The 57,287-nt window shown below is 68.3% G+C and carries 46 protein-coding genes and 3 tRNA genes (1 of these 49 running past the window's edge); 33 read left to right on the forward strand and 16 right to left on the reverse strand.

Annotation, left to right across the window (positions count from 1 at the left end; genetic code table 11):
* The first annotated feature begins 143 nt into the window (after positions 1-143).
* The 4 genes from AC1Q7H_RS30320 (at position 144) to pgi (ending at position 5,775) form a co-directional block, all read left to right on the forward strand.
* On the forward strand, positions 144-1,442 hold the full coding sequence (locus AC1Q7H_RS30320; RefSeq protein WP_013956509.1) for a D-amino acid dehydrogenase: 1,299 nt from the start codon (positions 144-146) through the stop codon (positions 1,440-1,442).
* A 6-nt stretch (positions 1,443-1,448) separates the two neighbouring features.
* Positions 1,449-3,035, forward strand: coding sequence for a bifunctional ADP-dependent NAD(P)H-hydrate dehydratase/NAD(P)H-hydrate epimerase (locus tag AC1Q7H_RS30325; RefSeq protein ID WP_013956508.1), 1,587 nt, complete (start codon positions 1,449-1,451; stop codon positions 3,033-3,035).
* A complete protein-coding gene (locus AC1Q7H_RS30330; protein ID WP_013956507.1) occupies positions 3,032-3,994 on the forward strand; it encodes a DMT family transporter in 963 nt (320 codons plus the stop codon). The genes AC1Q7H_RS30325 and AC1Q7H_RS30330 overlap by 4 nt, the downstream gene beginning before the upstream one ends.
* Before the next feature lie 137 nt (positions 3,995-4,131).
* A complete protein-coding gene (gene pgi, locus AC1Q7H_RS30335) occupies positions 4,132-5,775 on the forward strand; it encodes a glucose-6-phosphate isomerase (RefSeq protein ID WP_013956506.1) in 1,644 nt (547 codons plus the stop codon).
* Here pgi and AC1Q7H_RS30340 read toward each other — a convergent pair.
* Positions 5,772-6,470, reverse strand: coding sequence for an ABC transporter ATP-binding protein (locus AC1Q7H_RS30340; RefSeq protein WP_153955284.1), 699 nt, complete (start codon positions 6,468-6,470; stop codon positions 5,772-5,774). The genes pgi and AC1Q7H_RS30340 overlap by 4 nt on opposite strands.
* On the opposite strand from AC1Q7H_RS30340, the gene AC1Q7H_RS30345 reads away from it, so the two are divergent.
* Positions 6,469-7,125, forward strand: coding sequence for an arylesterase (locus AC1Q7H_RS30345; RefSeq protein WP_013956505.1), 657 nt, complete (start codon positions 6,469-6,471; stop codon positions 7,123-7,125). The genes AC1Q7H_RS30340 and AC1Q7H_RS30345 overlap by 2 nt on opposite strands.
* Before the next feature lie 75 nt (positions 7,126-7,200).
* On the opposite strand, the gene AC1Q7H_RS30350 is transcribed toward AC1Q7H_RS30345, so the two are convergent.
* The 8 genes from AC1Q7H_RS30350 to mnmC all read right to left on the reverse strand — a co-directional run bounded on the left by AC1Q7H_RS30350 (position 7,201) and on the right by mnmC (position 18,159).
* A complete protein-coding gene (locus AC1Q7H_RS30350) occupies positions 7,201-9,135 on the reverse strand; it encodes a SurA N-terminal domain-containing protein (RefSeq protein WP_013956503.1) in 1,935 nt (644 codons plus the stop codon).
* A gap of 145 nt (positions 9,136-9,280) precedes the next feature.
* Positions 9,281-9,357 (reverse strand) — tRNA-Asp (locus AC1Q7H_RS30355).
* A gap of 48 nt (positions 9,358-9,405) precedes the next feature.
* Positions 9,406-9,481, reverse strand: a tRNA-Val gene (locus AC1Q7H_RS30360).
* Positions 9,482-9,672: 191 nt separating this feature from the next.
* Positions 9,673-12,084: an endopeptidase La gene (gene lon / locus AC1Q7H_RS30365; protein WP_013956502.1), complete on the reverse strand. Its 2,412-nt coding sequence runs from the start codon at positions 12,082-12,084 to the stop codon at positions 9,673-9,675.
* Between the two features lie 255 nt (positions 12,085-12,339).
* Positions 12,340-13,617, reverse strand: a complete 1,278-nt coding sequence (clpX, locus tag AC1Q7H_RS30370) for an ATP-dependent Clp protease ATP-binding subunit ClpX (protein WP_013956501.1) — start codon at positions 13,615-13,617, stop codon at positions 12,340-12,342.
* Between the two features lie 230 nt (positions 13,618-13,847).
* Positions 13,848-14,498 carry an ATP-dependent Clp endopeptidase proteolytic subunit ClpP gene (gene clpP / locus AC1Q7H_RS30375; RefSeq protein ID WP_011615108.1) on the reverse strand — a complete coding sequence of 217 codons (651 nt, stop codon included), beginning with the start codon at positions 14,496-14,498 and terminating at the stop codon, positions 13,848-13,850.
* A gap of 102 nt (positions 14,499-14,600) precedes the next feature.
* Positions 14,601-15,956 (reverse strand): trigger factor, encoded by a 1,356-nt coding sequence (gene tig, locus AC1Q7H_RS30380; protein ID WP_013956500.1) that lies wholly within the window; start codon positions 15,954-15,956, stop codon positions 14,601-14,603.
* 229 nt (positions 15,957-16,185) lie between these two features.
* On the reverse strand, positions 16,186-18,159 hold the full coding sequence (mnmC, locus tag AC1Q7H_RS30385) for a bifunctional tRNA (5-methylaminomethyl-2-thiouridine)(34)-methyltransferase MnmC2/FAD-dependent 5-carboxymethylaminomethyl-2-thiouridine(34) oxidoreductase MnmC1 (RefSeq protein ID WP_013956499.1): 1,974 nt from the start codon (positions 18,157-18,159) through the stop codon (positions 16,186-16,188).
* A 166-nt stretch (positions 18,160-18,325) separates the two neighbouring features.
* Here mnmC and AC1Q7H_RS30390 point away from each other — a divergent pair, with 166 nt between their 5' ends.
* Complete coding sequence (locus tag AC1Q7H_RS30390) at positions 18,326-19,183, forward strand: 23S rRNA (adenine(2030)-N(6))-methyltransferase RlmJ (RefSeq protein ID WP_013956498.1); 858 nt, start codon at positions 18,326-18,328, stop codon at positions 19,181-19,183.
* Here AC1Q7H_RS30390 and AC1Q7H_RS30395 read toward each other — a convergent pair.
* Positions 19,158-19,532: a VanZ family protein gene (locus AC1Q7H_RS30395; RefSeq protein ID WP_013956497.1), complete on the reverse strand. Its 375-nt coding sequence runs from the start codon at positions 19,530-19,532 to the stop codon at positions 19,158-19,160. The genes AC1Q7H_RS30390 and AC1Q7H_RS30395 overlap by 26 nt on opposite strands.
* Positions 19,533-19,806: 274 nt before the next feature.
* Between AC1Q7H_RS30395 and AC1Q7H_RS30400 the strand changes: the two genes are divergently transcribed.
* The 3 genes from AC1Q7H_RS30400 to AC1Q7H_RS30410 all read left to right on the forward strand — a co-directional run bounded on the left by AC1Q7H_RS30400 (position 19,807) and on the right by AC1Q7H_RS30410 (position 21,427).
* A tRNA-Leu gene (locus AC1Q7H_RS30400) sits at positions 19,807-19,893 on the forward strand.
* 229 nt (positions 19,894-20,122) lie between these two features.
* The gene (locus AC1Q7H_RS30405; protein ID WP_013956496.1) at positions 20,123-20,923 is read left to right on the forward strand and encodes an IclR family transcriptional regulator; all 801 of its coding nucleotides are present in this window, start codon (positions 20,123-20,125) and stop codon (positions 20,921-20,923) included.
* A gap of 156 nt (positions 20,924-21,079) precedes the next feature.
* Complete coding sequence (locus AC1Q7H_RS30410) at positions 21,080-21,427, forward strand: hypothetical protein (protein ID WP_013956495.1); 348 nt, start codon at positions 21,080-21,082, stop codon at positions 21,425-21,427.
* Between the two features lie 22 nt (positions 21,428-21,449).
* On the opposite strand, the gene AC1Q7H_RS30415 is transcribed toward AC1Q7H_RS30410, so the two are convergent.
* Positions 21,450-22,697, reverse strand: coding sequence for a Zn-dependent hydrolase (locus tag AC1Q7H_RS30415; RefSeq protein WP_211980982.1), 1,248 nt, complete (start codon positions 22,695-22,697; stop codon positions 21,450-21,452).
* A gap of 216 nt (positions 22,698-22,913) precedes the next feature.
* Here AC1Q7H_RS30415 and AC1Q7H_RS30420 point away from each other — a divergent pair, with 216 nt between their 5' ends.
* From AC1Q7H_RS30420 to AC1Q7H_RS30490, 15 genes are all read left to right on the forward strand, one after another.
* A complete protein-coding gene (locus AC1Q7H_RS30420) occupies positions 22,914-24,536 on the forward strand; it encodes an ABC transporter substrate-binding protein (protein WP_049800552.1) in 1,623 nt (540 codons plus the stop codon).
* A 123-nt stretch (positions 24,537-24,659) separates the two neighbouring features.
* The gene (locus AC1Q7H_RS30425; RefSeq protein ID WP_013956492.1) at positions 24,660-25,610 is read left to right on the forward strand and encodes an ABC transporter permease; all 951 of its coding nucleotides are present in this window, start codon (positions 24,660-24,662) and stop codon (positions 25,608-25,610) included.
* Positions 25,611-25,620: 10 nt separating this feature from the next.
* On the forward strand, positions 25,621-26,508 hold the full coding sequence (locus AC1Q7H_RS30430) for an ABC transporter permease (RefSeq protein ID WP_013956491.1): 888 nt from the start codon (positions 25,621-25,623) through the stop codon (positions 26,506-26,508).
* Between the two features lie 3 nt (positions 26,509-26,511).
* Positions 26,512-27,543 carry an ABC transporter ATP-binding protein gene (locus AC1Q7H_RS30435; RefSeq protein WP_013956490.1) on the forward strand — a complete coding sequence of 344 codons (1,032 nt, stop codon included), beginning with the start codon at positions 26,512-26,514 and terminating at the stop codon, positions 27,541-27,543.
* Between the two features lie 10 nt (positions 27,544-27,553).
* Positions 27,554-28,567, forward strand: coding sequence for an ABC transporter ATP-binding protein (locus tag AC1Q7H_RS30440; protein ID WP_013956489.1), 1,014 nt, complete (start codon positions 27,554-27,556; stop codon positions 28,565-28,567).
* A 37-nt stretch (positions 28,568-28,604) separates the two neighbouring features.
* Positions 28,605-29,795: an amidase gene (locus AC1Q7H_RS30445; RefSeq protein ID WP_013956488.1), complete on the forward strand. Its 1,191-nt coding sequence runs from the start codon at positions 28,605-28,607 to the stop codon at positions 29,793-29,795.
* 156 nt (positions 29,796-29,951) lie between these two features.
* On the forward strand, positions 29,952-32,717 hold the full coding sequence (locus AC1Q7H_RS30450) for a LuxR C-terminal-related transcriptional regulator (protein ID WP_013956487.1): 2,766 nt from the start codon (positions 29,952-29,954) through the stop codon (positions 32,715-32,717).
* Between the two features lie 111 nt (positions 32,718-32,828).
* The gene (locus AC1Q7H_RS30455) at positions 32,829-33,968 is read left to right on the forward strand and encodes an acyl-CoA dehydrogenase family protein (protein WP_153955282.1); all 1,140 of its coding nucleotides are present in this window, start codon (positions 32,829-32,831) and stop codon (positions 33,966-33,968) included.
* 34 nt (positions 33,969-34,002) lie between these two features.
* Entirely contained in the window at positions 34,003-35,190 is a 1,188-nt protein-coding gene (locus AC1Q7H_RS30460; protein ID WP_013956485.1) for a lipid-transfer protein, read from the forward strand.
* Positions 35,191-35,268: 78 nt separating this feature from the next.
* Positions 35,269-36,249 (forward strand): Bug family tripartite tricarboxylate transporter substrate binding protein, encoded by a 981-nt coding sequence (locus tag AC1Q7H_RS30465; RefSeq protein WP_041228366.1) that lies wholly within the window; start codon positions 35,269-35,271, stop codon positions 36,247-36,249.
* Between the two features lie 38 nt (positions 36,250-36,287).
* The gene (locus AC1Q7H_RS30470) at positions 36,288-37,217 is read left to right on the forward strand and encodes an SDR family oxidoreductase (RefSeq protein WP_153955280.1); all 930 of its coding nucleotides are present in this window, start codon (positions 36,288-36,290) and stop codon (positions 37,215-37,217) included.
* 22 nt (positions 37,218-37,239) lie between these two features.
* Complete coding sequence (locus tag AC1Q7H_RS30475) at positions 37,240-38,793, forward strand: acyl-CoA synthetase (protein ID WP_211980981.1); 1,554 nt, start codon at positions 37,240-37,242, stop codon at positions 38,791-38,793.
* 38 nt (positions 38,794-38,831) lie between these two features.
* Positions 38,832-39,998: an acyl-CoA dehydrogenase family protein gene (locus AC1Q7H_RS30480; RefSeq protein WP_013956481.1), complete on the forward strand. Its 1,167-nt coding sequence runs from the start codon at positions 38,832-38,834 to the stop codon at positions 39,996-39,998.
* Between the two features lie 26 nt (positions 39,999-40,024).
* Positions 40,025-41,017, forward strand: coding sequence for an acyl-CoA dehydrogenase family protein (locus AC1Q7H_RS30485; protein WP_013956480.1), 993 nt, complete (start codon positions 40,025-40,027; stop codon positions 41,015-41,017).
* Between the two features lie 14 nt (positions 41,018-41,031).
* Complete coding sequence (locus tag AC1Q7H_RS30490; RefSeq protein ID WP_013956479.1) at positions 41,032-42,051, forward strand: NAD(P)H-dependent flavin oxidoreductase; 1,020 nt, start codon at positions 41,032-41,034, stop codon at positions 42,049-42,051.
* A gap of 13 nt (positions 42,052-42,064) precedes the next feature.
* Here AC1Q7H_RS30490 and AC1Q7H_RS30495 read toward each other — a convergent pair whose 3' ends face one another.
* Both AC1Q7H_RS30495 and AC1Q7H_RS30500 read right to left on the reverse strand, forming a co-directional pair.
* Positions 42,065-45,178: an efflux RND transporter permease subunit gene (locus tag AC1Q7H_RS30495; protein ID WP_211980980.1), complete on the reverse strand. Its 3,114-nt coding sequence runs from the start codon at positions 45,176-45,178 to the stop codon at positions 42,065-42,067.
* A gap of 4 nt (positions 45,179-45,182) precedes the next feature.
* Positions 45,183-46,397, reverse strand: coding sequence for an efflux RND transporter periplasmic adaptor subunit (locus AC1Q7H_RS30500; RefSeq protein ID WP_153955278.1), 1,215 nt, complete (start codon positions 46,395-46,397; stop codon positions 45,183-45,185).
* A 326-nt stretch (positions 46,398-46,723) separates the two neighbouring features.
* Between AC1Q7H_RS30500 and hpnD the strand changes: the two genes are divergently transcribed.
* Together hpnD and AC1Q7H_RS30510 are read left to right on the forward strand one after the other, a co-directional pair.
* The gene (hpnD, locus tag AC1Q7H_RS30505) at positions 46,724-47,560 is read left to right on the forward strand and encodes a presqualene diphosphate synthase HpnD (protein WP_013956476.1); all 837 of its coding nucleotides are present in this window, start codon (positions 46,724-46,726) and stop codon (positions 47,558-47,560) included.
* A 44-nt stretch (positions 47,561-47,604) separates the two neighbouring features.
* Positions 47,605-48,867, forward strand: coding sequence for a Zn-dependent hydrolase (locus tag AC1Q7H_RS30510; protein ID WP_013956475.1), 1,263 nt, complete (start codon positions 47,605-47,607; stop codon positions 48,865-48,867).
* Between the two features lie 46 nt (positions 48,868-48,913).
* Here the strand turns inward: AC1Q7H_RS30510 and AC1Q7H_RS30515 are convergent, their stop codons facing one another.
* Positions 48,914-49,255: a hypothetical protein gene (locus tag AC1Q7H_RS30515; RefSeq protein WP_211980979.1), complete on the reverse strand. Its 342-nt coding sequence runs from the start codon at positions 49,253-49,255 to the stop codon at positions 48,914-48,916.
* Positions 49,256-49,569: 314 nt separating this feature from the next.
* On the opposite strand from AC1Q7H_RS30515, the gene ompR reads away from it, so the two are divergent.
* The 6 genes from ompR to AC1Q7H_RS30545 all read left to right on the forward strand — a co-directional run bounded on the left by ompR (position 49,570) and on the right by AC1Q7H_RS30545 (position 55,422).
* Entirely contained in the window at positions 49,570-50,292 is a 723-nt protein-coding gene (ompR, locus tag AC1Q7H_RS30520; protein WP_010810107.1) for an osmolarity response regulator transcription factor OmpR, read from the forward strand.
* Between the two features lie 24 nt (positions 50,293-50,316).
* Positions 50,317-51,666, forward strand: a complete 1,350-nt coding sequence (locus tag AC1Q7H_RS30525) for an ATP-binding protein (RefSeq protein ID WP_211980978.1) — start codon at positions 50,317-50,319, stop codon at positions 51,664-51,666.
* A gap of 224 nt (positions 51,667-51,890) precedes the next feature.
* The gene (locus tag AC1Q7H_RS30530) at positions 51,891-53,192 is read left to right on the forward strand and encodes an MFS transporter (protein WP_013956472.1); all 1,302 of its coding nucleotides are present in this window, start codon (positions 51,891-51,893) and stop codon (positions 53,190-53,192) included.
* Between the two features lie 297 nt (positions 53,193-53,489).
* A complete protein-coding gene (locus AC1Q7H_RS30535) occupies positions 53,490-54,038 on the forward strand; it encodes a peroxiredoxin (protein WP_010810110.1) in 549 nt (182 codons plus the stop codon).
* A 106-nt stretch (positions 54,039-54,144) separates the two neighbouring features.
* On the forward strand, positions 54,145-54,666 hold the full coding sequence (locus AC1Q7H_RS30540) for a carboxymuconolactone decarboxylase family protein (protein WP_211980977.1): 522 nt from the start codon (positions 54,145-54,147) through the stop codon (positions 54,664-54,666).
* Between the two features lie 183 nt (positions 54,667-54,849).
* Positions 54,850-55,422, forward strand: a complete 573-nt coding sequence (locus AC1Q7H_RS30545) for a GNAT family N-acetyltransferase (protein WP_013956469.1) — start codon at positions 54,850-54,852, stop codon at positions 55,420-55,422.
* Here AC1Q7H_RS30545 and ispF read toward each other — a convergent pair whose 3' ends face one another.
* Entirely contained in the window at positions 55,423-55,932 is a 510-nt protein-coding gene (gene ispF / locus AC1Q7H_RS30550; RefSeq protein WP_013956468.1) for a 2-C-methyl-D-erythritol 2,4-cyclodiphosphate synthase, read from the reverse strand.
* A 4-nt stretch (positions 55,933-55,936) separates the two neighbouring features.
* Complete coding sequence (gene ispD / locus AC1Q7H_RS30555; RefSeq protein WP_013956467.1) at positions 55,937-56,749, reverse strand: 2-C-methyl-D-erythritol 4-phosphate cytidylyltransferase; 813 nt, start codon at positions 56,747-56,749, stop codon at positions 55,937-55,939.
* A gap of 142 nt (positions 56,750-56,891) precedes the next feature.
* Between ispD and mfd the strand changes: the two genes are divergently transcribed.
* Positions 56,892-57,287 carry the 5' portion of a transcription-repair coupling factor gene (mfd, locus tag AC1Q7H_RS30560; protein WP_013956466.1) on the forward strand. 3,054 nt of this gene lie beyond the right edge of the window, so 396 of the gene's 3,450 nt are visible here — the first part of the coding sequence; the start codon lies at positions 56,892-56,894; its stop codon lies beyond the right edge, outside the window.

Genomic DNA, 57,287 nt, shown 5'->3' on the forward strand with positions numbered 1-57,287 from the left:
CGAAAGGACGCCGACGGCGTCCGCGCTATCCTTCCCCGGCCTAAAGGCCGAGGCTTGCCGCGCACCTGGTCAAATAGCATTGGCCGGCCCCGCCCGGCCCCACCCTTTCCCGCCGGCGCGGCAATGTGGAGGTTTCCAGTCCGATGCATGTGATCGTCATCGGCGCCGGCGCGATCGGCGTCAGTTCCGCCTGGTACCTGCGGCAGGCCGGTTTCGACGTGACCGTGCTCGAACGCCGCGCCGCGCCGGCGCAGGAAGCCAGCTTCGGCAATGCCGGCGTGATCGCGCCCGGCTACGTCACGCCATGGGCCGCGCCGGGCATGCCCGGCAAGATCCTGCGCACGCTCTTTGCGCGCGAGGCGCCGGTCCTGTTCCGCCCTTCCGCCGACCCCGCCATGTGGCGCTGGATCGCGCGCTGGCTGCGCGAATGCCGGCTGGAGCGCTACCGCGCCAACAAGCTGCGCATGCAGCGGCTGGCGTTCTACAGCCGCGCGTGCCTGCACCGGCTGCGCAGCGAGCTGGAGATCGACTACGAGCAGTCGCAAGGCTATCTGCAGCTGTTCCGCACCGCGCGCGACCTCGACCTGGCCGCGCCCGCCGTGGCCCTGCTGCGCGAGAACAACGTGCCGCACCGGCTGGTCAGCGCGCAGGAATGCCGCCGCATCGAACCGGGCTTGGCGGCCGACACGCCGCTGGCTGGCGGGCTGCACCTGCCGGAAGACGAATCCGGCAACTGCCCGATGTTCGTGCGCGCGCTGCACCGGCATGCCGAGGCCGCAGGCGTATCGTTTCGCTTCGACACCCAGGTGGCGCGCGTCAGGCCAGACAACGCAGGCAAGCTGCAGGTCGAGCTGTCGCACGCTGACAAGCAGCGCCCTGGCCAGGTGCTGAACGCCGACCGCGTGCTGGTCGCGGCCGGCGCCGACAGCACCGCGCTGCTGCGCCCGCTGGGCCTGCGCGTGCCGCTGTATCCGGTCAAGGGCTACTCGGTGACGGTGATGGTCCGCGACGAACTGCAGGCGCCGCTGGGCGCGCTGATGGATGAGTCCTACAAGGTCGCGATCACGCGCATGGGCAACCGCCTGCGCGTGGCGGGCACGGCCGAGCTGGGCTCACGCACGCTCGATTTGCGGCCGGCCGCACTGAATACGCTGATCAAGGTCGCGCGCGACTGGTTCCCGGTGGCCGGCAACTACCAGGAAGCCACGCAATGGGTGGGCGCGCGGCCGATGCTGCCGGACGGGCCGCCGCTGATCGGCCCTACGGCTGTACCCGGCCTGTTCCTCAACCTCGGCCATGGCTCGACGGGCTGGGCGATGAGCTGCGGATCGGGCAAGATTACGGCTGACCAGATCGCCGCCAGCGCCGGCCCCCATGGCGGCCCAGACATCGACATGGAGGGCCTGCTGCCCGACCGCTACGGCTTGGGGCCCGCCAGATAACCAGACATGACACCCTCTGCCTCTTCCGCCACCTCGCCCGCAAGCGGCGACGGCTGGTTTGCACTCGATGCCGCCGCATCCGCACCGGTTCCGCTGTACGACGTCGCCGCCATCCGCCGCATCGAGAACGCCGCCTTCACGCAACTGCCCGCCTTTACGCTGATGTCGCGCGCCGGCGCCGCGGGCGCGCGCTGGCTGGCCTGCCACGCACCCGCCGGCCCGCTGCTGTTCCTGGCGGGTCCCGGCAACAATGGCGGCGATGCGCTGGTGGCCGCCACGCAATTGCACAGCGCCGGCCGTGCCGTGCAGGTATGGCTGACGGCGGACCCGCAGCACCTGCCCGCCGACGCCGCGACAGCATGGCAGCAAGCGCACGCCGCCGGCGTCCCGGTCAACGTGGTCGCGGGCATGGCTGCCTCGCCTGACGCGGACTGGCCCGCCGGCACCGCTGCGATCGTCGACGGCCTGCTCGGCATCGGCCTGAACCGCCCCGCCGACGGCACCATGGCGTGGTGGATCGGACAAATCAACCGCAGCGCGCTGCCGGTGTTTGCGCTGGACATCCCCAGCGGACTGTTCGCCGACACCGGCGCGGGCACGCCGGCCGTGCGCGCGCAGCGCACGCTGACCTTTATCGCCGCCAAGCCCGGGCTGCTGACACTGGACGGGCGCGACTGCGCCGGCGAGGTCGACATCGCGCCGATCGGGCTCGGCTATCCGCCGGACGAAGCGCCCCATTGCCTGGTAAACGGCCCGGCACTGTTCAGTACCGCGCTGCCGCGCCGCCGCCACGCCAGCAACAAGGGCACGCATGGCTCGCTGGCGGTCATCGGCGGCAACCTCGGCATGACCGGCGCGCCGCTGCTGGGCGCCAGGGCCGCGCAGTTCCTCGGCGCGGGCAAGGTGCATATCGGCTTCCTGGCGCAGCCCGCACCGCTGTTCGATCCGCTGCATCCCGAGCTGATGCTGCATGCCGTGGACGCACTGGCCCTCGCTGCGATGTCGGCGCTGGTGATCGGTCCGGGCATGGGCACGGATGCCAACGCACACAAGCAGTTTGCGCGGCTGCTGCAAGCCGCGCCCGTGCCGCTTGTGCTGGATGCCGATGCCTTGAACCTGCTGGCCGCCGATCCGGCGCTGGCCGGGGCACTGGCCGCCAGCGGCGCGGCTTGCGTGATGACACCGCACCCGCTCGAAGCCGCCCGGCTGATGGGCGTGCCCGTCGCCGACGTGCAGCGCGACCGGCCCGCTGCCGCCGCGGCACTGGCTGCGCAATGGCTGGCCGTAGTGGTGCTGAAGGGATCGGGCACCGTGATCGCGGCACCTGGCGGCAGCCCATGCACGCTCAACCCGACCGGCAATGCGGCGCTTGCCAGTGCCGGCACCGGGGACGTGCTGGCTGGCATGCTGGGCGCCCTGCTGGCACAGGGCATGGCGCCTCTGGCCGCAGCCCAGGCGGCGGTGTGGATCCACGGCCGTGCAGCCGATGCCCTCGTCGCCCAGGGCACCGGGCTGGCCGGCGTCACCGCAAGCGAACTGTACGCGCCGGCGCGCACCGTCTTCAACCAGTTGCTGGCCGGGACCCGCGCATGACGCGCGGCGCGCTGCTGCGCGATCCCGCCGACCGCCGCCACCTGCTTACCGGCATCGCGCTGCTGGTCATCGGGCAATGGATCCTCAGCCTGCTCGATGCCACCAGCAAGACCCTGACGCAGCAAGGACTGCCGCTGGTGGCCGTGGCATGGGTGCGCTATGTCGGCCATGTGGTCGCGATCTTCCTGCTGCTCGGTCCCGCCGGCTGGCGGTGCCAGTGGCGGCCGGCAAAGCTTGGGCTGCAGTGGCTGCGGGGCGGGCTAATGCTGGTCTCGACGCTGGTGTTCTTCAGCGTGCTGATGCTGATGCCGCTGGCGCAGGCCACGGCACTGAATTTCTGCGCGCCCCTGTTCGTGGTGGCGCTGTCGCCGTGGCTGCTGGGCGAGCGCCCCGGGCGCCATGCCCGCTGGATGCGCTGGACCGGTGTGGTGGTCGGCTTTGCCGGCATGCTGGTGGTGGTGCGCCCGGGTGGCCAGCTCAGTCCGCTCGGCGTCGGCCTGGGCCTGGTGTCGGCACTGGTGTTCGCGCTGATGCAGATGCTGACGCGCCGCATTGCCGCGCATGACGCGCCCATGACCACACTGATCCAGAGCGGTGTCACCGGCGCCTGCCTGACCACGCTGATCGTGCCCTTCTTCTGGTTCAGCGCGTGGCCCACGCCGATGCAATGTGCGCTGTTGCTCTCTGCAGGGATCACCGGGTCCCTGGGCCACTATTTCGTCATCCGGGCCTTCCAGTACGCGGATGCCTCGTTCCTGAGCCCCTTCCTGTACCTGCAGATCTTGTCCGCCACCGTGATCGGCTACCTGGCCTTCGACCAACTGCCCGACTGGACCACCGCAGCTGGCATCGGCATTATCTGCCTGGGTGGCTTGTGCGTGGCGGGCGGCGAACCGGTGCTGCGCGCTGTCGCGGGCCGGCTCGCTGGCCGGCGACGTCAGACAATGTCTGATACTTAGCGCGCACACATGCTGCTATGTTGCAAGTGTTAACAGTTGCTTACGCTGAGGGGTAAAAGTGCCGCGGCGCAGGCGATATACTTTGCGAGTCTGCGCCGCCGCGCGCACTCGCGCCCCTGCAAACTTCCTAGTCCCGCATGCCCACCGACCTTCACGCCTGGAACGCCCTGCTGCGGCACCATGAAACCCTTCGCGACGCTCAGATGCGCGAGTGGTTCGACGGCGAAGGCGCGCAACGCGTCGCGCAATTCTCGCTGGAAGCCGCCGGGCTTTATCTCGACTACTCGAAGAACCGGATCACGCCCGAAACCATGCGCCTGCTGGTGCAGCTGGCAGCCGAGGCCGGCGTGACCAGACGCCGCGACGCGATGTTTGCGGGCGAGCATATCAATACGACGGAAGACCGCGCGGCCCTGCACGTAGCGCTACGCGCGACCGCCGGCGCCGGCTACAAGGTCGACGGCGAGCAGGTCATGCCGGCGATCCAGCGGGTGCTGGTACGCATGCGCGATTTCTCGGAGCGTGTGCGCAGCGGCGCCTGGAAGGGTGCCACCGGCGAGCGCATCACCGATGTCATCAATATCGGCATCGGCGGCTCCGACCTGGGGCCGCGCATGGTATGCCGCGCGCTGTCGCACTTGGCCGATGCCGATGGCAATGCCGCGCCGCGCATGCACTTCGTCTCCAATGTCGACGGCACCGACCTGGCCGAGACGCTGGTGCGGCTCGACCCGCAACGCACGCTGGTGATCGTCTGCTCCAAGACCTTCACCACGCTGGAAACCATGGCCAACGCGCGCAGCGCGCGCGCCTGGTTTGTCGCCAACGGCGTGGCCGAGCATGACCTTGCCAAGCATTTCGTCGCAGTCTCGACCAATACCGAAGCGGTGCGCGAGTTCGGCATCGACCCGGCCAATATGTTCGAGTTCTGGGACTGGATCGGCGGACGCTTCTCGCTGTGGTCGTCGGTCGGCCTGTCAATCACGCTGGCGGTAGGCTTCAATGCCTTCGCCGACCTGCTGGCCGGCGCGCGCGCCATGGACGAGCACTTCCGCACCGCGCCGCTGGAGCGCAACATGCCGGTGATCCTGGGCATGCTGGGCATCTGGTACCGCAATTTCTGGCATTTGCCGACCAGCTGCATGGCACCCTACTCCACCTCGCTGGAGCTGTTTCCCGCCTTCCTGCAGCAACTGGAGATGGAGAGCAACGGCAAGTCAGTGCAGCTCGACGGGCAGCGCGTGCGCACGCATACCTCGCCGGTGGTGTGGGGCACGGCCGGCACCAACGGGCAACATGCCTATTTCCAGCAGATCCACCAGGGCTCGCAGGTGGTGCCGGTGGACTTTGTCGCGCCGCTGGTGCCGCCGCGCCGGCTGGCAGGGCATCACGCCAAGCTGCTGGCCAACTGCTTCGCGCAGGCCGAGGCGCTGATGCGCGGGCGTACCGCCGATGAACTCCGTGCCGCCGGCGTGAAGGACGAAGTCCGCATCGCCCATATGGTGTTCGAGGGCAACCGCCCCAGCAACACGCTGCTGATGGAAAACCTGACGCCGCACGTGCTGGGTGCGCTGATTGCGCTGTATGAGCACCGCACCTTCGTGCAGGGCGTGGTCTGGAAGATCAATTCCTTCGACCAGTGGGGCGTTGAGCTGGGCAAGATCCTGGCCCGTCCGATCGAAGCCGAGCTGACCGGGAATACCGTTGGCCAGCACGATGCCTCCACCACGTCGCTGATCGAGCGCGCCCGCGCGGTGCTGAAGGCGGGCGCCGCCAGCTAGACCTCCGCGCCCATCCATTCATCGCTGGCCACGCGGCCGGCGTCGATGGTCAGGATGCGGCCACAGCGCGCCGCCACCGAGCGGTCATGCGTGACCAGCACCAGCGTGGAGCCGGCATCGCGGTTAAGCTCGAACATCAGCGCGATCACGGCTTCGCCTGTGGCGGTATCGAGGCTGCCGGTGGGCTCGTCGGCAAACAGGATGTCCGGGCGCGCCACGAACGCGCGCGCCAGCGCCACGCGTTGCTGCTCGCCGCCCGACAGCGTGCGCGGATAGTGCCCCAGCCGCGCGCCCAGGCCCACACGCTGCAGCATGTCCAGGGCGCGCTCGCGCACCTGCGACGTTTCGCCGCGCAGCTCCAGCGGCAGCATCACGTTCTCCAGCGCAGTCAGGTGGCCGACCAGCTGGAACGACTGGAACACAAAGCCGACATGGCGGCCCCGCACCGCGGCGCGCTGGTCCTCGTCCAGCGCGAACAGGTCCTGGTCGTGCAGCCGTACCGTGCCCGTACTGGGCAGGTCCAGCCCCGCCAGCAGCCCGAGCAGCGTCGACTTGCCCGAGCCGGACGCCCCCACGATGGCGAGCGTTTCGCCCGGCGTGACGGAAAAGGTCACGTCGTGCAAAATCGTCAGCGAACCGGTCGTGTCGGCAACGGTCTTTCCGAGGGACTCGACAGCGAGAATGGAAGAAGACATGGATATTGGGATCCGAGGCAAATGGCGCCGGCTGCTGCTGGCAACCGGCACGGCACTGACGTTATCGGCCGGGGCCTCAGCCCAGGCCGCGGCGCCGGCACTGCTGGTGCTTGGCGACAGCCTCTCCGCCGAGTACGGCATCACGCGCGGCGCGGGCTGGGTCACGCTGCTGCAGGAGCGCCTGCGGCAGGAGCGCTTCGATTATAGCGTTGTCAATGCCAGCATCAGCGGCGAGACCACCATCGGCGGCAAGACGCGGCTGCCGGAGCTGCTGTCGCGGCACCGCCCGGCCATCGTGGTGGTGGAGCTTGGCGCCAACGATGCGCTGCGCGGATTGCCGCTGCAGACCACCGAGGCCAACCTGCGCAACATCGTCACCACGGCACAGACGGCCGGCGCGGGCGTGCTGCTGATCGGCATGCGCATCCCGCCCAACTACGGGCAGGACTACACCGAGAAGTTCGTCTCGCTGTATCCGAAGCTGGCTAGCGAATACAAGGTGCGGCTGGTGCCGTTCTTCCTCGACAAGGTCATCACGCGGCAGGACTGGTTCCAGCCCGACCGCATCCACCCGACCGCCGCGGCACAGCCAGCCCTGCTCGATACGGTGTGGCCGCAACTCAAGCCGATGCTCAGGCGCAGCGGCGCGAAGTAAGAACAAAGAAAAAAAACCCCTGCCGCCTGGCAGGGGTCCTTGCTGGCAGCGAGGCTGCCGGGGCTGATCTGGCGCTTACTCGGCGCCTTGCGCCTGCGTGGCGCCCACCGGCGTCAGCATCTTGACCTTGGAGCGGGCCTTCAGGCTTTCATAGAAGGCCTGCAGGTCGGTCTGGCCGGCCAGTTGCGACAGCTGCTGCGCTTCGGCCTGGCGCTGGGCCGGATTGCCTTGCGCCGGCTGGCTCACCTTGGTGATGCGATAGACCGCATAGCCTTCGGCCCCCAGGTCGACACCAACCACCGCCGGCAGCTTGGCCGCATCGGCACGCATCACCGCTTCCACAGCCTGCGGCGCAATGCCCTCGGCCTTCGCGCGCGACACGGTCCGCACCGCGCCAAAGCCGTCGGCGCTGTCTGCCTTCTTCAGCGCAGCAAGGCGAGCCTCGCCGTCCTTGCGCGCCAGTTCGGCCGCCTGCTGGGCGATATAGCCCTCACGCACCTTGGCTTCGACTTCCTCGAACTTGCGCACGGCCGCCGGGCGATACTCGACGATGCGCGCGGCCACCAGCGTGTTCGGGCCCACCTGGACGGCCTCGGTGTTGCGCTTGTTCTTGATCGCGTCGTCGCTGAACAGCGCCTTGAGCAGCTTGTCGTTGTTGAGCGGGCTCTGCGCGCCCAGCGCCGGGTTCGGCTGGCGCGTGACGTTGTCGGCGGTCTGGATGGTCAGCTTGAACTTGTCGGCGGCAGCCTTGAGGCTGTCTGCCTGCTCATACACGGTATTGCCGAAGGCATCGGCCTGCTCGGCAAACTTCTTGTCGGCGAACTGCTTGCGCAGCTCCGCTTCCAGTTCCGTGCGCACGGCTTCCAGCGGCTTGGTCTCGGCGGGCTTGATGCCGGTCAGCTTGATGATGTGGTAGCCGTAGTCGGTTTCCACCACGTCGCTGACCTGGCCATCCTTGAGCGCGTACATGGCGTCCTCGAACGGCTTGACCAGCGCGCCGCGGCCCATGAAGCCCAGGTCGCCGCCCTTGCCGGCCGAGCCCGGGTCCTGCGAGTTCTTGCGCGCCACGTCGGCGAAGGTGTCAGGGTGCTTGCGCAGGTCCTCCAGCAGCTTGGTGGCCTTGTCCTTCGCGGCCTGGCGCTGGGCGGCCGGCGCCTCCTTCGGAGCGCTGATCAGTATATGGCTGGCGCGGCGCTGCTCGTCGATGCGGAAGCGCGCGATATTGCTGTCGTAGTAGGACTTCAGCTCTTCGGGCGTGACCGCCTGCGTCGCGGCCAGGGCCTCGCCCGACAGCAACAGGTACTCGACCTTGGCTTGTTCCGGCACCGAGAAGGCCTGCTGGTGGCTGTCGTAGTAGGCCTTCAGCGCGGCCGCATCGGGCTGCACCTTGGCGGTGTAGGCGGCCGGCTTGAAGAGCAGCGCCTGCACGTCGCGCTGCTGGTCGCGCACGGCGATCAGGCGATCGAGCAGCGACTTGGGCACGAAGGCCGTCGCGGCGACCGATGCGCCCAGTTGCTGCGTGGCCAGTTCGAAGCGCATGCGGGCATCGAACTGCTCGGGCGTCATGCCCTGCGACTGCAGCAGCTGCAGGTAGGCCTTGTCGTCGACCTTGCCGTCCTTGGTGCGCGGCAGTTGCGCGATCGCCGGCAGGTTGCTGATTTCCTCGAGCAGCTTGGCGTCGGACACGGTCAGGTGCTCACGCGCCACGGCACTGGCCATCACGCGTTGCAGAATCAGCTGGTCCAGCACGGCCTTGCGTGCGTCCGGGCCTTCGAACTGGCGCGGGTCATAGCTGGCGCCAAGGATCTGGCGCGCGCGTTCGCTCTGGTCGCGCACGACGTTGTCGATTTCCTGCACGCTGATGGCGCGGCCATCGACCTTGGCGGCATCGTGCGAGCTGTCCATGAAGCGCGAATAGCTTTCCACGCCGAAGAACACGAACGACGGGAAAACAAGCACCAGCAGCAGCAAGAGCATCAGGCGCCGGTTGTTGCGTACGAAATCAAGCATGCGGATTCGGGTAGTGGATTGGCACGAAAGACAAACTCCACGATTCTAGCAGGAGCCGCTGGGCACGCACCCTTTGTGGAGGGTGGGAAACATGGGGAGCAAATGAAAACGCCCGCAGACGCGGGCGTTTTCTTTTCAACAAAACTGGCGGAGTGGACGGGACTCGAACCCGCGACCCCCGGCGTGACAGGCCGGTATTCTAACCGACTGAACTACCACTCCTGTGTCGGCGCCTGCTGCCGGCGATGCCCATGTCCTTGCGATGGAGAGTGGTGGGTGCTGAGGGGCTCGAACCCCCGACCTACGCCTTGTAAGGGCGCCGCTCTACCAACTGAGCTAAGCACCCGCTCGACCATCGCAGGCTGGCTGCCTGCAACTTGCTGATCGCTCCGCACCTCGCGGCAGTTGCCGTGGTTTGCGTTGCGAGGGCGCAAGTGTAATACAGGTGATTTCAGTTTGCCAAGACCTGCGCGCGCAAAAAAAAACGCCGCCGGGCATCACTGCCCTGCGGCGTTTCTTCATGCGGCCAAAGCTGTGTCAGTGATGCAGACGCTCAACCTTGGCCGTGGCCTTGTCCGCCACTTCGGCGGGCTTGGCGTCTTCTTCCGGCAGCGGCTCGGGCTTGCGCTCGAGCGCCAGTTCCAGCACCTTGTCGATCCAGCGGACCGGCACGATCTCGATGGCGTTCTTCACGTTGTCCGGGATCTCGGCCAGATCCTTGACGTTTTCCTCCGGGATCAGCACCAGCTTGATGCCGCCGCGGTGGGCCGCCAGCAGCTTCTCCTTGAGGCCGCCGATCGGCAGCACCTCGCCGCGCAGCGTGATCTCGCCGGTCATGGCGACATCCGCGCGCACCGGGATGCCGGTCAGCACCGACACCAGCGCCGTGGTCATGGCACCGCCTGCCGACGGACCGTCCTTGGGCGTGGCGCCTTCGGGTACGTGGATGTGGATGTCACGCTTCTCGAACATCTCATCCGTGATACCCAGGCGGCGTGCCCGCGAACGCACCACCGAACGTGCGGCCTCGACCGACTCCTTCATCACATCGCCCAGCGAACCGGTGCGCGTGATGTTGCCCTTGCCCGGCATGATCGCGGCTTCGATGGTCAGCAGGTCGCCGCCCACCTCGGTCCACGCCAGGCCGGTCACCTGGCCCACCTGGTTTTCCTTGCCGGCCAGGCCGAAGTCGTACTTGCGCACGCCGAGGAATTTGTCCAGGTTCTCGGAATCGACCTTGATCGTGCCCGACTCCTTCTTCAGCAGCAGCAGCTTGACCACCTTGCGCGCGATCTTGGAGACCTCGCGTTCCAGCGAACGCACCCCCGCTTCACGCGTGTAGTAGCGGATGATGTCGCGGATCGCGCTTTCGGCAACCTCGATCTCGCCTGCCTTCAGACCGTTGTTCTTGATCTGCTTGGGCAGCAGGTAGCGCTGCGCGATATTGACCTTCTCGTCCTCGGTGTAACCCGACAGGCGGATCACTTCCATACGGTCGAGCAGCGGCGGCGGGATGTTGAGCGAGTTCGACGTCGCCACGAACATCACGTCGGACAGGTCGAAGTCCACTTCGATGTAGTGGTCCTGGAACGTGTGGTTCTGTTCCGGGTCCAGCACCTCAAGCAGCGCCGACGACGGATCGCCGCGGAAGTCCATGCCCATCTTGTCGATCTCGTCGAGCAGGAAGAGCGGATTGCGCACGCCGACCTTGGACAGGCTCTGCAGGATCTTGCCCGGCATCGAGCCGATGTAAGTCCTGCGGTGGCCGCGGATCTCGGCCTCGTCACGCACGCCACCCAGTGCCATGCGCACGAACTTGCGGTTCGTCGCGCGCGCCACCGACTGGCCGAGCGAGGTCTTGCCCACGCCGGGAGGCCCGACCAGGCAGAGGATAGGCGCCTTCACCTTGTCCACGCGCTGTTGCACTGCGAGGTACTCGAGAATGCGTTCCTTGACCTTCTCCAGGCCGTAGTGGTCTTCGTCCAGCACGCGCTCGGCGTTGGCGAGGTCGTTGTTGACCTTGCTCTTCTTGCGCCACGGCAGGTTCACCAGCGTGTCGATGTAGTTGCGCACGACGGTGGCTTCGGCCGACATCGGCGACATCAGCTTGAGCTTCTTGAATTCGGCGTCGGCCTTCTTCTTGGCTTCCTTCGGCATGCGCGCAGCCTTGATGCGCTTGTCGAGTTCTTCCAGGTCGGCGCCTTCTTCGCCCTCACCCAGTTCCTTCTGGATGGCCTTGACCTGCTCGTTCAGGTAGTACTCGCGCTGGCTCTTCTCCATCTGGCGCTTGACGCGGCCACGGATGCGCTTTTCGACCTGCAGGATGTCGATCTCGCCCTCGAGTTGCGACAGCAGGCTTTCCAGGCGTTCGGTCACATTGACCATCTCCAGGATCTTCTGCTTCTGCTCGAGCTTGATCGGCAGGTGCGCGGCGATGGTGTCCGCCAGGCGGCCTGCCTCGTCGATCCCTGACAGCGAAGTCAGGATCTCAGGCGGGATCTTCTTGTTGAGCTTCACGTACTGGTCGAACTGCGACACGATCGCGCGGCGCAGGGCCTCGGTCTCGGCGCTTTCGCCAGGTGCGGGCGGCACGGGCACGGCTTCGCACATGAAGTGCGATTCGTCCTCGCTCACCTCGCGGATGTTCGCGCGCTGGGTACCCTCGACCAGCACCTTCACGGTACCGTCGGGCAGTTTCAGCATTTGCAGGATATTGGCGATGCAGCCGACCTCGTACAGGTCGTCGGCGGTCGGCTCGTCCTTGGCCGCCGTCTTCTGGGCCACGAGCATGATGCTCTTGCCCGCCTCCATCGCAGTCTCAAGCGCCTTGATGGACTTCGGGCGTCCCACAAACAGCGGGATCACCATGTGCGGAAACACCACCACGTCGCGCAGCGGCAACAGTGGGAGGCGAATCGGCTCGGCCGGGAGGAGTTGTGTTCCGGACATCATTTTCCCCAAGTCAGTCATTTAAGGCGTAAATTGGGCCGCCCGAATCGATTACAAGATACGTGCCAATCGATTCATCAAGGCAGGCAGATGCCGCTCCCTGCACTTGCTGGCCCCTCTGAAACAGCATACCCGCGTTTCCTCCCTCTCGTCGGTAGAAATAAACAAAAAAAGCCGCTCGCTTCTACGCGAACGGCCTTTCCGCCCAGCTGCCGGTGTGGTCCCGACCACTTACCACGTCTGGCAGCCCTCGCGTCAGTTGGACCCCGCCACTTTGGGCTGCTGCTCTTCATACATCAGCAGCGGAGGTGCATCGCCGTTGATCGTATTTTCATCGATCACCACCTTCTGCACACCCTTGTAGTTGGGCAGGTCGTACATGACGTCCATCAGCGACTGCTCCAGGATCGAACGCAGGCCGCGGGCCCCGGTCTTGCGGCGGATCGCCTTGCGGGCGATGGCGCTCAGCGCACCCGGGCGGATTTCCAGCTCGACGCCTTCCATTGCCAGCAGCTTCTGGTATTGCTTGACCAGCGCGTTCTTGGGCTCGACCAGGATCTGCATCAGCGCGGCCTCGTCCAGCTTGGACAGCGTGGCGACCACCGGCAGGCGGCCGATCAGTTCGGGGATCAGGCCGAACTTGATCAGGTCTTCCGGCTCGGTCTGCGGCAGCACTTCGCTGGCGTCGCGCTCATCCTTGCTCTTGACCTGCGCGGCAAAGCCGATGCCGGTCTTGTCCGAGCGCTGCATGATGACCTTCTCCAGGCCATCGAAGGCGCCGCCGCAGATGAACAGGATGTTGGTCGTGTCCACCTGCAGGAAGTCCTGGTTCGGATGCTTGCGGCCACCCTGCGGCGGCACCGATGCCATGGTGCCTTCGACCAGCTTGAGCAGTGCCTGCTGCACGCCCTCGCCCGACACGTCACGCGTGATCGACGGGTTGTCGGACTTGCGCGAGATCTTGTCGATCTCATCGATGTAGACGATGCCGCGCTGCGCCTTCTCGACTTCGTAGTTGCAGTTCTGCAGCAGCTTCTGGATGATGTTCTCGACGTCCTCGCCCACGTAGCCGGCTTCGGTCAGCGTGGTCGCGTCGGCGATCACGAACGGCACGTTGAGCAGGCGCGCCAGCGTCTGCGCGAGCAGCGTCTTGCCCGAGCCGGTCGGCCCGATCAGCAGGATGTTGCTCTTGGACAGCTCGACATCGTCCTTCTTGCCGAGGTGCTTGAGGCGCTTGTAGTGGTTGTAGACCGCCACGGCCAGGATCTTCTTGGCCTGTTCCTGGCCAATCACATACTGGTCCAGGCTTTCGCGGATCTCGTGGGGCGTGGGGAGGTCCGAGCGCGCGGCCGCAGCGGCGTCTTTCTCGGATGCCGTGGCCTCGTCCCGGATGATCTCATTGCACAGGTCGATGCATTCGTCGCAAATGAACACCGACGGGCCGGCAATCAGCTTCTTGACCTCATGCTGGCTCTTGCCGCAGAAGGAGCAGTACAGAAGCTTTTCGCTGGATGAACCTTTTTTGTCCGCCATAGGAATCAGTCACTTTTGCTGTGCGCACACCGCGGGGCGAAAGGCTCCCCGGAGATACGCTTCAACGCATCATACGCCAAAACAATTGGCACCACCGGCGGTTCCCCCCGGCTGTGGGGCAAAAGCAAAAAACGAGGCACGGGGCCTCGTTCCGGTGTAGCCTTCGCCATTTGAGCCCTTGCCAGCCTGGCCGGCCGCCGCTGCGGATTGCGCCACGGCGGCCCGCTGCATCAGCCGCGACGGGCGAGGACCTTGTCGATCAGGCCGTAGTCAACCGCCTGGTCGCCGCTCATGAAGTTGTCGCGATCGGTGTCGCGCGCAATCTTCTCGACCGGCTGGCCCGTCACCTCGGACAGGATGGTGTTGAGCCGCTCGCGCAGGTACAGGATCTCGCGCGCCTGGATCTCGATGTCCGAGGCCTGGCCGCGCGCGCCGCCCAGCGGCTGGTGGATCATGATGCGCGAGTTGGGCAACGCCGAACGCTTGCCCTTGGCGCCAGCCGCCAGCAGGAACGCGCCCATGCTTGCCGCCATGCCCATGCACAGCGTGGACACGTCCGGCTTGATGAACTGCATGGTGTCGTAGATCGCCAGCCCCGCCGATACGGAACCGCCCGGCGAGTTGATGTACAGCGACACGTCCTTGTCGGGGTTCTCGCTCTCGAGGAACAGCAGCTGGGCCACCACCAGGTTGGCGGTCTGGTCATTGACCTCGCCCACCATGAACACCACGCGCTCCTTCAGCAGGCGCGAGTAGATGTCATAGGCGCGCTCGCCCCGGCCGGACTGCTCGACGACCATCGGCACCAGCCCCAGGCCCTGGGTTTCCAGTGCCGAAGCCTGCGTGGTGGCGAGACGGTCAAGCAAATCATTGCGGGTCATGCATGTTCTCCATGGATTCGTCGGATCGCAAGGCCATCCGGGGTAACTCGGGAAGTTGCCCCGCCCCACGCCGTGGCGCGGGGCTGCGGGTCACTTCCGGCCTCAGGCTTGTTGCTGGTTGCCTTCGGCGGTGAGTTCCTCGAAGGACACCTTCTTGTCGGTGACCTTGGCCTTGTCGCACACGAAATTTACCACGTTGTTTTCGAGCACGTAGGCTTCCATTTCGGCCAGGCGCTGCTGGTCGCCGTAGTACCAGCGCATGACTTCCTTCGGGTCTTCGTAGCTCTTGGCGAAGTCCTCGATCTCGGCCTTGATCTGGTCAGCCTTGGCTTCCAGGCCGTTGGCCTTGACGATCTCGGCCAGGATCAGGCCCAGCTTGACGCGGCGCTCGGCCTGCTGCGCGAACATCTCGGCCGGGATCGGCATGTCCTTGGCGTTGGGCATGCCACGCTGCTCCAGGTCGCGGCGGGCCATTTCCACCAGGCGTTCCTGGTCCTGCTCGATCAGGGCCTTGGGCACGTCCAGCTCGCTGGCCTTCAGCAGCGCTTCCATGACCTGGTCCTTCAGCATGGAATGCGTGCGGCGCTTCACTTCGCGCTCGAGGTTCTCGCGGATGTCGGCGCGCATCTTGTCGACGCTGCCGTCGGCAATGCCCAGCGACTTGGCGAAGGCATCATTGACTTCCGGCAGGTGCGCCCACTCGATCTTCTTCAGCGTCACGGTGAACTCGGCGGTCTTGCCGGCCACTTCCTTGCCGTGGTAGTCGGCCGGGAAGGCCAGCGGGAAGGTCTTGCTTTCGCCGACCTTCAGGCCCAGCGCGGCCTGCTCGAACTCGGGCAGCATGCGGCCTTCGCCCAGCACGAACGGGAAGTCCTCGGCCTTGCCGCCGGCGAACTCTTCACCGTCGACCTTGCCGACGAAGTCCAGCGTCACGCGGTCGCCGTTCTGGGCGGTGACGTCGGCACCGCCGTCGCCATGCTCGCCGGCTTCGCCGCGGGCGTGGTAGTGCACGCGCTGCTTGCGCAGGATGTCGATGGTCTTGTCGACTTCGGCATCGGTGATTTCAGTGCCGGTGCGGGTGACTTCGGCAGCCGACAGGTCGCCGATGGTCACTTCCGGGTACACCTCGAAGGTGGCGTCGAAGGCGACTTCGTCCTCGCCCACGCCTTCGTTCTTGATCTCGAACTTGGGCTGGCCGGCAACCTTGACGTCCTGTTCCTTGGTGATGTCGAAGAACTTGCGTGCGGCCTTGTCGAAGCGCACTTCGAACTCGACCTGCTGGCCGTACTGCTTCTCGACCATCTTCATCGGCACCTTGCCCGGACGGAAGCCCGACATCTTCACGGTCTTCGACAGGCGAACCAGGCGCTCCTGCTTTTCCTTCTCCACTTCGGCCTTGGGGATGGCCAGGGTCACCTTGCGGTCCAGCTTGCCGAGGTTCTCAATCACGTTCGACATGGTCGTAGATCCAATCCAGAAAATGTAGTTGTGTTCGTAGGTGCTACCGCTTGCGCATGTACCGCCCGCTTTACCGCCACGGCGCCGTCACCACAGGACGGCCGGGGCGGCGCACCGGCGAACGGGAAGCTCCGCGCAAACGGAAAACGGGGATTATCGCACGGTTTTCATTCGCTTCCGGCAGATTTTGCCCGGAACGGGCCCGGACCCGCCCGCCGGACCCGCGGTGCTATCCCGTCTGCCCATGGCGCAGCGCGCGCAGCAGCAGGCGTGCCGGATCCATCGCATCGGCCAGGTCCGACTCCAGCGGCAGCGGCTCGCCCTCGATCTGGCTGGCCAGCAGTTCCGCGCCCAGCGCTGCCCAGGTGAGGCCGCGCGACCCATATGCAAGGGCGGCGTAGAGCCCAGGCATGCGCGGCAGGTCACGCAAGTGCGCGCCGCGCAGCGATGCGGCCTGCGCCAGCGCGGCGGCCTCGTCAGGCACCTGGCCGACCAGCGGCAGCCGGTTGTGCGTGACCGTGCGCACGCCGACATAGCCGGAGAGCGTTGCGGGATCGATGGCGGCCACGGCATCGGCCTGGCGCGGCAGCATGCCGGACAGGCGCGCCAGATTGGCCGCGTGGACCGCCGGCTGCTCCACCAGCGGGCCTTCGTCGGCGTCGTAGCTGGAGCCGACCCGGCCCGCGCCGTCTGCGGCACGCGGCAGCAGGTAGCCGGCACCGGTCACCACGCAATCCGGCCAGCCGCCGAGCGCGTCCACCTGCGCCGACCCCAGCGTGGTCAGCTGCCCGCGCACGCGCCGCATGGTCCAGTGCTGCCGCGGCAGCAGTTGCTGCGCCTCATGTGCGTTGGCCAGTACCAGCACCGGCGCCGATGCCAGCACTTCACCGTCCTGCCCGACCGCCTGCCATTGCCCGTCAACGCGCGCGATTGCAGCAACCCGGCAGCCGAAACGTGCCGTCACCGCAGCGCCCGCTTGCGCCAGCTGCGCCGCGCAGATGTCCGGCGGCGCCAGCCAGCCGCCTTGCGGGAACCACAGGCCGCCACGCGGCACGCCGGCATGGTGGGCCGCTGCCGCCTCTTCAGCGCGCATCCAGCGCACGAATCCTTCCGGCAAGCCCAGCGCCGCCAGCGCGGCGCGCTGGGCCTCGCTTTCGGCTTCGTCCTCGCCGATCTGCAGCACGCCGCAGCCATGCCAGCCGACCGGATGGCCGGCCTCGGCCAGCGCCGCCCAGGCACGCAGCGCGTACTGGTTGCCGGCGCGCGACAGCCGCGACAGCAGGCTGTCGTCGGCGGACACGTGCGCATGCATGGCCGCCGCGCGGTGCGCCGAGGTCTGCCGCGCCGGCCCGTCATGGCCATCGAACAGCGTCACGCGCCAGCCGCGCGCGCCCAGCCGCTCGGTCACGGCGCAGCCGGCCAGGCCGGCGCCGATCACGATGGCATGGCGCTCGGCCCATTGCGCCGGCAGTGGCGGCGCATGGCGGCGCGCTTTCCATTGCGGGCGGAAGCGCGCGACGGTCATTTGCCACTTGCCGCCAAAGCCGGGCGCCTTGCTGACTTCGAAACCGACGTCCTTGAGCCCGCGCCGCACGAAGCCCGCGGCCGCCCACGTGGCCAGCCTGGCGCCTGGCCGGGCCAGCCGCGCCAGTCCGCGGAACACCTGCGGCGACCACATCTCCGTATTGCGCGCCGGCGCGAAACCGTCCAGGTAGAAGGCATCGACGCCGGCCGCCAGCAGCGGCAGCATCTGCTCGATATCGCCCAGCGCCAGCGTCAGCACCACGCGCCCGCCGTCGAAGGCCAGGCGGTGCAGGCCCGGCAGCGCCAGCGGCCATTGCGCCTGTAACGCCTGCGCCAGCGGCTGCAGCCCGTCCAGCCCGGCGTGCAACTGCGCCAGCCCTTCGCGGGTGAACGGGTGCTTTTCGATCGAGACGAAATGCAGCGATCCGCAGCGCTGGGGATCATCGCGCCACGCCTGCCAGGTCGCCAGGAAATTCAGCCCCAGGCCGAAGCCGGTCTCGACGATGACGAACTGGCGCTGGCCGGCCCACGCCTGCGGCAGGCCGTTGCCGCCCAGGAAGACATAGGCGGCCTGCGCCAGCCCGCCTTCGGTGCTGTGGTAGACGTCGTCGTAGCGGGGCGAATACGGGATGCCTTCGGCAGACAGGATGGACTCGGCGGGCTCTAATGCGCGCGGCATGGGACAGGAAACTCGGCGAAAAGCAAAATGCCAGGGCGGATTCGCCGGGGCGTGGGAGCGGGGTTGGCCGGGGTTGGCAATTCGCGCCGGATGGTAGCATAGCGGCCTTCCCGCAGACCGCACCGCCCTGCCCCTTGATCTGCGCCGCCCAGGCGCCCCGCTCCACATGCTCAGCTACCGTCACGCCTTCCACGCCGGCAACCATGCCGATGTCCTCAAACACGCCATCGTGGTGCAACTGCTCGATCACCTGGCGCAGAAGGACAAGGCGTTCTGGTATATCGACACCCATGCCGGCGCCGGCCTCTATGCGCTGGACCACGCCTACGCGCAGAAGAAGGCCGAATTCGAAACCGGCATCGCGCCGCTGTGGCGCGCCGCCGCCAGCGGCACCCAGCTGCCGGCGATGCTGGACGAATACCTGGACCAGGTGCGCGCGCTCAACCCGGACGGCAACCTGCGCCACTACCCCGGCTCGCCCTGGCTGGCCTGGCAGATGCTGCGCGAGCACGACCGGCTGAGGCTGTTCGAGCTGCACAGCACCGAGATCCAGGTGCTGCGCGACAACTTCCGCGGCGCCGGGCGCCGCGTCATGCTGTACGACGGCGACGGCTTCGGCGGCATCAAGGCCATCCTACCCCCGCCGCCGCGCCGCGCGCTTGTGCTGGTCGACCCCTCCTACGAGGACAAGCAGGACTACGCCCGCACCGTGCAGACCATCCGTGACGGGCTGGAGCGCTTTGCCACCGGCGTCTATGCGGTCTGGTACCCGCAGGTGCAGCGGCGTGAATCGGTGCAGCTGCCGGTGCAGCTCAAGGGCCTGCCGCTCAAGAGCTGGCTGCACGTGACCCTGACCGTCAGGCATCCGGTCGAGGGCGGCCTGGGCCTGCACGGCAGCGGCATGTTCATCGTCAACCCGCCGTGGCGGCTGAAGGAATCGCTGCAGCAGGCCATGCCGGTGCTAACCGACCTGCTTGGCCAGGACGACGGCGCAAGGTTCACGCTCGAAGCCGAGGAGAGCTGAGGCGGCGCACCAGCCAGTCCAGCGCCATGCCCGCGGCCAGGCCGACGCTGTCGGCCAGCAGGTCGAGCCAGTCGGCCTCGCGGTAGCCGGTCTGCCCCTGCAGCAGTTCGATCAGCCCGCCGTACGCCACCAGCCCCAGCAAGACGGCCCAGCCACGGCCGGTGTAGGCGCGCCGGCCCAGCACGCCCAGCACCGCGAACGCCAGCATATGGTTGGACTTGTCCCAGCCGGTGGTCGGCAGGGGCTGCGTCGGCGGCATCAGCGAAAGCGCCAGCACCGCGGCCGCGCAGCCCCAGAACAGCAGGCGCCAGCGCAGCGGGGTCAGGGTCGGGAAGGCAATCATCGGCATGTGTGCGGCATCTGGAAAGCCGACAATATAGCCCTGCCGCCTGCCGCCGCCACCGCAGCGCCCGGCAGGGCTGGATTCCCCCCGCGCCTTGCGCTACAATCCGCAGCCTCGTTGCACCGCAGGTGCGAGCCATGCCGACACCACGGTTCGGCGGCCAGTGCCGGCAGCAGCGGACAGGTGAAAGGCGGGCAGTTCCAGCCGCCTTTTTTGCTTTCCTGTCCGGCGCAAGCCAGCGAGCATCGCGGCCGCCCGCCCGGGCAGCGCCGCAAGGACCGCGAGGGTGGCGAAATTGGTAGACGCACCAGGTTTAGGTCCTGACGCCAGCAATGGTGTAGGGGTTCGAGTCCCCTCCCTCGCACCATCCGCCCTTCAAGTGGCGGACTGACAACTTCCGTTTTCAAATCCCCTTCGGCCCGCTTCTCCAGCCAGGCACTCCCACGCCGCGGCACTTTCCAGTCTGCGCCAGCGACGCTATCATTTCGTCATCGTATCGATAATCGATACATTCGTATATTGGTGCAATACTCATTCATCGTGGTGCAGCCATCCCGCGGATGGTGCCGCCCGGCCTCTCGCCCGCCGACGCAACTATGCCGTCAAAACCTGTCCCGCTACCCACGCCCGACCGCGACAACCCGCTCTTCAACCAGTCGCTGGAAAAAGGCCTCGAAGTCCTGCGCGCCTTCAACGGCGTGCACCGCACGCTGACCCTGTCGGAGCTGGCCGCGCTGACCGGCATGAACAAGAGCTCGGCGCAGCGCACCATCCATACGCTGGAAGCGCTGGGCTATGTCGACAAGCACCCGCAGACGCGCCGCTTCCGGCTGACGCCGCGGGTGATGGAGATCGGCTACAACTACCTGGCGGCCGACGCGCTGATCCCGGTGGCCAGCCCCTACCTGTCGCAGCTGGCCGCAGCCAGCGGCGAGACCGCCAACCTGACCGAGCCGGTCGGGCTGGACATGGTCTACGTGGCCCAGTTGATGACCGCCAAACACATGCCGGTGCTGACGCCGGTGGGCATGCGCATCCCGATGTACTGCACCAGCTCCGGCCGGGCCTACCTCAGCACGCTGCCCGACGAACAGGTGCTGGCGATGCTGGAGCAGTCGGCGCGCGTGGCGCGCACGCCCGCGACGCTGACCGGCGTGGATGCGATCTTCGAGCGCGTGGCAGCGTGCCGACGGCTGGGCTACGCCAGCAATGAAGAGGAACTGTTCATCGGCGACATGGGCCTGGCCGCGCCCATCGTCAACAGCCGTGGCGTGGCGGTCGGCGCGGTGCACGTGTCGCCGCCGGCCAGCCGCTGGAGCATGGCCGAGGCGCAGAAAAAGCTGGCGCCGCTGGTGATGGAATGCGCGCGGGCGATCTCGTGCTCCATCGCCCACTGAGGCCCGGCACCGCGAACGCCGGCCAACGTGCGCAGGGGTGGTAGAACACCTGAGTGCCAGTGCCTTTCGCGGACCCTTGCCGCGATCTATGCTGAAGGTGTCTGGGCGGCACCGCGCCGGTCCGGCATCGTTATCTCAGCCCTGATCGGAGGGCATATGAAATTCCCCGCTTTGCTGTTGGCAGCGTCGATGACCGCTGGCTGGTCATCGTTTGCACAGGCCGCCGGATGCCAGTACGACATGCAGTGCAAAGGAGAGCGGATCTGCCAGCAAGGGCAGTGCGTCTTTCCTGACGCGGAAGAAACCGCGGAAGCCGGTGGGCCGGCGCCGCTGTCGGCGACCAAGCGCACGCCGGCCCCACCACCACCCCGTGGGTGCTGCACCGTGGCAGGCAAGCTGAAGCTGTCACCGGCCGCGGCCGCGGATACCAGCCTGGCGAGCGGCGATGCGTGCCAGGGGCTGACCGCCTCCGGCAAGCCGGTTCCCGGCACGATCTGCAACTAGCCCCGGATCTGGCGCAGGCGCCCTAGCGCGCGTGCGCCAGCATGGCCTGCAGCAGCACGTTGGCGCCCGCCTCGATGTGCTCGGGCAGCGCGTCTTCAAGCTCGTTATGGCTGATGCCGTCCTTGCACGGCACGAAGATCATGCCGGTGGGCGCGCGCCGCGCGACGTAGACCGCGTCGTGGCCGGCGCCGCTGACCACGTCCATATGCGGCAGGCCCAGCACCGAGGCCGCGCGCCGCACGCTGTCCACGCATTCGGGCGCGAACACGCACGGCTCGAACTTCACCACCTGGCGGATTTCGACCTCCACGCCGGCAGCCAGGGCAATGCCTTCGAATGCCGCCTGCATGGCCGCGTGCATGCGGTCCAGGCCAGCCTGCGACAGGTTGCGGAAGTCGACCGAGAAATCGACCCGGCCCGGAATCACGTTGCGCGAGTTCGGCGTGACCTGCAGATAGCCGACCGTGCCGCGCCCGTGCGGCGCCTCGTCGCGCGCGATCTGGTTGACCGCCTCGACCATGCGCGCGGCCGCCAGCATCGCGTCGTGGCGCAGCGCCAGCGGCGTCGGGCCGGCGTGCGCGTCCATGCCGGTCACGGTCACGTCGTACCACTGCTGGCCCAGCGCGCCCGAGACCACGCCGATCGGCAGGCCGGCCGCCTCCAGCACCGGCCCCTGCTCGATATGCGCCTCGAAGTAGGCCGCGAACATGCCGCCCGGCACCGCGCCCGCCGGCTGCGCGCCGCGGTAGCCGATGGCCGCCAGCGCGTCGCCCACGCTGACGCCATCCACATCGGCCTGCGCGCGCGCAAAGGCCGCGTCGAATTCTCCGGCGAACACGCCCGAGCCCATCATCACCGGCGTGAAGCGCGTGCCCTCCTCGTTGGTCCAGAACGCAACCTCCAGCGGCGCGCGCGTGACGATGCCCAGGTCGTCGAGCGTGCGCATGACCTCCAGGCCGGCCAGCACACCGAAGTTGCCGTCGAACTTGCCGCCTGAGGGCTGGGTGTCGATATGGCTGCCGGTGGCCACGGCACGCGCGTCGGGGGCGCTGCCGGCGCGGCGCGCGAAGACGTTGCCGATCTCGTCGACGCGCACGTCGAGCCCGGCCTCGCGGCACCACTGCACCACCAGGTCGCGCCCCTTGCGGTCGGCTTCGGTCAGCGCGATGCGGCACACGCCGCCCCTGGGCGTGGCGCCGATCGCGGCGAGGTCCATCAGCGATTGCCACAGGCGGGCGCCATTGATGCGGGGAAGGTGTAGCTGGTCCATGTCTGGTTGCGGGTGGGGTGGAGGGAGAGGAAACGGCAGCAGGTTCAGCAAGAAGCAGACCACCATCGCCCGCGCTTCGGCCCGGGTTCCCGGCCCTGCCACCGTGGCACATGACTTGCTTTGCAGACATCCGTCCCCTCAAGCCAACCCAGGAGCAAGCCTGTGCACCACGATCCCTCCCTTCTCGCGAAAGGTCTCAAGTCAGCTGCCTCGGTCATGAGCGCCGCCGTGCTGGCGCTGCTCGCGCTGCCCGGTGCCGCCCATGCCGACAAGGTGCTGCGCATCGGCATGACCGCCGCCGACATCCCGCGCACGCTCGGCCAGCCCGACCAGGGCTTTGAGGGCAACCGCTTCTCCGGCATCCCGATGTACGACGGCCTCACCCAATGGGACCTGTCCAGGGGCAACGGCCCCAGCCTGCTGATCCCGGGCCTGGCCACCGAATGGAAGGTCGACGCCGCCGACAAGACCAGATGGGTGTTCAAGCTGCGCCCCGGCGTCAAATTCCACGACGGCACCCCATTCAACGCCGACGCCGTGGTCTGGAACGTCGGCAAAGTGCTGGACAAGACCGCCAGGCAGTTCGATCCCAGCCAGGTCGGCGTAACCGCCTCGCGCATGCCGACGCTGCGCACGGCAAAAAAGATCGACGACCTCACCGTCGAGCTGGTCACCTCCGAGCCGGATTCGTTCCTGCCCTACAACCTGACCAACCTGTTCATGGCCTCGCCCACGCAGTGGGAGAAGAAGTTCGCCGCGGTGCCGGCCTCGGTCACCGATCCGGTCGAGCGCTCCAAGCAGGCCTGGGTCGCGTTTGCCGCCGACGCCGCCGGCACCGGGCCGTTCAGGATGAGCCGCTTGGTGCCGCGCGAGCGCCTGGAAGTGGTGCGCAATGCGCAATACTGGGACGCGAAGCGCGTGCCAAAGATCGACAAGGTGGTGATGGTGCCGATGCCCGAGGCCAACGCCCGCACCGCCGCGCTGCTGTCGGGCCAGGTCGACTGGATCGAAGCCCCGGCGCCCGACGCCATCGCCCAGATCAAGAGCCGCGGCTTCCAGGTCTACGCCAACGCGCAGCCGCATATGTGGCCGTGGCAGCTGTCGTTCGCGCCCGGCTCGCCGTGGCTGGACAAGCGCGTGCGCCAGGCCGCCAACCTGTGCGTCAACCGCAGCGGCCTGAAGACCCTGCTGGGCGGCTACATGGCCGAGGCCAAGGGCATCGTCGAGACCGGCAATCCGTGGTGGGGCAATCCGAAGTTCGATATCAAGTACGACCCGGCCGCGGCGAAGAAGCTGATGCAGGAGGCCGGCTACTCGGCCGCCAAACCGGTCAAGGTCAAGGTGCAGGTGTCGGCGTCGGGCTCCGGCCAGATGCAGCCGCTGCCGATGAACGAGTACGTGCAGCAGAACCTGAAGGAGTGCTTTATCGACGTCGATTTCGACGTGGTCGAGTGGAACACGCTCTTCACCAACTGGCGCGTCGGCGCCAAGGACGCCAGCGCGCACGGCGCCAACGCCATCAACGTCAGCTTTGCGGCAATGGACCCGTTCTTCGCCATGGTCCGCTTCGTCAGCACCAAGACCCAGCCGCCGGTCTCGAACAACTGGGGCTACTTCGGCAATGCCGAGTTCGACAAGCTGATCGAGAACGCGCGCACCTCGTTTGACGAGAAATCGCGCGACGCGGCGCTGGCCAGGCTGCATGCACGCATCGTCGAGGAATCGCCGTTCGTGCTGATCGCGCATGACGTCGGCCCGCGCGCGATCTCGAAGAAGGTCAAGGGCGTGGTGCAGCCGCAGAGCTGGTTTATCGATATCGCGACAATGTCGATGGACTGATCCCGGCCGCGCCCGACGGACGCCGCGCGGCAGCCCCGCCGCCGCGCGGCCCGGCAGTCCCGCCCGGTCTTTCCCGCGTGCCGCGCACCGCGCACGCACGCCCCCAACTTGCCGGATCCCCCCATGCAATACCTGTTCCGCCGCATCCTCTATGCCATCCCCATCCTGCTCGGGGTGGCGCTGCTGTGCTTCTCGCTGGTTCATATCGCCCCCGGCGATCCGCTGGTGTCGGTGCTGCCGCCCGACGCCTCGGAAGACCTGCGCCGCCAGCTGACCGCGCTCTACGGCTTCGACAAGCCCTTCCTGGAGCAATTCCTGCACTGGCTGGGCCGCGCGCTGCAGGGCGACCTGGGCACTTCGATCGCCACCAGCCGGCCGGTGATGGCCGAAGTCGGCGCAGCCGTGGTCAATTCCCTGCGCCTGGCCACCGTGGCCACGCTGATCGGCTTCAGCTTCGGCTGCCTGTTCGGCTTTGTCGCCGGCTACCTGCGCGATTCCGTGGCCGACCGCACCGCGTCGCTGCTGTCGGTGCTGGGCGTCAGCATCCCGCACTACTGGCTGGGGATGGTGCTGGTGATCGCGTTCTCGGTGCTGCTGGGCTGGCTGCCGGCCACCGGCGCCGGGCCGGGCGGTTCGGGCGACTGGGCCTGGGACTGGGAGCACATGCAGTACATGCTGCTGCCGGCAGTGACCATGTCGGTGATCCCGATGGGCATCGTGGCGCGCACGGTGCGCGCGCTGGTGGCTGAGATCCTGGCCAACGAGTTCATCGTCGGCCTGCGCGCGCGCGGCCTGTCGGACCTGGCCGTGTTCCGCCACGTGCTCAAGAACGTGGCGCCGACCGCGCTGTCGGTGATGGGCCTGCAGCTGGGCTACCTGCTGGGCGGCTCGATCCTGATCGAGACCGTGTTCTCATGGCCCGGCACCGGCTTCCTGCTCAACGCCGCTATCTTCCAGCGCGACTTCCCGCTGCTGCAGGGGACCATCCTGGTGCTGGCTGTGTTCTTCGTGCTGCTCAACCTGCTGGTCGATGCGCTGCAGACGCTGTTCGATCCGCGCATCCAGCGCAACTGAGGAGGCCGACATGGACATGACCCTCGACCCATCACCGGCCGCCGCTGCGGTGCAGCGCTCGCCCGGCTACTGGACCACGGTCGGCCGGCGCCTGCTGCGCAACAGGCTGGCCATGCTGGCCGCGCTGGTGCTGCTGGGGCTGGTGCTGATGGCGCTGTTCGCCCCGGCACTGATGCCCGCCGATCCGTACGCGGCATCGATCCTCAAGCGCCTCAAGCCGATCGGCACCGAGCACTTCCCGCTGGGCACCGACGAGCTGGGACGCGACATGCTGTCGCGGCTGATGCTGGGCGCGCGGCTGTCGCTGTTCATGGGCATCACGCCGGTGCTGCTGGCCTTTGTCATCGGCAGCGCACTCGGCATCGTCGCCGGCTATGCCGGCGGCTGGACCAACACCGTGATCATGCGGCTCACCGACATCCTGTACGCCTTCCCGTCGGTGCTGCTGGCGATCGCGCTGTCAGGCACGCTGGGCGCGGGCGTGGGCAATGCGCTGCTGTCGCTGACCATCGTCTTTATCCCGCAGATCGTGCGCGTGGCCGAAAGCGTGACCACCCAGGTGCGCAACCGCGAGTTTGTCGACGCGGCGCGTGCTTCCGGGGCGTCGTCGCTGACCATCGTGCGCGCCCATGTGCTCAACAACGTGCTTGGGCCGATCTTCGTCTATGCCACCAGCCTGATCTCGGTGTCGATGATCCTGGCCTCGGGCCTGTCCTTCCTCGGCCTGGGCGTCAAGCCGCCCGAGCCGGAGTGGGGCCTGATGCTCAACACGCTGCGCACGGCCATCTATACCCAGCCGTGGGTTGCCGCCCTGCCCGGCGCCATGATCTTCCTGACCTCGGTCTCGTTCAACCTGCTGGCCGACGGCATCCGCTCGGCCATGGAAATCAAGGACTGAACCATGCCAGCACTGATGCAGGCCCCTTCCCCACAGGCCGGCCGCGATGTCGGCGGCCCGGCGCAGCCGCTGGTGATCGCCCACCAGCTGGTCAAGCACTTCCCCATCAAGTCCGGCCTGCCCGGCCTGCGCGCGCGTGCCGCGTCGGTGCGCGCGGTCGATGGCGTCAGCTTCGACGTGCTCAAGGGCGAGACCCTGGGGGTGGTCGGCGAGTCCGGCTGCGGCAAGTCCACCACCGCGCGGCTGCTGATGCAGCTGACGCAGCAGGACAGCGGCGAGCTGATCTTCGACGCGCAGGGCGTGGGCTCGGCCCAGCTGCCGATGAAGCAGTTCCGCAGCCAGGTGCAGATGGTGTTCCAGGACAGCTATTCGTCGCTGAACCCGCGCCTGACCATCGAGGCGTCGATCGCCTTCACGCCACGCGTCCATGGCGTGCCGGCGCGCGAAGCCACCGAGCGCGCCCGCTACCTGCTGCAGCGCGTCGGGCTGGACCCGGCGCGCTTTGCCGGGCGCTACCCGCACGAGCTGTCCGGCGGGCAGCGCCAGCGCGTCAACATTGCCCGCGCGCTGGCGCTGCGCCCGCGGCTGGTGATCCTGGACGAGGCGGTCTCGGCACTGGACAAGTCGGTGGAGGCGCAGGTGCTGAACTTGCTGCTGGACCTGAAGGCCGAGTTCGACCTGACCTACGTCTTCATCAGCCACGACCTCAACGTGATCCGCTACCTGTGCGACCGCGTGATGGTGATGTACCTGGGCAAGGTGGTGGAGATCGCGGATACCGAGACCCTTTATCGCCACCCGGCGCACCCGTACACGCGCGCGCTGCTGAAGTCGATGCCGTCGCTGGACCCGGACCACCGCACCGCGGTCGCGCCGCTGGCGGGCGACCCGCCCAATCCGATCAACCCGCCGCCCGGCTGCAGCTTCCATCCGCGGTGCGCCATGGCGCAGGACGTGTGCGCGCGGCGCGAGCCGCAGCTGACCGACCTGGTGGCCGGGCATCCGGTCGCCTGTCTGCTGGCCACCGCGCCCTGAGGAGCCCACCATGTCCACCACCCCACAAAGCACACCTGGCGCGCCGATGATTTCGGTGCGGGACCTGCACGTCACCTTCTCCGGCGGCGGCAAGACCATCCGCGCCGTCAACGGCGTCTCGCTCGAAGTGGGCGCAGGCGAAGCGGTGGCGCTGATCGGCGAATCCGGCTCGGGCAAGAGCGTCACGCTGCGCGCGCTGATGCGCCTGCACCCGCCGCGCCGCACCCGCATGGAGGGCCGGATCCGCGTCGACGGCGCCGACGTGATGGCGCTCGACCAGCGCGCGCTGGCCCGGCTGCGCGGCGGCACCATGGCGATGGTGTTCCAGGAGCCGCTGCTGGCGCTGGACCCGGTCTACACCGTCGGCCAGCAGATCGTCGAATGCATCCGCACCCACGACAAGGTCTCGGCCGCCGAGGCGCGCGAGCGCGCGCTACAGGCGCTCGAGTCCGTGCGCATTCCCAGCCCGGAGCGACGGCTGGCAGCGTACCCGCACGAGATGTCGGGCGGCATGCGCCAGCGCGCGATGATCGCGCTGGCACTGTCGGCGCGGCCCAGGATCCTGCTCGCCGACGAGCCCACCACCGCGCTGGACGCCACCGTGCAGATCCAGGTGCTGATCCTGCTGCGCGAGCTGCAGCGCGAACTGGGGCTGTCCATCGTCTTCGTCACCCACGATATCGGCGCGGCGGTGGAGATCGCCGACCGCGTCGCGGTGATGTACGGCGGGCGCATTGTCGAGGAAGGCCCGATCCGCACCCTGCTGCGCGCGGCGCGCCACCCCTACACCATCGCCCTGCTGCAAAGCCGGCAGCATGGCATGGACCGTGGCCAGCGGCTGCAGGCCATCGGCGGCGCCCCGCCCGACCTGGCCGCGCTGCCGCCGGGCTGCACCTTCGCGCCACGCTGCCCGCATGCGCGCCCGCAATGCCTGGCCGAGGTGCCGCAGGCGGTCACCGTCGGCACCGGCCACCGCGTCAGCTGCGTGCTGGCCGCCGAGCCCGCCGTGGCCACCGCGGCATAAGCCCCATCCCAGAACCCCAACATATTCCAGGCCCCCCATGACGCTTGCCACCCATCCTGCCCGTGCCTTCATGCCGTACCCCCAGGTTGCCGTCCCGCACGCCGCCAGCGGCCCGCTGCAGGGCCTTAGCTTTGCCGTGAAGGACCTGTTCGATGTAGCGGGCTATCCGACCGGCGGCGGCAATCCGCACGTGCTGGCGCGCTCGGGCATCAAGGCCGCGACCGCGCCGGCGGTGCAGCGGCTGCTGGATGCCGGCGCCGCCTTCGTCGGCAAGACCCACACTGACGAGCTGGCCTTCTCCATGAACGGCCAGAACGCCCACTACGGGCGCCCGGTCAACGGCGCGGCGCCGGACCGCATCACCGGCGGCTCGTCGTCGGGCTCGGCCTCGGCGGTATCGAACGGCTTGTGTGACTTCGCGCTGGGCTCCGACACCGGCGGCTCGGTGCGTGCGCCGGCCAGCCATTGCGGCCTGTTCGGCATCCGTCCCACGCACGGGCGAATTTCGCTGGAGCGCTGCCTGCCGCTGTCCGAGAGCCTGGACACCTGCGGCTTTTTCGCGAGCGACATCGGCACCTTCGCGCGCGTGGCCGAGGTGCTGTTCGGCGCGGACCCGGCGCCGCTGCCGGCCGCGCCGCGGCTGCTAGTTGCCACCGACCTGTTCGGCCAGCCCACCCCGGAAGCCCGCGGCGCGCTGGCACCGGCCGTCGCCCGGATCGAAGCCGCGCTGGGCCGGGCCGCGCCAGTCACCGTGGCCGACCGGCCGCTGTCCGAGCTGTGGTGGGCGTTCCGCTACGTGCAGGGCTGGGAGGCGTGGCACAGCGACGGCGAACTGATCGAGCAACACGGGCTGGAGCTGGGTGCCGATGTCGCGGCACGCTTCGCCTTCTCGAAGGCCGTCACCCGCAGCCAGTTCGACGAAGCCAGTGCCGTGCGCCGCGACTTCACCGCGCACGTGGGCCGGCTGCTGGGGCAGGACGGCGTGCTGGTGCTGCCGACCATGCCCGATATCGCGCCGCTGCGCGCCGAGCCGGTCGAATCGCTGGAGACCTACCGCAACCTCGCCTCCCAGACGCTGTGCCTGACGCCGCTGAGCGGCTTCCCGCAGCTGAACCTGCCGCTGGCCCGCCGCGACGGCGCACCGCTCGGCATCTCGCTGCTGGGGCCGGCGGGCAGCGACCGCAGCCTGGTGGCACTGGCGGAGCGGATCATGGCGCACCAGGCCTGAACCACTAAGGCAAACGGCACGCGGGTGGGCGCCCGGCGCCCCACCCGCGTCAGGTGGCCCGCCATCTGAAGACGCCGCCGGCCAGCCCGGCGCTCCTACAATGCTGCCATCGCATTGGTCCGCCGGCCCGCGCCGCACGGACAAGAGGAGCCCAGCATGTCCCCGGCCGGAGCCGCGCCAGCAGAATCCGCCCGCCAGTCCGCCACACCTGCCTTCGCGGTCACGCCGACCAAGCTGGTGCCGCCCCGCGGCGCCCGCCCGCTGATGCCGCGCGACACCCTGCTCGCGCGCCTGGCCGAGGCGCGGCGCCAGCGCTGCGTGGTGATCCAGGGGCCGGCCGGCTGCGCCAAGACCAGCACGCTGGCGGCGTGGCGCCAGGCCCTGCTGACGCTGGACTTCGACGTCGCCTGGCTGTCGCTCGCCCCGGAAGACAACAGCGTCGCGGCCTTCTTCAACGGCCTGGTCGCCAGCCTGGCCACCGTGGATCCGGCCATCGTGCGCGATGCCTGGGTGCTGATGGGCCGCGACGGCCACCAGTCCGCGGTCGAGCACTGGGTGATCACGCTGGTGCGGGCCATCGGCGCACGCCGGCGCGAACTGGTGCTGATGCTCGACGACGTCCATCACCTGGACGACCCCGGCGTGGTGCTGGCGCTGCGCTGGCTGCTCGACTACGCGCCGCCGCAACTGCACGTGGTGCTGGCCTCGCGCACCGCGCCGCCGCTGTCGCTGGCGCGGCTGCGCACGCAGGGGCTGCTGTCGTCATTCGGGCTGGCCGACCTGCGCTTCTCGGCACAGGAATCCGCCCGTTTCCTGCAGGAACAACTGGGCCACGTCGACGCCCGCGATGCCGGCCGGCTGCATGAACTCACCGACGGCTGGGCCGCCGGCCTGCAGCTCTTTGCCATCGACCTGAAGGGCAAGCGCGGCGGATCGTACAACCCGGTCCAGGTGCGCGACGCACAGACCTTTGCCAGCTATTTCGAGCGCGAGGTGCTGGTGCGGCTGACGCCGGACGACCTCGGCCTGCTCACCCGCATGGCGCTGTGCCACCGCTTTTGCGGCGCGCTGTGCGCCACCCTGCTGGGCCGGCCCGAAGCCGCCGCCGAGATCACCGTGCGGCTGGCGCACCTGGCGCGCGACGACCTGTTCATCGCGCAGATCGGCAGCGACAGCCATGGCGAAGCCTGGTACCGCCTGCACCCGCTGTTGCGCGAAGTGCTGCTGGGGCGCCTCGGCGGGCTGCCGCAGGGCACGCAGGCGGCGATGCACGCAGCGGCCTGGCAGTGGTTCAACGCGCATGGCCACGTCGACGAGGCCGTGCGGCACGCGGTGCTGGCCGGGGACAGCGCGGCCGCCGCCGACATGGTGCACGGCCGCGCGCATAGCCTGCTCGCGCGCGGCGAACTCAGCAAGCTGGCCGCGCTGGTGCGGCAACTGCCGGCGGAACAGATACGGGCCCGCTTCGGCCTGCTGCTGGTCCAGGCCCATCTGCAGATGTATGCCGGCGACTCCGACGGGCTGCAAGACAGCCTGCAGCGGATGCAGGCCCAGGCCGGGCGGCTGGGCCCGCGCGAGCACTATGCGCTGGCGATATTGCAAGGCAGCATGGCGCTGCTGCGCGACGACTCCGATGCCGTCGCCAACCTGCTGCCGGCGCTGCAGCGCGTGCCCGCCGGCGCGGACGACTTCACCCTGACCGGGCGCGGCAACATCCTGTCGTGGATGCATATCTACCGCGGCGAATACGACCAGGCGCGGCGCGTGATCGAGGACGGCGCGCCCTGCGACGGCGCGCCGCGCGGCACGCTGCTGGGCCGCTGCATGGGCGGCATGACGCACGCCGTCGAGGGCCAGGTGCTGGTGGCCGAACGCGTGCTGCATGACGTGCTAGCCGATGCCGAGCAGCGTGGCGCCGCCTGCGCCGGCGTGGCCTGCATGGCGGCCGCGCTGCTGGGCGAGACCCTGTACGAACTCAACGATGTCGAGGCTGCCGCCAGCCTGCTTGATGCCCGCATCGACGTGCTGGTGCGCATCTCGATCCCCGACACCGTGCTGCGCGCGCTGCTGGCGCTGTCCTGCAGCCGCTGGCACGCCGGCGACCACGCCGGTGCGCTGGCGTGCCTGGACCGGCTGGAGCGCTACGGGCAGCGCCACCGAGTCGACCGCCTGGTGGCCGGGGCCCTGTCACTGCGCTCGCGCCGGCTGCTGGAAGACGGCCATGTCGACGCCGCCGACGACGCGCTGCTGCGGCTGGAAGCGCTGGCGGCCCGGCATGCCGGCGCGGTGCGCAGCACCGCCTGGGAAGTGCGGGTCCACGCCGACCTGGCCCGCATCGGCATGTGCCTGCACCACAACGATTTCGACGGCGCGCTGGCGCGCCTGGAGCCGCTGGCGGCGCTGTCCGAGGCCGGCGGGCGCTGGTCCCGCGTGGCCACCTTGCGCGTGCTGATGGCGCAGGCCCACCGGGGCCGCCGCGATCCCGCCGCCGCGCGCCGGCAACTGCTCGACGGGCTGCGCATCGGCCACCGCCACGGGCTGGTGCGCAGCCTGCTCGACGCCTCGCCGCAGGTGCCGGCCATGCTGGCGGTGCTGGCCGGCGATGACAGCCTGGACCCGGTACTGGCGTTCTACGCGCAGCGCCTGGCCGACGCCGCCGGTCCGGGCGCGTCCGCCAGTCCCGCTCCCTCGCCGGCCCCGGCCGCCCAACTCGCGCGCCTGGCCACCCTCAGCGAGCGCGAGCAGGAGGTGCTGGGCCTGCTGGCGCAGGCCATGCCGAACAAGAAGATCGCGCGCATCCTCAACGTGTCGCTCGACACGGTCAAGTGGCACCTGCGCAATGTCTACGCCAAGCTGGGAGTCACCGGACGTGACCAAGCCGTGGCCCGGCTGCGCGACGCCGGCGCCCTGCCCACCCCCTGATCTACTCCACCTACACCACCGGTGTAGGGACTTCCCACCCGCCCCCGGCCACACTGGATCCAACGAGGCAGCGACACCGCTGCCGTCCACCAGTCAGACCGGGAGCCATCGATGGAAATCATCCGCAACGTCTATCGCGAAGACCACGAGATGTTCAGGGAAACCGCGCGCCGCTTCTTCGAGCGCGAATGCCTGCCGCGCCAGGCCGCCTGGGACCAGGCCGGCTGCGTCGACCGCGAGACCTGGCTCAAGGCCGGCCGCGAAGGCCTGCTGTGCGTCACAGTGCCCGAGGAATACGGCGGCGGCGGCGGCGATTTCGGCCACTCCGCCGTGCTGGCCGAGGAATATCACCGTTCCGGCATTTCCGGCCCGAGCTTCTCGGTGCATTCGGACATCACCGCACCCTACATCGTGCGCCTGGGCACCGAGGAACAGAAGCGCAAGTGGCTGCCCGGGATCTGCCGCGGCGAGAAGATCCTGGCCATCGCCATGACCGAGCCCGGCAGCGGCTCCGACCTGAAGTCGATCCGTACCAGCGCCGTACGCGACGGCGACGAGTTCGTGATCAACGGCAGCAAGACCTTCATCTCCAATGGCCTGAATGCCGACCTGATCGTGGTGGTCTGCAAGACCGATCCGACTGCGGGCGCCAAGGGGGTGAGCCTGATCATGGTCGAGGCGGAGCGCGCGGGCTTTCGCCGCGGGCGCAAGCTGGAGAAGGTCGGCCAGCACGCCGCCGACACCGCCGAGCTGTTCTTCGACAACGTGCGCGTGCCGGTCACCAACCTGATCGGCAACGAGAACGGCGGCTTCATCCACCTGATGGAAGAGCTGCCGCAGGAACGTCTGATCATCGCCGCTTACTGCGCCGCCAAGCTGGAGCGCCAGCTTGAGCTGACGCTGCAGTACGTGAAGGAGCGCCGCGCCTTCAATCAGACCGTGTGGGACTTCCAGAACACCAAGTTCAAGCTGGCCGACGTCAAGGCCCAGGCCGTGGCGGTGCGCACCATGGTCGACTACTACATCGGCAAGCACATGGTGCAGAAGCTGTCGCTGCAGGAGGCGGCCATCGCCAAGCTGTACGCCACCGAGACCCTGTGGAAGTGCATCGACGACATGGTGCAGCTGCACGGCGGCTACGGCTACATGCTCGAGTACCCGATCGCGCGCGCCTTTGTCGACATGCGCGTGACCCGCATCTTCGGCGGCACCAGCGAAGTACTGCGCGACCTGATCGCACGCAAGCTCTGAGCCCCTTTTTCGAAACCTCCTTCAGGAATCCATCATGAGCGAGAAAGTCCTGGTTGCCGGCGTCGGCATGATCCCCTTCGCCAAGCCCGGCGCAAGCCTGAGCTACACCGAAATGGGCGCCGAAGCCACGCGCCGCGCGCTGGCGGACGCCGGCATCGGCTACGAGCAGGTGCAGCAGGCCTTTGCCGGCTATGTCTACGGCGACTCCACCTGCGGCCAGACCGCGCTGTATGAAGTCGGCATGACCGGCATCCCCATCATCAACGTCAACAACAACTGCTCGACCGGCTCGACCGCGCTCTACCTGGCGCGCAAGGCGATCGAGAGCGGTGATGCCGACTGCGTGCTGGCGCTGGGCTTCGAGCAGATGCAGGCAGGCGCGCTGAAGTCGCACTGGGATGACCGCCCCGTGACCCGCGCCCGCTTCCAGCCGATCATGCACGGGCTGACCGCCGACATGGCGCACCTGCCGCAGGCCCTGCGCACCTTCGGCGGCGCCGGCCGCGAGCATATGCAGCGCTACGGCACCCGCATGGAGACCTTTGCGGCGGTGCGCGCCAAGGCCAGCCGCCATGCCGCCAACAACCCGCTGGCGCTGTTCCGCAAGGTCGTCACCACCGAAGACGTGATGAACGACGTGGAACTGCTGCCGGGCGTGATGACGCGCCTGATGGCCTGCCCCCCGACCTGCGGCGGCGCGGCCGCAATCCTGGTGTCCGAGCGCTTTGCCCGCCAGCACGGCCTGCGCACCGGCGTGCAGATCGTGGCGCAGGCGCTCACCACCGATCCGCCCGCCTCGTTCGACCCGCCGTCCATGCTGAACTACGTCGGCACCCACATGACGCGCGCGGCGGCCAACAAGGTCTACGAGCACGCCGGCATCGGCCCCGAGGACGTCGATGTGTGCGAGCTGCACGACTGCTTCGCGCACAACGAGGTGATCTCGTACGAAGCCCTGGGCTTCTGCCCCGAAGGCGGCGCCGAGAAATTCGTCATGGACGGCGACAACACCTACGGCGGCAAGGTAGTGGTCAACCCGTCGGGCGGCCTGCTGTCCAAGGGGCACCCGCTGGGCGCCACCGGCCTAGCCCAGTGCTACGAACTGACGCACCAGCTGCGCGGCACCGCCGAGCATCGGCAGGTGGAAGGCGCAAAGCTGGCGCTGCAGCACAACCTCGGCCTCGGCGGCGCGTGCGTGGTGACGCTGTACGGCAAGTACTGAGCCCTGGACCGAACCCAAGCAATGACGTGGCGCGCCGGCAGCATCGTGCTGCCGGCAGTGCCCCGCAAGGAGACCGCCATGAAACGTTCCACGCTTTCCCGCCTGCTGGGCCTTGGCCTGGCCTGCGCGATGCTGCTGCCGGCGCTGCCGGCAAGCGCCGCCGACAACTTCCCCTCGCGTCCGCTGCGCTTTATCGTGCCCCTGACGCAGGGCAGCGGCTCAGACACCGTCACCCGCTTCGTCGCCGAGCTGGTGGGCAAGGACCTGGGCCAGCCGGCCGTGGTCGAGAACCGCCCCGGCGCCGACACCATCATCGCCGTGCAGAGCCTGCTCAACGCGCCGGCTGACGGCTACAGCATCCTGATGATCTCGCCCAGCGCCATGGTCATCAACCCGCTGGTCAACGACAAGCTGCCCTATGACCCACGCGATATCCGCCCGCTGGCTGCCGCGATCCGCGCTTCGGCGGTGCTGGTCACGGGCGCCAATTCGCCCTACAAGAGCGTTGCCGACGTCCTCGCCACCGCGCGCAGGAAGCCGCATACGGTCAGCCTGGCCAACTACAGCTACCACTATCGCCTGGGCGGGCTGCAGCTGCAGCAGATGGCCGGCATCGACCTGAACCACATTCCCTACAAGGGCGCGGCGCAGGTGCAGACCGACCTGATGGGTGGCGCGGTGGACCTGGCCCTGCTGGATGTCGGCGGCGCCCTGCCGCTGCTGCGCGCCGGCAAGCTGCGCCCGCTGGCCGTGACCACCCGCGCGCGCCACCCTGAACTGCCCGACGTGCCAACCGTGCGTGAAAGCGGCGTGGCCAACTATGAGCTGTCGGTGTGGATCGGCTTTGGCGTCAGCAGCAAGACGCCCGAGCCGATCGCGCAGAAGCTCGAGGCGTCGCTGCTGAAGGCGCTGGGCACGCCGGAATTCCGCAATTTCGCCGCGCGCACGGCCTATGCCGAAGTGCTGGCCGAGCCGGGCAAGCAGATGCGCGCCATGATCGCCTCGGAGCGGGTGCGCTACGGGGAACTGGTCAAGAACTACGACGTCAGCGCGCGCTGAAGGCGCCGCCCTGCACAACCCAGAAAACAGGATTCACCATGTCACAGCTTTGCAAGGACCGCGTTGCCGTCATCACCGGTGCCGGTCGCGGCATCGGGCGCGAATATGCGCTGGAGTTCGCCCGCCAGGGCGCGAAAGTGGTCGTCAACGATCTCGGCGGGCGCGGCGAAGGCGGCGGTGCCGCCAGCGGCCCGGCCCAGGAAGTGGTGGCCGAGATCCGCGCCGCCGGCGGCGAGGCCATCGCCAGCTTCGACGACGTGGCCGACTGGGCCGGCGCCGAGCGCATGATCCGCACCGCCATCGACACCTTCGGCGGCCTCGACGTACTGGTCAACAATGCCGGCATCCTGCGCGACCGCACCCTGGTCAACATGACCGAGGAGGACTGGGATTCAGTGATCCGCGTGCATATGCGCGGCACCTTTGCGCCGTCGCGGCACGCCGCCGCCTACTGGCGCGAGGAATCGAAGGCGGGGCGCCAGCGCGCCGCGCGCATGATCAACACCAGCTCGTCGTCCGGCCTGTACTGCAACGCCGGCCAGTCCAACTACGGCGCGGCCAAGGCCGGCATCGCCGCGATGTCGGTGATCGCCGCGCGCGAGCTGGACCGCTACGGCGTCACCGTCAACGCGATCTACCCGACCGCGATGAGCCGGCTGACCGAAGACATCTTCGCCAAGCGGCGCAACGAGTTCACCGCCGGCGCCGTGCCGGGCTTCGATCCGCTCGATGCCGGCAACGTGGCGCCGCTGGTGGCCTGGCTGGGCAGCGTCGAGTCCGGCGACGTCACCGGGCGCGTGTTCGGCGTGCGCGGCGGGCGCATCACGGTGGCCGAAGGCTGGCACGCCGGCCCGCGCATCGAGAAGTCAGGCCGCTGGGACGCCGCCGAGCTTGGCCAACTGATTCCCGCGCTGGTCCGCCAGGCCGCGGCCAATGCCGACACGTCGGGCGAGATCCCCGCCGCCTGATCACCGCACCGAGCACCGCACCATGACACCGACCCCCAAGTACCTGGGCGATCACGCCGCCCTGAACCCTGAGAAGCCCGCCGCCATCAACGGCACCACCGGCGAGGTCCTGAGCTACAGCGAGCTGGACCAGCGCTCGAACCGCTTTGCCCAGTACCTGTACGCGCTTGGCCTACGCCGCGGCGACCATATCGCGATGGTGCTCGAAAACAATATGCGCTGCTTTGAGCTGTGCTGGGCCGCGCTGCGTTCCGGGCTGCTGATCACCCCCGTCAACCGCTTCCTGACCGCGCCCGAAGCCGCCTACCTGATCGAGGACAGCAAGGCGCAGGTGGTGGTGACCTCCTACGCGATGCGCGAGCTGGCTGCCCAGTTGACGGACCTGATGCCGACCTGCCGCAGCCGGCTGATGGTGGACGGCACCATTCCCGGCTGGGACAGCTACGAAACGGCCATCGCCGCGCACCCGGCCGGGCGCCTGGCCGAAGAATGGATGGGCGCGACCATGATCTACAGCTCCGGCACCACCGGCCGGCCCAAGGGCATCGTGCGCGCGCAGCCGCAGGGCTATGTGACCGAAGGCTCGGGCTCGCCACGCCGGGCCCAGTTCGTTCGCTATGGTTTCGACGCCGATACCACCTACCTGTCGCCCGCGCCGCTGTACCACACCGCACCGCTCGGCTATGGGCTTGAGACCCAGTTCGGCGGCGGCACCGTGGTCTTCATGGAGAAGTTCGACGCGGTCGAGGCGCTGCGCATGATCGAGCGCTACCGCGTCACCCACAGCCAGTGGGTGCCGACCATGTTCATCCGCATGCTTAAGCTGGAGCCGGCGCAGCGCGAGGCCTTCGACCTGTCCAGCCACCGCGTGGCGATCCACGCGGCAGCCCCCTGCCCGCAGGAAATCAAGCGCGAGATGATCGCCTGGTGGGGACCGATCGTGCACGAGTACTACGCCGCCACCGAAGGCAACGGCGTGGCCACGCTGAACACGGCGGAATGGCTGACGCACCCGGGCTCGGTCGGCAAGGCGCTGGTGGGCGTGCTGCATATCTGCGACGAGGACGGCAACGAACTGCCCTGCGGCGAAAGCGGGCTGGTCTACTTCGAGCGCGAAGCCCTGCCGTTCCACTACCACAACGATCCGGAGAAGACCCGCGCCGCGCAGCACCCGCGCCACCCCACCTGGACCTCGGTGGGCGATATCGGCCGGATGGATGAAGACGGCTACCTGTACCTGACCGACCGCAAGGCGTTCATGATCATCTCCGGCGGCGTCAACATCTACCCGCAGGCGATCGAGGACGCGCTGGTGGTGCATCCCAGCGTCGGCGACGCCGCCGTGATCGGCGTCCCCAATGCGGAGATGGGCGAAGAGGTCAAGGCCATCGTCGAACCGGCCGCGGGCATCGCGCCGTCCCCCGAACTTGCCGAGACCCTGCTCGAATACCTGCGCGGCAGGGTGGCGCGCTACATGGTGCCGCGCTCGATCGACTTCACCGACGCCATGCCGCGGCTGCCCACCGGCAAGCTGTACAAGCAGGCCCTGCGCGACCGCTACTGGAAAGCCCAATGACCGTGGCGGCAATGCATGCCGCCACCAAGGAGTACGACGTGAGCCAATTGCTGGACGCCTTCCGCCTGACCGCGCTGCCGCCCGCGGCGGAAACCTTGCGCGCCGAAGTCAGGCGCTTCCTGGCCGAGCACCTGCCAGCCGCCAGCGCCGATATCCGCGCGCGCTCGTGGATGGGTTTCGATGCCGATTTCAGCCGCCGGCTGGCGCAACGCGGCTGGGTTGGCGTGACGCTGCCGGCCAGCTATGGCGGCGCCGGCATGGATGCGTTCCACCGTTTCGTGCTGGTGGAAGAGCTGCTGGCCGCCGGCGCCCCGGTGGCCGCGCACTGGGTCGCCGACCGCCAGAGCGGCCCGCTGATCCTGAAGTACGGCACGCCGGCGCAGAAGGACTTCCACCTGCCGCGCATCTGCAACGGCAGCGCCTTCTTCTGCATCGGCATGAGCGAGCCAGACTCCGGCTCGGACCTGGCCAGCGTGCGCACCCGCGCCACGCGTTGCGATGGCGGCTGGCGCCTGAGCGGGCGCAAGATCTGGACCACCAACGCCCACCATTGCCACTACATGATCGCGCTGGTGCGCTCGTCGGGGGTGCCGGAAGACCGCCAGAAGGGGCTGTCGCAGTTCATCATCGACCTGGCCGCGCCCGGTGTCACGGTGCGCCCAATCGTCGACCTGACCGGCGACGCGCATTTCTCCGAGGTCACCTTCGACGACGTGTTCCTTCCCGACGACGCGCTGGTCGGCGAGGAAGGCGGCGGCTGGGAGCAGGTCACGGCGGAGCTGGCGTTCGAGCGCAGTGGGCCGGAGCGGCTCTATTCCAGCATCGTGCTGGTGGATCTCTGGGTGCAGGCGCTGCGCGCCGGCCAGCCCTCGGACGCCGATGCCGCCAATGCCGCACTGCTCGGCAGCTTCGTGACCCAGCTGGCCACGCTGCGCAGCCTGTCGGTGGCCGTGACCGCGCGCCTGGCGCGCGGCGAAAGCCCGGTGGTGGAAGCGGCACTGGTCAAGGACCTGGGCACGGATTTCGAGCAGTCCATCCCGGCCCTGCTCGAAGCCGTGACCAGCGCCGACCCCGGCGCGGCGCCGGACCCCGAGCTGTACCGCACGGTGGCTTTCCTGAGCCAGATCTCACCCACCTTCTCGCTGCGCGGCGGCACCCGCGAAGTGCTGCGCGGCATGATCGCCCGCGGCCTCGGCCTGCGCTGAGCCAACCAGACTTCCAGAGAGACGACATGTTTACCGAAGCCATCGAAGACATCCTGCGCGATCACGCCACCCCGGCCGCGCTGCGCGCCATCGAGGGCGGTGCGTCACCCGCGCCGCTGTGGGCGGCACTGGCCGATACCGGCTTCCTGGAGCTGATGGCGCCGGAACCCGCGGGCGGCGCGGCCCTGCCGCTGCAGGCGATCGGACCGGTCTTCACCCTCTTCGGCAGCCACGCGCTGCCGCTGCCGGCGGCGCAGGCCATCGCTGCCCGCGCGCTGCTGGCGCCCACGGGCGAGGCGGCGCCGGCCGGCATGATCACGCTGGCCGGCCAGTGCGCGCGTGGCGCCGACGGCACCATCACCGCACCGCTGCTGCCCTTTGGCGCGATCGCGGACTGGGTGCTGGCCAACGTGGAAGGCGGCATGCTGCTGCTCGATGCGTCGCAGGCATCGCGCCAGCCGTCCGGCGTGCATGGCAGCCTGGCGGCCACGCTGGTATGGGCCGCGCGGGACCTGCCGGGTCCGGTCGGCGACCATGGCGAGCGCGTGCGCGCCTTCAGCGCCGCCATCCACGCCGCCGCCATGGCGGGCGCGATGGGGCGCGTGTTCGACATGACGCTGCAGTACTGCAACGACCGCTCCCAGTTCGGCAAGTCGATCGGCAAGTTCCAGGCCGTGCAGCACCAGCTTAGCGTGATGGCGCAGCATGTGGCGGCGGCGGGGATCGCGGCGGAGCTCGCCTTTGCCGGCGACGGCCCCTTTCCTGCCCGCATGCCGGTTGCGATCGCCAAGGCCCGCACCAGCATGGCGGTGCCACTGGTCGCCGCCACCGCGCACGCCCTGCACGGCGCCATCGGCGTGACCGAGGAATACGACCTGCAGCTCTACACCCGGCGCCTGCACGAGTGGCGCATGGCGGATGGCTCCGAGGCGTACTGGAACCGCCTGGCCGGCCAGGCCCTGCTGGCGCAGCCGCAGACAACCATTACCGACTTCGTGCGCGAGACGCTCGCGGCGTGAACCCCTGCCTCCCCATGCAAGCCACATTCCGTACCCGCATCACCGAGCTGCTGTCGATCCGCCACCCGATCCTGCTGGGCGGCATGCATCACCTGGGGGAATCGCGCATGGTCGCGGCCATGGTCAATGCCGGCGCGATGGGGTTCATCACCGCGCGCTCGTTCGACTCGCTGGCCGCGCTGCGCGACGACCTGCGCCGCTGCCGCGACCTGGCCGGGGGCCAGCCGTTCGGGGTCAACCTGACGCTGGCGCGCCGGCCGGAGCAGAACCGCAACGTCCAGGCGTGGATCGATGTGGCGCTGAACGAAGGCGTGCGCTGCTTCGAGACCGCCGGCGGCGCGCCCGAGGGCCTGGTCGATCCGATCCACCAGGGCGGCGCCATCGTGATCCACAAATGCCCCAGCGTGCGCCATGCGCTGAGCGCCGAACGCATGGGCGTGGATGCGGTGACGCTGGTCGGCATGGAAGAAGGCGGGCACCCGGGCGCGAGCCAGTTGCCCACCTTCGTCAACGGCGCCTTTGCGCTGGCGCGGCTGAGCGTGCCGCTGCTGCTGGGCGGCGGCATCGGCAACGGCCGGCAGATCGCGGCAGCGCTGGCAATGGGGGCAGACGGCGTGGTGATGGGCAGCCGCTTCATGGTCGCGGCCGAGATCCGCGCGCATGCGGCGCTCAAGCAGCGCATCGTCGACTCCGACCAGCACTGCTCCACCGCCATCCTCGGCTCGCTGGGCGACACCTGGCGGGTGCTGGCCAACGAGACCGCGCGTGAGGTGCAGCGCCTGGAAGCGGCCGGGGCGCGCAGCCATACCGAGTTCGGCGACCTGATTCTGTCGTCGCGCACGCGCCAGCGTGTCTATGCCGATGGCGAGGTCGATGCCGGCATCGTCTCGCTGGGACCGGCCGGCGGCTTCTGCGACGCGATCGAGCCGGCCGCGCAGATCGTGGCCGGGCTGATGGCGGAGGCGTCGCGGGCAGCTTCGGCCTTCACTCAGACCTTCGCACAAACCTTCTGCGCAGGCCCCCGCGCAGCCTGAACCGCGCGGCGCCTCAGCCTGCCAGCGCTCCCACGCCATCCTCCGGCCGCTTGACGCGGAACCACGCCGCGTACAGCGCCGGCAGGAACAGCAGCGTCAGCACCGTGGCGATGATCAGCCCGCCCATGATCGCCACCGCCATCGGCCCCCAGAACATCGAGCGCGACAGCGGGATCATCGCCAGCACCGCCGCGGCGGCGGTCAGGATGATCGGCCGGAAGCGGCGCACCGCGGCTTCGACGATGGCGGTCCACTGCGGCACGCCGGCGCTGACGTCCTGCTCGATCTGGTCGACCAGGATCACCGAGTTGCGGATGATCATGCCCAGCAGCGCGGTGATGCCCAGCTGCGCCACAAACCCCATCGGCGCGCGCAGCAGCAACAGCGTGGCGGCGGCGCCGATCAGGCCCAGCGGGCCGGTCAGGAACACCATGGTCGCGCGCGAGAAGCTGTGCAGCTGCAGCATCAGCAGCGTGAAGATGATGAAGATGCACAGCGGCAGCTGCGCCGCGATCGAGGCGCCGGCCTTGCCGCTCTCTTCTTCCGCGCCGGCCACGGTGATGCGGTAGCCCGGCGGCAGCTGCGCGCGCAGCTTGTCCAGCTTCGGGTTGATCTGCGCGGTCACCGTCGGGCCCTGGATGCCGTCGACCACATCGGACTGCACGGTTACGCCGAAGTCGCGGTTCTCGCGCCACACCACGCCCGGCTCCGAGCGCAGCGTCACGCGCGCCACCTGCGTCAGCGGCACCATGCGCCCGGTGTTGGTCGGCACCAGCATGTTGTTCAGGTCCGAGATCGCATCGCGCTCATTGCGCGGGGTGCGCATCAGGATGTCGATCAGCTTGTCGCCGTCGCGGTACTGGCCCACGGGCACGCCGCTCAGCACGGTCTGCGTGACGCGGGCGATGGCATTGGTGGTCACGCCCAGTGCGCGCGCCTTGTCCTGGTCGATCTCCAGGCGCAGCATCTTGACGTTCTCATTCCAGTTGTCGTTGACCCCGACGGTGTTGGGGTTGGCGCGCATCTCGGCCTTGATCTGGTCGGCCAGCTGGCGCACCCCGGAGGCGTCCGGCCCGATCACGCGGAACTGCACCGGATAGGCCACCGGCGGCCCGTTGGGCAGCAGCTTGACGCGGCCCCGCAGGTACGGGAACTCCGCATCCATCAGCTTGATGATGCGGCGGCGCAGCGCGTCGCGCACCTCGGTGCTGACCGGCATCACGATCACCTGCGCCACATTGGTCTGCGGGAAGATCTGGTCCAGCGGCAGGTAGAAGCGCGGCGCGCCGGTGCCAACGAAGGTGGTCAGGCTCTCGACCTCGCGGTCCTTGCCGACCAGCCGCTCAAAGCGCTTGGCCTCGGTTTCCATCTGGGCAAAGCTGGTGCCCTCGGGCATCCACAGCTCCACCATCAGCTCGGGGCGGCTGGAATCCGGGAAGAACTGCTTCTCGACAAACTTGAAGGCGTAGATGCCCAGCCCGAAGGCCACCAGCGTGATCGCGATCACCACCTTGCGCCAGGTCACGCACCAGTCCACCAGCCGGCGAAAGCGCGCATAGAACGGCGTGTCGAAGACCTCGTGGGCCTCGCCCGCGCCCGGGCCGCGGGTCTTGAGCAGCAGGTAGCCCAGGTAGGGCGTGAAATAGACCGCCGCCAGCCACGACAGCACCAGTGCCAGCGCCGTCACCGCAAAGATCGCGAAGGTATATTCGCCCACCGTCGAGCGTGCCAGGCCCACCGGCAGGAAGCCGGCCGCGGTGATCAGCGTGCCGGTCAGCATCGGCATCGCGGTGGAGGTATAGGCGAAGGTGGCCGCCTCCATCTTGGAGAAGCCCTCTTCCAGCTTGCGCACCATCATCTCGACCGCAATGATGGCGTCATCGACCAGCAGCCCCAGCGCCACGATCAGCGCCCCGAGCGAAATCTTGTGCAGTCCGATGCCGAAGATATGCATGAACAGGAAGGTCACCGCCAGCACCAGCGGGATGGTCAGCGCTACCACCAGGCCCGGCCGCACGTCCAGCCGCAGCGGACGGGTGTGCAGGCCCAGCGAGACAAAACTCACGGCCAGCACGATCACCACCGCCTCGATCAGCACGTGCACGAACTCGCCAACCGAGCGCTTGACGGCCTCCGGCTGGTCCTGCACCTGGTCCATCTCTATCCCCACCGGCAACTGCGTGCGCAGCCGGTCGAACGCGGCGCGCAGGTTCTTGCCCAGCTCGATGATGTCGCCGCCCTTCTGCATCGAGATCCCCAGCCCGATCACGTCCTTGCCGTTGAAGCGCATGCGCGTCTGGGTCGGGTCGACATAGCCGCGGTAGACGTGCGCGATGTCGCCCAGGCGGATATTGGCGATGCCGTTGGGCCCACGCAGCACCAGGTTCTCCAGGTCTTCCACGCTCGCGAACTGGCCCGACAGGCGCACCTGCAGGTTATCGGTCGGGGTGACCAGCACGCCGCTGCCGGTCAGGTTGTTCTGCTGCGAGATCTGGTCGGCGATGGCGTTGATATCCAGCCCCAGCTGGGCAAAGCGCGCCTGGTTGAACTCGATGAAGACCTTCTCGTCCTGCAGGCCGATCAGCGACACCTTGGCCACCGACGGCACGCGCAGCAGTTCCTGGCGCACCAGGTCGGCGTACTCGCGCAGCTCCTTGTAGTTGAAGCCGTCGGCCGAGAGCGCGTAGATGGTGCCGTACACGTCGCCGAACTCATCATTGAAGAACGGCCCGCGCACGCCCGCGGGCAGCGTCTGCTGGATATCGCCGATCTTCTTGCGCACGGTGTACCAGACCTGCGCGGTCTCCTTCGCCGGCGAGGTGTCCTTGAGCTGGAAGATCACCGTGGTCTCGCCCGGCTTGGAGAAGCTGCGGATCTTGTCCGCATAGGGCACTTCCTGCAACTGGCGCTCGATCTTGTCCGTCACCTGAACGGCGATCTGCTCGGCGGTGGCGCCGGGCCAGAAGGCCTGCACCACCATCACGCGGAAGGTAAAGGGCGGGTCCTCGTCCTGGCCCAGCTGGAAGAACGCCAGCATGCCGCCAAGCAGCAGCACCACCAGCAGGTAGCGGGTCAGCGGCTGGTGCTCGAGCGCCCAGCGCGACAGGTTGAAGCGGGAATGGTCCATCCGCTCACCCCTGCTTCGGGGTGGCGGCCGGTGCCGATGCCGGGGCGGATGCAGGTCCTGCCGCAGGCGCGACCGTCTGCAGCGGGCGCACCTTCTGGCCCGCGCGCAGCAGGTGCACCCCGGCGGTGACGATGGTCTGGCCCGGGGCCAGGCCCTGGTGCACCTCCACCTCGTTGCCGATGGCCTCGCCCAGCGTCACCGGCACCGGCTTGACCGTGCCGGCGGCGGCGTCATAGATCCAGACCTGGTTGCGGCCCTGCTCCTGCAGCAGCGCGGTCAGCGGCACCCGGATGGCCGGGGTGGCGCCGGTGCGCATGAAGGTCACCACTGCGGTCATGCCGAGCTTGAGGTCGGCGGGCGGGTTCGGCACCGTCACGCGGGTGGCATAGGTGCGGGTGACGGGGTCGGCCGCCGCGGCAATCTCGCGCACGCGGCCAGGCAGCGTGCGCTGCGGCTCGGCCCAGGTATGGATGGTCACGTCGGTAATGCCGCGCAGCAGGTCGACCTGGTCTTCGGGCAGGCCGATGGCGACTTCCTTCTCTGCCGTCTGCGCCACGCGCACCACCGGCTGGCCAGGCGTCACCACCTGGCCCACCTCGGCATCAATCGCCGTGACCACGCCGTCGGCGTCGGCATGCAGCACCGAGTAGCCGGTCTGGTTGGACTGGCTGCGCAGCCCGGCCTGGGCCTGGCGCAGCCGCGATTCGGCGGCGTCGTAGTTGGCCTGGCGCCGGTGCTGCTCGGCAGCGCTGATAAAGCCCCTGGTGAACAGGTCGTTGTAGCGCTTCAGGTCGGCGGCGGCCAGGTCACGGTCGGTCTTCGCGGCCTCGAACTGGGCGCGCGAACCGGCCTCGGCCAGCGACAGGTCCGTGGGATCAAGCCGCGCCAGCGGCTGGCCCTTGCTGACCACCGCGCCCACATCCACCAGCCTGGCGGCGATCTTGCCCCCCACGCGGAAGCCCAGCCGCGACTCCACGCGCGGACGCACGTCGCCGGAGAACTCGAAGGCGGTCTTGCCGTTGTGCGGGCTCAGCTGCATCAGGCGCACCGGGCGCACCTCCGGCGCCGGCTCGGCCTTTTTGCCGCAGCCGGCCAGGGCCAGCAGGCTGGCCGTCAAAAGTGCGGCTACGGTCGCGCCTCGACCGATATGGCGCGGCGGCATCGTAACGACAGGGGTATCTGCAGCCGCAACTTCCGGCACTTGGCAAAGCACTGGCATCGGTAGGCAACGAGTCGGATGGGAACCACTGACAAGACTGGCCGGTGAACGCAATCCCTGCGCCCGGGAAGTCGTCGGGGCTGGCGGAATGGCCGTGGGCAGCCGGCATTGGCAATAAATAACTTGTCGGTCAGTAATATAGCGACGACCTCCGGGTGCGTCAAACGGCAGGCGACGAAACCGCTGGAATGAAGACTCAGTTGCCGTTCCGGGCCGGTGAACTGCGCTGACAGGCTTCGGCATGCGCGACCATACCCTGCCGGGCGCGATGCTACAATCCGCCGCGCCTCTGCCGCTTCCCCCCACATCTTCGACCCGAGACCGGCGTGACGCCCGATCAGTATTGCCAAGAGAAAGTCGCCCAGAGCGGCTCGAGCTTCTATTACAGCTTCCTGTTCCTGCCGGCCGAGCGCCGCCGCGCCATCACCGCGCTGTACGCCTGGTGCCGCGAAGTCGACGACGTGGTCGACGACACCCATGACGCGGGCCTGGCCCACCAGCAGCTGGACTGGTGGCGCGCCGAACTGCGCCGCCTGTTCGAGGGCGAGCCGACCCATCCGACCACCAAGGCCCTGCAGCCGCATGTGCGCAGCGCCGGCCTGCCCCAGGGCGAGATGTCCGAAGTGCTGGAAGGCATGGAAATGGACCTGACCCAGACCCGCTACCTGGACGAGCCCGGCCTGACCCGCTACTGCCATTGCGTGGCCGGCGTGGTCGGCACGCTCAGCGCGCGGCTGTTCGGCTATACCGACCCGCAGACCCTGGTCTTTGCCGAGAAGCTTGGCCAGTCGCTGCAACTGGTCAATATCCTGCGCGACGTCGGCGAGGACGCGCGGCGCGGGCGCATCTACCTGCCGGTCAATACGCTGCAGCAGTTCCAGGTTCCGGCCTCCGAGATCCTGAAGGGCGAGCATTCCGAGCGCTTTGTCGCGCTGATGCAGTACCACGCCGGCCGGGCCCGCGCGCTGTACCATGAGGCACTAGCGCTGCTGCCGAAGCAGGACCGCCGCGCCCAGCGTGCCGGCCTGCTGATGGGCGCGATTTACCACGCACTGCTCGACGAACTGGAAGCGAGCCAGTTCCAGGTGCTGAACCAGCGCATCGCGCTGACCCCGCTGCGCAAGCTGTGGATTGCCTGGAAGACCTGGTTGCGCAACAGCTAGCGTCCTGCCCCTTTTCTGTTCGACCCGTCCCAAGCCGCACCGCCATGACGCAGACCTCAGCTTCCCTCGGCGACGCCATCCTCGCCCACGCCGACCAGCTCGCCCGCTTCTCCGACATGGAAGGCGGCCTCACCTGCGCCTACCTGACCCCGGCCCACCGCGCCGCGCAGGCCCGGCTTGCGCAGTGGATGGAGGCGGCCGGCATGCAGGTGCGGATCGACGCCATCGGCAACGTCATCGGCCGTTATGCGGCCGACCCGGCCGTGCCCGGCGCGCGCGTGCTGATGACCGGCTCGCACTTCGACACCGTGCGCAATGGCGGGCGCTATGACGGCCGTCTTGGCATCCTGCTGCCGATCGCCGTGGTCGGCGCGCTCAACCAGGCCGGCATCCGCCTGCCCTATCACTTTGATGTCGTGGGGTTCGCCGAAGAGGAAGGCCTGCGCTTCAAGACCAGCTTCCTGGCCAGCAGCGTGCTGGCGGGCCGCTTCGATCCCGCCCTGCTGGAGCGCCAGGACGCGGACGGCATCACGCTGCGCGAGGCGCTGGCGGCATCGGACCTGCCCGGCGCGGGCGATCTGCAGGCCCTGCGCGCCGCAGCGGTCGATCCGGCGTCGCTGCTGGGTTTTGTCGAAGTGCATATCGAGCAGGGCCCGGTGCTGCTGCACCACGACTTGCCTCTGGGCGTGGTCACGCAGATCGCGGGCAGCAGCCGCTTTGCGGTGCGGGTCGAAGGCCAGGCCAGCCACGCCGGCACCACGCCGATGGGCATGCGCCGCGACGCCGCCGCGGGCGCGGCCGAGATGATCCTGCTGGTGGAGCAACGCTGCGCGGCGGCGTCGACGCTGGTCGGTACGGTGGGCCAGCTGCAGGTGCCCAACGGGTCGAGCAATGTCATCCCGGCGGCCTGCACCTTCTCGATGGATATTCGCGCCGGCGAGGATGGCATCCGCGAGGCCGCCATCGTCGACATCGTCGCCGGCATCGGCCAGATCGCGGAACGGCGCGGGCTGGCCGCCCAGGTGGAGCGCGTACCGCCGGTCAACAACGCGCCGTGCGCGCGCTGGCTGATGGACCAGTTCGGGGCGGTGCTGAAGAAGCGCGGGCTGCAGGCCTTCGAGTTGCCCTCCGGCGCCGGCCATGACGCCATGATGATGCAGCGCATCACTGACGTGGCCATGCTGTTCGTGCGTTGCGGCAACGGCGGCATCAGCCACAACCCGCTGGAAACCATCACGGCGGAGGATGCCCAGCTGGCGGCGGAGGTCTTCGTGGATTTCCTGCGGCACTTCCAGCCGCGCGGCTAAGCGCCACAGTGGCGTACCATGGGGGGCGCGGCACGACAAGAACGGGTCAGCCGCCCTGGTAGATATCGCGCCCGAAGTCGTAGAGGTTCTTGCGCAGCTTGCGGCGCTCGTCCGGCGACAGGCGCGAGCCGCCGCGTTCGTCCGCGCGCCGGCGCTCGGCTTCGCGCTGCTCGGCGCGATGGCGCTCGGCACGGGCCCGCGCCTCGCGCTGGCTGTTGCCGGGATCGCTGGCCTGGGTCGACGGGTGGCGCTTGAGCAGGTTGGCCATGCCGGCCGATTGCGCCTGCACCGTCCCGGCCGGCATGCACAGCGCCAGCACGGCCAGCGCTAGGCAGGCGCCGGCGATACCATGCTGCGGATGCCCGTGCCGGGTTCGGTTCACTTTCATTGATAATGGCGATCTTGGCCTCGGGAAAAGCAGCCGTTGGACTGACTGGATGGACTGCCCTGAGGCCGGGAATTCCGGTACCCCGTCCGGCGCCGCACCCTCTGCAAGCATCGCGCCAGCGCGGGCTAGGCAGGCTGGGCGAGGCAGTGGTTCGTCTGGTGCAAATGCGTGGAAACCTGCCGCGCATGGCGCCCAAAAAGACGGATTGCGCAGTGTAATCGCACGATTGGTGCACACTGCCATACCACGGGGTAAAGTATGTAACGTTTTGTTAAGCCATTTTGAGCGAAAGCGATAGTCGCTAAGATACCGCCATGGAAAATACCAGCCACAAGATTCTTGTCGTCGACGATGACCCGCGTCTGCGCGATTTGCTGCGCCGCTATCTGGGCGAACAGGGTTTCACCGTGCTGGTGGCGGAAAACGCCACCGCGATGAACAAGCTCTGGCTGCGCGAGCGTTTCGACCTGCTGGTGCTGGACCTGATGATGCCGGGCGAAGACGGCCTGTCGATCTGCCGCCGGCTGCGCGGGGCCAATGACCAGACCCCGATCATCATGCTCACCGCCAAGGGCGAGGACGTGGACCGCATCGTCGGCCTGGAAATGGGCGCCGACGACTACCTGCCCAAGCCGTTCAACCCGCGCGAGCTGATCGCGCGCATCCACGCGGTGCTGCGCCGCAAGGGCCCGGCCGAAGTGCCCGGCGCCCCGTCGGAAACGCCCGAGACCTTCGCCTTCGGCGACTTCGTGCTGAACCTGGCCACGCGCACGCTGACCAAGAACGATGAGGAAATCACGCTGACCACTGGCGAGTTCTCCGTCCTCAAGGTGTTTGCCCGCCATCCGCGCCAGCCGCTCTCGCGCGAGAAGCTGATGGAAATGGCGCGCGGCCGTGAATACGAAGTGTTCGACCGCAGCCTGGACGTGCAGATCTCGCGCCTGCGCAAGCTGATCGAGCCGGACCCGAGCAACCCCCGTTTTATCCAGACGGTGTGGGGCCTGGGCTACGTCTTCATCCCCGATGGCGTGAAGTAACCGATCGCGGCCGCTGTTCCCATCGTGGCGACCGTAATCGGTAGAACCGCAACGCGGTTCTTTGGTTCGCTGTTCTGGCGGACCTTCATGCTTATCGCCCTGCTGCTGGCGATTTCGCTGGGCATCTGGTTCCAGAGCTACCGGCTGTTCGAACGCGCCCCGCGCGCGCAGCAGATCGCCATGCAGGTGGTCAGCGTGGTCAAGCTCACGCGCGCCGCCCTGCTCTATTCCGACCCCGCCCGGCGCCGCTTCCTGCTGCTCGACCTGGTGCAGAACGAAGGCATCAAGGTCTATCCGCGCGAGAAGGACGACGACTTCGCCGCGCCCACCGCCAACCCGTTCCTGACCACCCTGGTGCAGCAGGAGATCCGCAGCCGCCTGGGCGAGGACACGGTGCTGGCCACCACCGTCAACGACATTCCTGGCGTGTGGGTCAGTTTCGAGATCGAGGGCGACGACTACTGGGTGGCGATCAGCCCCGAGCGCTTCGAGCGCGTGCCCGGCATCCAGTGGCTGTGGTGGAGTATTGCCGCGCTGCTGCTGTCGATCATCGGCGCGGCCTTTATCACCGCGCGCGTCAACTACCCGCTCAAGCGGCTGGCCAACGCCGCGCGCGCCATCGGCGCCGGCGGCGACCCGCCGCCGCTGCCCGAGCATGGCGCCAGCGAAGTGGCGCTGGCCAACCACAGCTTCAACCAGATGGTGCGCGACCTGCGCCAGCTCGACGACGACCGCGTGGTGATGCTGGCCGGCATCTCGCATGACCTGCGCACGCCGCTGACGCGGCTGCGCCTGGAAACCGAGATGTCGCCGATGGACACTGTCACGCGCGACGCTATGATCGCCGACATCGAGCAGATGGACGCGATCATCGGCCAGTTCCTCAACTACGCGCGGCCGCCGCTGGAGACCGTCGAGCCGGTGGACCTGTCGGCGCTGGTGCACGATGCCGTGGGCGTCTACGCCGCGCATGACGACGTGCGCGTGCACGTGCGCGCCAATGAGCCGGTGATGGCCGTGGCCAACCGCATGGAAGTGCAGCGCATCCTGGACAACCTGGTCGAGAACGCGCGCCGCTATGCCAAGGACGAGCAAAGCGGCATGGCCGTGGTAGAGATCACCACGCGCGTGGACGACAAGGAGGCCGTGCTGACCGTGGCCGACCACGGCAACGGCGTGCCCGACGGCCAGCTGTCGCTGCTGACGCGGCCCTTCTACCGGCTCGACGCCGCGCGCAGCGAGGCCAAGGGCGCCGGGCTGGGCATGTCCATCGTCAACCGCATCATGCAGCGCAATGGCGGCCGGCTGCTGCTGGCCAACCGCGCCGCCCCGGCTACCGGTCTGGTGGTCAGCGCCTGCTTCCGGCGCGCCTGAGCGTCACCTGAGCGCCATCCCCGGCGCATTGACAGGTTTTCGACAGCCTTTGATAGGCTTCTGAAAGGCTTTCGTCAGGGCAATGACAGGGTCGCGGCGCACACTGGCGCCCGTCATCAGGCCCGCGGCGAAATCCTTCCCACGCGGCGTGACCCGCGCACGCCTGGCTGACTTCTCCGAACCATCATGCCGCCGGGGCCACCGGCGGTGCCTGAGAGACAGCCATGTCAGATACCTCCGCAGCCACCCCCGGCGCGCAGCACGGGTTCCGCACCGTGTTCCGCGTCGTCAGCGGCAACTTCCTGGAAATGTATGACTTCATGGTGTACGGCTTCTACGCGGCCGCCATCGCCAGGACCTTCTTCCCCAGCGGCAACGAGTTCGCCTCGCTGATGCTATCCCTTGCCACCTTTGGCGCGGGCTTCCTGATGCGGCCGCTGGGCGCGATCGTGCTGGGCGCCTACATCGACCGCCATGGCCGCCGCAAGGGCCTGATCATGACGCTGGCGCTGATGGCCATGGGCACGCTGCTGATTGCCTGCGTGCCGGGCTACGCCACCATTGGCGTGGCCGCGCCGCTGCTGGTGCTGGCCGGGCGGCTGCTGCAGGGCTTCTCCGCGGGCGTGGAGCTGGGCGGCGTCTCGGTCTACCTGTCGGAAATCGCCAGGCCTGGCCGCAAAGGCTTCTACGTCGCGTGGCAATCGGGCAGCCAGCAGGTGGCGGTGATCTTCGCCGGCCTGCTGGGCGTGATCCTGCACGCCATGCTGGCGCCGGCGCAGATGGATGAATGGGGCTGGCGCATTCCCTTCCTGGTGGGCTGCCTGATTGTGCCGTTCCTGTTCCTGATCCGCCGTTCGCTGGAAGAGACCGAAGCCTTCAAGGCGCGCAAGCACCGCCCCGCCATCGACGAGATCTACCGCTCGATGCTGGACAACTGGCGCATCATCCTGGCCGGCTGCATGATGGTGGTGATGACCACGGTGTCGTTCTACATGATCACCGCATACACGCCGACCTTCGGCAAGACCGTGCTGAAGCTGGACGACACCGACAACCTGATCGTCACCATGTGCGTGGGCCTGTCCAACTTTATCTGGCTGCCGCTGATGGGCGCGCTGTCGGACCGCATCGGGCGCAAGCCGCTGCTGCTGTTCTTCACCGTGGCGACGCTGCTGACCGCGTACCCTGCCGTGTCGTGGCTGGTGGCCGAGCCGTCGTTCTCGCGGCTGCTGATGGTGGAACTGTGGCTGTCGTTCCTGTATGGCAGCTATAACGGCGCGATGGTGGTGGCGCTGACCGAGATCATGCCGCCCGCGGTGCGCACCACCGGCTTCTCGCTGGCCTACAGCCTGGCCACGGCGCTGTTCGGCGGCTTCACGCCGGCAATCTCGACCTGGCTGATCCACGCCACCGGCAACAAGGCGGCGCCGGGACTGTGGCTGATGTTCGCCGCGCTGTGCGGACTGGTCGCCACGCTGGTGATCTTCCGGGCGCGCCGCGCGGAGCCGGTCATGCATCCGGCCTGAACATGGCGGGTTGAACTCGCCGCAATCGTCACCAACTTGCCATGAGCGGGCCCATCGCGCATGGCATACTTGCCCTTCCGCATCGAAGCCGCCAGGCTGATGCCGCGCGGCTGCCCATGCCGGGATTCGCTCCAGGCGTCACATGCCTTGCCTATCGGGCTCTTTGAGAATATCAATTAGCCCGGCATCTGGTGATGACGCATAATCACGTTTTGTCGCGGTAAGCCACGCAGCCGGCCCACGCCAGCCGCGCGGCGGCAGCACCGCTCTCATTGCAACCGTATCAGGAGATAGTCTATGAAGACCGTTGGTGACAAGCTCGAAGCCTTCCACGTCGTCGGTGTCAAGCCGGGTTTCAACAATCACGAAGAGAACGGCCAGTCGGCTTTCGAAGACATCACCGAAAAGTCGTTCGAAGGCAAGTGGAAGATCATCTACTTCTACCCGAAGGACTTCACCTTCGTCTGCCCGACCGAAATCGTTGCCTTCGCCAAGCTGAACGGCGACTTCGCCGACCGCGACGCGATCGTGCTGGGCGGCTCGACCGACAACGAATTCGTCAAGCTGGCATGGCGCCGCGAACACAAGGACCTGAACAAGCTGAACCAGTGGCAATTCGCCGACGTGACCGGTTCGCTGATCGACCAGCTGGGCGTGCGTGACCACGCTGCCGGCGTTGCGCTGCGCGCGACCTTCATCGTCGACCCGGACAACGTGATCCAGCACGTGTCGGTGAACAACCTTAACGTGGGCCGCAACCCGGAAGAAGTCCTGCGCATCCTGGACGGTCTGCAAACGGACGAGCTGTGCCCGTGCAACCGTGCCGTTGGTGGCGCCACGCTGTAATTTGCTGTCTGTCGCCAGACACCGTGGCGATTCGCGGAGGGTCCTGCCCTCCGCATCAAAACCCGCTTGCGCGGGTTTTTTGAGCCCCGATCGATAGGAGAAATAAATGGAATTCCTCAGCGCGATTAAAAATCTCATCCCCGATTACGCCAAGGACATCCGCCTGAACGTGGACGGCACTATCGCGCGCTCTTCGCTGGAAGGCAACGATGCGGTGGGCGTGGCGCTGGCGGCGGCATTCGCGGCGCAGAGCAAGGTGCTGGTGGATGCCATCCGCAACGCCGGCGTGCTGTCGCCCGAGGAAACCAACGCCGCGCTGACCGCAGCGGCGCTGATGGGCATGAACAACACCTGGTACCCGTACGTCGAGATGGCCGACGATCCGGACCTGGCCACCCAGCCGGCCGGCCTGCGCATGAACGCCTATGCCACCCATGGCGGCGTGGACAAGCGCCGTTTCGAAATGTACGCGCTGGCCGCCTCAATCGTGGGCAAGTGCCACTTCTGCGTGAAGTCGCACTACCAGTTGCTGAAGAATGAACAGGGCATGACCGCGCAGCAACTGCGCGATGTCGGCCGCATCGCCGCCGTGATCGTGGCCGCCGCCAACGTGATCGCCGCGCAATAAGCCCCGCCAAAGCGCGCCCCCGCGCCCTCCGCGGCGCCCTGCCACGGGCGCCGTAGCACAGCAGCCGGCAGCTTCCCATCAGGAATTGCCGGCTGTTCCCATCCTGCAACCGCTCCGCGCCGAGGCTGCACACGTGCGGCGATCGGCCTACAATCCAGGCAGGACACGCACTTACAGCCTGCCATGACCCTGCCTTCGCCGACTTCCCCCCGCTTCCACTACCGCCTCGCGGCGGTGCATGACTGGGGCGACATCGCCGCCGTCACGCAACAAGCCTACGGGCAATATGAGCTAGCCATCATGGAAGACTGCCGCGCCTCGTTCCAGCGCGGCATGCAGGCGGTGCTGGCGACCAGCCATCCGGATATGGAATGGTGGGTGGCGGAGACCGATCACGGCATCATGGGCGCCGTGCTGTTCTGCCATCCGGGCGCCACGCTGCCGGCACTGGACGGCAGCACCATCACCCTGACCCAGCCGGAAGCGCGGCTGCTGTCGGTGAGCCCGCAGGCGCGCGGCCTGGGCCTGGGCCGCACGCTGATGCAGATCTGCATCCAGCGCGCGCGCGATATCGGCGCGTCCACGCTGGTGGTGCGCACCATGCCGGAAATGGCATCGGCCAACCGGCTGTGCCAGCAGATGGGCTTCACCAAGCGCACCGAAGCCGGTGCGCGCGCGGGCGCAATGGCCCGCCTGATCGACTACACCTACGCCATCCCGCCGGAAAACGCGGCACCAGACGCCGCGCGGCCCTGATCAGTCCTGCACGTCGCCCACCGAGGCGCGCCAGAGCAGCACCGCGGCCTGCGCCACGATGCCCTCCTGGCGCCCTTCGAAGCCCAGCTTCTCGTTGGTCTTGGCCTTGACGTTGCAGCGACCGCGCGCCACCCCCAGGTCTTCCGCCAGGTTCGCCACCATCGCCCCGATATGCGGGGCCAGCTTGGGCGCCTGCGCGATCACGGTGGCATCCACATTGCCGATTTCATAGCCCGCCGCGCGCACGCGGCGCGCGGCCTCGCGCAGCAGCGCGCGGCTGTCGGCGCCGGCAAACTGCGCGTCGGTGTCGGGGAAATGGCGGCCGATATCGCCCAGCGCGGCCGCGCCGAAGAGCGCGTCGGTGACCGCGTGCAGCAGCGCATCCGCATCGGAATGGCCCAGCAGGCCGCGGTCATGCGGGATCTCGACCCCGCCCAGGATCAGCTTGCGGCCAGGCACCAACGCGTGGACGTCATAGCCCTGTCCCACCCGGATATCGAAAGGCATCATGCGGTCAGTCTCCTTTGCCGTCGTTGCCCAGCAGCACTTCGGCCAGTGCGAAGTCCTCCGGGTAGGTCACCTTGAAATTGCGCAGCGAGCCGTTGACCAGACGCGGATGCAGCCCCAGGCGCTCGATCGCGCTGGCCTCGTCGGTGACCACCGCGCCGGCCGCCATGGCGTCCTGCAGCGCCTGGCGCAGCACGCCCAGGCGGAACATCTGCGGCGTCTGCGCCTGCCACAGGCCCTCGCGCGGCACCGTGGCGCCGATGCGGGCGTCTTCCTGGGCACGCTTGAGCGTGTCGGGCACCGGCACAGCCAGGATGCCGCCGATGGCGGCGTCAGGGTCGTCGTCGCCGTCGCTTTCCACCGCGCGCACCAGTGCGTGGATCATCGCCGGGGTCAGGCCCGGGCGCGCGGCATCGTGCACCAGCACCCAGTCGCTCTCGGTCGCGCCCAGCTGCGCCAGGTGGTGCAGCCCGGCCAGCACCGACGCATGGCGGGTATCGCCGCCGACAAAGGCGGTATCGAAGCGCAGCCCGGCAAACGCCGCCGCGCCGAAGCGCGATTCCAGCGGCATGTCGTCGGGCGCCAGCACCAGCGCGGTGGCGTTGATGGCGTCGCACGCGGAGAACGCCGCCAGCGCGTACCAGATCATCGGCCGGCCGGCCACGGTCTGGTATTGCTTGGGCACGGCGCCGCCGGCGCGGCTGCCGGAACCGGCACAGGGAATCAGGGCAAAGCGGCGAGCGGACACAGGATCGGGGTGGAGTGAAAGAGGCGCGGGCGCCTGCCGGCCAGCATGGCCAGCGGGACAACCGGTGCGCATTCTATAATACGGCCCTTGCCCGTCGCCATGCCGCGCCATTCCGCATTGACGCGTGCCCGGCACGGGCCGTTGAGGTCCCCTGCTCCGACCCCCGCCCGCAATGCCGGCGGGGTATCGTCGTTTTGAACGCCCCGCTGCCGACATGCCTGACGCCAAGCCCGCCTTCCCCTTTCTCAACCTGCCGCTGGTCAAGCCGGGGCTGCGCCACAGCGTGGCCGGCCTGCGCGGCTCGGCCGATGCGCTGGCTGTGGCCGCGTACGCTCGGCAGCACCGCGAGCGCGCGCCGATGCTGGCCGTGGTGTGCTCCCACGCGGTCGATGCCCAGCGCCTGGCCGAGGAAATCCCCTGGTTCGCGCCCGAGCTGCGCGTGCGCCTGCTGCCCGACTGGGAAACCCTCCCCTACGACAGCTTCTCGCCGCACCAGGATCTGGTGTCCGAGCGCCTGGCCACGCTGCACGATATCCAGACCGGGCAATGCGACGTGATGCTGGTGCCGGCCACCACCGCGCTGTACCGGCTGGCGCCACCGGCTTTCCTG

It is taken from the genome of Cupriavidus sp. GW823-FHT06D04, assembly GCF_058795055.1.

Bases quoted from the DNA above. Each gene is read 5' to 3' on its own strand.
- tig (WP_013956500.1), bottom strand. From the start codon at position 15,956: ATGTCGAACGTGATTGAGAACCTCGGCAAGCTGGACCGCAAGGTGACC.
- AC1Q7H_RS30530 (WP_013956472.1), top strand. From the start codon at position 51,891: ATGTCAGATACCTCCGCAGCCACCCCCGGCGCGCAGCACGGGTTCCGC.
- ispD (WP_013956467.1), bottom strand. From the start codon at position 56,749: ATGCGCACCGGTTGTCCCGCTGGCCATGCTGGCCGGCAGGCGCCCGCG.
- AC1Q7H_RS30420 (WP_049800552.1), top strand. From the start codon at position 22,914: ATGAGCGCCGCCGTGCTGGCGCTGCTCGCGCTGCCCGGTGCCGCCCAT.
- AC1Q7H_RS30425 (WP_013956492.1), top strand. From the start codon at position 24,660: ATGCAATACCTGTTCCGCCGCATCCTCTATGCCATCCCCATCCTGCTC.
- AC1Q7H_RS30405 (WP_013956496.1), top strand. From the start codon at position 20,123: ATGCCGTCAAAACCTGTCCCGCTACCCACGCCCGACCGCGACAACCCG.
- AC1Q7H_RS30430 (WP_013956491.1), top strand. From the start codon at position 25,621: ATGGACATGACCCTCGACCCATCACCGGCCGCCGCTGCGGTGCAGCGC.
- lon (WP_013956502.1), bottom strand. From the start codon at position 12,084: ATGTCCGGAACACAACTCCTCCCGGCCGAGCCGATTCGCCTCCCACTG.
- AC1Q7H_RS30410 (WP_013956495.1), top strand. From the start codon at position 21,080: ATGAAATTCCCCGCTTTGCTGTTGGCAGCGTCGATGACCGCTGGCTGG.
- AC1Q7H_RS30330 (WP_013956507.1), top strand. From the start codon at position 3,032: ATGACGCGCGGCGCGCTGCTGCGCGATCCCGCCGACCGCCGCCACCTG.
- AC1Q7H_RS30545 (WP_013956469.1), top strand. From the start codon at position 54,850: ATGACCCTGCCTTCGCCGACTTCCCCCCGCTTCCACTACCGCCTCGCG.
- AC1Q7H_RS30435 (WP_013956490.1), top strand. From the start codon at position 26,512: ATGCCAGCACTGATGCAGGCCCCTTCCCCACAGGCCGGCCGCGATGTC.
- AC1Q7H_RS30450 (WP_013956487.1), top strand. From the start codon at position 29,952: ATGTCCCCGGCCGGAGCCGCGCCAGCAGAATCCGCCCGCCAGTCCGCC.
- AC1Q7H_RS30350 (WP_013956503.1), bottom strand. From the start codon at position 9,135: ATGCTTGATTTCGTACGCAACAACCGGCGCCTGATGCTCTTGCTGCTG.
- clpP (WP_011615108.1), bottom strand. From the start codon at position 14,498: ATGACCCGCAATGATTTGCTTGACCGTCTCGCCACCACGCAGGCTTCG.
- AC1Q7H_RS30395 (WP_013956497.1), bottom strand. From the start codon at position 19,532: ATGCCGATGATTGCCTTCCCGACCCTGACCCCGCTGCGCTGGCGCCTG.
- ompR (WP_010810107.1), top strand. From the start codon at position 49,570: ATGGAAAATACCAGCCACAAGATTCTTGTCGTCGACGATGACCCGCGT.
- AC1Q7H_RS30320 (WP_013956509.1), top strand. From the start codon at position 144: ATGCATGTGATCGTCATCGGCGCCGGCGCGATCGGCGTCAGTTCCGCC.
- AC1Q7H_RS30415 (WP_211980982.1), bottom strand. From the start codon at position 22,697: ATGGACCAGCTACACCTTCCCCGCATCAATGGCGCCCGCCTGTGGCAA.
- AC1Q7H_RS30515 (WP_211980979.1), bottom strand. From the start codon at position 49,255: ATGAAAGTGAACCGAACCCGGCACGGGCATCCGCAGCATGGTATCGCC.
- AC1Q7H_RS30325 (WP_013956508.1), top strand. From the start codon at position 1,449: ATGACACCCTCTGCCTCTTCCGCCACCTCGCCCGCAAGCGGCGACGGC.
- mnmC (WP_013956499.1), bottom strand. From the start codon at position 18,159: ATGCCGCGCGCATTAGAGCCCGCCGAGTCCATCCTGTCTGCCGAAGGC.
- AC1Q7H_RS30390 (WP_013956498.1), top strand. From the start codon at position 18,326: ATGCTCAGCTACCGTCACGCCTTCCACGCCGGCAACCATGCCGATGTC.
- AC1Q7H_RS30485 (WP_013956480.1), top strand. From the start codon at position 40,025: ATGTTTACCGAAGCCATCGAAGACATCCTGCGCGATCACGCCACCCCG.
- AC1Q7H_RS30495 (WP_211980980.1), bottom strand. From the start codon at position 45,178: ATGGACCATTCCCGCTTCAACCTGTCGCGCTGGGCGCTCGAGCACCAG.
- AC1Q7H_RS30345 (WP_013956505.1), top strand. From the start codon at position 6,469: ATGGATATTGGGATCCGAGGCAAATGGCGCCGGCTGCTGCTGGCAACC.
- AC1Q7H_RS30460 (WP_013956485.1), top strand. From the start codon at position 34,003: ATGAGCGAGAAAGTCCTGGTTGCCGGCGTCGGCATGATCCCCTTCGCC.
- AC1Q7H_RS30465 (WP_041228366.1), top strand. From the start codon at position 35,269: ATGAAACGTTCCACGCTTTCCCGCCTGCTGGGCCTTGGCCTGGCCTGC.
- ispF (WP_013956468.1), bottom strand. From the start codon at position 55,932: ATGATGCCTTTCGATATCCGGGTGGGACAGGGCTATGACGTCCACGCG.
- pgi (WP_013956506.1), top strand. From the start codon at position 4,132: ATGCCCACCGACCTTCACGCCTGGAACGCCCTGCTGCGGCACCATGAA.
- AC1Q7H_RS30340 (WP_153955284.1), bottom strand. From the start codon at position 6,470: ATGTCTTCTTCCATTCTCGCTGTCGAGTCCCTCGGAAAGACCGTTGCC.
- AC1Q7H_RS30455 (WP_153955282.1), top strand. From the start codon at position 32,829: ATGGAAATCATCCGCAACGTCTATCGCGAAGACCACGAGATGTTCAGG.
- AC1Q7H_RS30540 (WP_211980977.1), top strand. From the start codon at position 54,145: ATGGAATTCCTCAGCGCGATTAAAAATCTCATCCCCGATTACGCCAAG.
- clpX (WP_013956501.1), bottom strand. From the start codon at position 13,617: ATGGCGGACAAAAAAGGTTCATCCAGCGAAAAGCTTCTGTACTGCTCC.
- AC1Q7H_RS30470 (WP_153955280.1), top strand. From the start codon at position 36,288: ATGTCACAGCTTTGCAAGGACCGCGTTGCCGTCATCACCGGTGCCGGT.
- AC1Q7H_RS30490 (WP_013956479.1), top strand. From the start codon at position 41,032: ATGCAAGCCACATTCCGTACCCGCATCACCGAGCTGCTGTCGATCCGC.
- AC1Q7H_RS30510 (WP_013956475.1), top strand. From the start codon at position 47,605: ATGACGCAGACCTCAGCTTCCCTCGGCGACGCCATCCTCGCCCACGCC.
- AC1Q7H_RS30445 (WP_013956488.1), top strand. From the start codon at position 28,605: ATGACGCTTGCCACCCATCCTGCCCGTGCCTTCATGCCGTACCCCCAG.
- AC1Q7H_RS30535 (WP_010810110.1), top strand. From the start codon at position 53,490: ATGAAGACCGTTGGTGACAAGCTCGAAGCCTTCCACGTCGTCGGTGTC.
- AC1Q7H_RS30500 (WP_153955278.1), bottom strand. From the start codon at position 46,397: ATGCCAGTGCTTTGCCAAGTGCCGGAAGTTGCGGCTGCAGATACCCCT.
- AC1Q7H_RS30440 (WP_013956489.1), top strand. From the start codon at position 27,554: ATGTCCACCACCCCACAAAGCACACCTGGCGCGCCGATGATTTCGGTG.
- AC1Q7H_RS30475 (WP_211980981.1), top strand. From the start codon at position 37,240: ATGACACCGACCCCCAAGTACCTGGGCGATCACGCCGCCCTGAACCCT.